This window comes from Vibrio jasicida 090810c, assembly GCF_002887615.1.
Taxonomy (GTDB): domain Bacteria; phylum Pseudomonadota; class Gammaproteobacteria; order Enterobacterales; family Vibrionaceae; genus Vibrio; species Vibrio jasicida.
The window spans coordinates 1,727,770-1,785,440 of the sequence record NZ_CP025792.1 but is presented as its reverse complement, the minus strand read 5'-3'; the positions used below and the strand labels follow the sequence as shown (position 1 = coordinate 1,785,440).

The window sequence follows — 57,671 nt, the reverse complement described above, 5'->3', positions numbered from 1 at the left end:
GTCTATACGAAAAACTGTCGGGTATGACAGGTACAGCAGATACAGAAGCGTTCGAATTCCAATCTATTTACGGTCTTGAAACGGTGGTTATTCCAACCAACAAACCAATGATCCGTAATGATATGCCAGATGTGGTCTACCGTACTGAAGCAGAAAAATTTGCTGCAATCATCGAAGACATCAAAGAGCGTGTAGAAAAGGGTCAACCATCTCTTGTAGGTACGGTTTCTATCGAGAAATCAGAACTTCTTTCTAATGCACTTAAGAAAGCGAAGATCAAACACAACGTATTGAACGCAAAATTCCACGAACGCGAAGCTGAGATTGTTGCGGAAGCGGGTACGCCAGGTGCGGTAACAATCGCAACCAACATGGCTGGTCGTGGTACCGATATCGTATTGGGTGGTAGCTGGCAGGCAAAAGTTGAAACGCTGCAAGATCCAACCAAAGAACAAATTGATGCGATTAAAGCAGAGTGGAAGCAGGTTCACGATCAAGTACTAGATGCGGGTGGTCTGCACATCATTGGTACGGAACGTCACGAATCTCGTCGTATCGATAACCAGCTACGTGGTCGTTCTGGTCGTCAAGGTGATGCGGGTTCTTCTCGTTTCTACCTATCAATGGAAGACTCACTACTTCGTATCTTTACTTCAGACCGTATGGCGAGCCTTATCCAAAGTGGTATGGAAGAAGGCGAAGCGATCGAATCGAAGATGCTGTCTCGTTCAATCGAAAAAGCACAGCGTAAAGTAGAAGGTCGTAACTTCGATATCCGTAAACAGCTTCTTGAATACGATGACGTTGCGAACGATCAACGTAAAGTGGTTTACGAATTGCGTGACGAGCTAATGAGTGTTGACGACATTAGCGATATGATCGAACAAAACCGTGAAGACGTAATCACAGCGATCATCGACGAGTACATTCCGCCACAATCTCTAGAAGACATGTGGGATGTTGAAGGCCTGCAAGAGCGTTTGAAAGCGGACTTCGATCTAGATGCTCCTATCAAAGAGTGGCTTGAGCAAGATGACAAGCTTTACGAAGAAGCATTACGTGAGAAGATCGTTAACCTAGCAGTAGAAGTTTACAAGCAAAAAGAAGAAGTGGTTGGTGCACAAGTGCTACGCAACTTCGAAAAGTCGGTCATGCTTCAAACGCTAGATACGCTATGGAAAGAACACCTAGCGGCGATGGATCACTTACGCCAAGGTATTCACCTTCGCGGTTACGCACAGAAGAACCCGAAACAAGAATACAAGCGTGAGTCGTTTGAATTGTTTGAAGGTCTACTAGAAGCGCTGAAAACAGACGTAATTACAGTATTGTCACGCGTGCGTGTTCAACAGCAAGAAGAAGTAGAACGCATGGAAGAGCAACGTCGTGCTCAAGCTGAGGAAGCGGCTCGCCGTGCTCAAGCTCAACACGCGGCAGCTCAAAACCCACTGACAGAAGGTGAAGAAGCAGAGGAAGGCTCTAGCCAACCAATGGTTCGTGACGAACGTAAAGTGGGCCGTAATGAGCCTTGTCCATGTGGCAGCGGTAAAAAATACAAACAGTGCCACGGTAAAATTGACTAATACAGTCAGAAGATATTAAGAAAGAGTCGCTTAGGCGGCTCTTTTTGTATTGATATACCCAAGTAACCTCGAGATGCTTGGTTCAGCGAGAATGACTTGGTTTGAAGGCGAGGCAACAATTTGAAGATCTAGTGGTTCTAAATCGAAAATTGTTAACGAAGCATGCGAACCAAGGCAACTCGCCCTTCGGGAGCGTGTCACTGAAGCAACTTCATCGTCAAACAACTTGGAAATAGCGTGCTATTCCGCTTCGTTGTTTTCCTTGAACTTGAATCAGTGACGACGCTCTGAATCTAGCATCTTGAAGTCACTTGGGTATAGATCTAGGAATGAATCTAATGAAAAGAATTCACATTGTTGCGGCGATTATCTTCAATGAAGACAGGTCGCAAATCTTCATCACTAAACGTCCGGACGATAAACACAAAGGTGGATTTTGGGAGTTTCCTGGTGGCAAAGTTGAGCAAAATGAAACAGTCGAGCAAGCGATGATTCGTGAACTTGAAGAAGAGATTGGTATCACAGTCACAGAACAAGCCTTGTTTGAGCATTTGGAATACGACTACCCAGATAAATCTTTAAAGTTTGATTTCATGACCGTTTCTCAATTCAACAATCAGCCTTATGGACGTGAAGGGCAAGAAGGGCGTTGGGTCGATATTATTGCGTTACCTAACTACGCTTTCCCAGAAGCTAATGTGCCGATTCTAGAGCGTGTAGTGAAAGAGTTTTCCTAACCTGCATCTAACTGTCTTGTGGTTAACACGGGATATTGTTAGTTTAAAAAGATACCGCGAAACGAAAGAGAACGAGTGCAAACCTCGTTATCCAGAGAAGGAGAGAAAGCGCAATGGTTCGTATTGCAATCGCAGGAGCGGCTGGCCGTATGGGTCGCAACTTAGTAAAAGCTTCACACTTCAACTCAGAAGCCGCTGTAACGGCTGGTTCAGAGCGTCCAGAGTCTTCACTTGTTGGCGTTGATGTGGGTGAACTGTGTGGTGAAGGTAAGTTTGATGTCTTTTTGACGGATGATTTAGCAAAAGAAGTCGACAACTTTGATGTTGTTATCGATTTTACTGCTCCAGTGAGCACGCTGGCGAATCTAGAGCTATGTAAGCAACATGGTAAGTGCATTGTTATTGGAACAACGGGCTTTAGCGAAGAAGAACGTGAACTGATTGACGAGGCAGCTAAGCAGGTGCCAGTTGTCATGGCTCCAAACTACTCTGTTGGCGTGAATCTTGTTTTCAAGCTTCTTGAGAAAGCAGCGAAAGTTATGGGTGACTACTGTGATGTTGAAATCGTAGAAGCGCATCACCGCCATAAAGTGGATGCGCCATCTGGCACCGCGATTGGCATGGGGGAAGCGATAGCTGGAGCGATGGGTAACAAACTGAGTGATGTTGCTGTGTACGCACGCGAAGGCATTACCGGTGAACGTACTAAAGATGAAATTGGCTTTGCCACTATCCGTGCCGGTGACATTGTCGGCGAGCATACTGCTATGTTTGCTGATATCGGCGAGCGTGTTGAGATTACTCATAAGGCAACAGATCGTATGACCTTTGCTAATGGCGCGGTAAAAGCCGCCGTTTGGCTGCATTCGAAGCCATCAGGCTTCTATACCATGACCGATGTGCTCGGCTTGAACGAGCTTTAAATACATAATTATTCGCCGGCGTAAGCCGGCTTTTTTGTATTTAGAGGAAAGTATGTAAAGAAATTGAGTCGTATCATCTGCGATTTCATCTTGAGTTATGGTGTGTTTTTGGATGTCTTGTTGTGAAAATCGCTTGAGTTGCTCAAAAGTATGGGTTGTTTTTGTGTGATGAACGTTTGCGCAAAAAACTCACAAAATTTTGTGATCTGCAATAAGTTCAAATTTGTAAAATTTACAAAAAAGGCCAACTGTCGGGAATGAATAACGATAAAACTTACAATTTTAAGGCTTTTTCTGTTTAAATGCCCTTACTCGCTAGAAAGTGATGATTTATTTTTCAATGTGTGTTGACAGTTTTGAAGTCCGTCATTAGAATACCGCCAATTTGTCAAAAATACCTGTTTATGTAAGTTTTCAAGGTAAAGGAAGGCAAGTTTGCAGCTTAATTTATTTTTTATGCATTTTTATTCTGGAGGTTGTCTTGGGTAAATTAGCACTGTTAGTCCTAGAAGATGGGACAGTGTTCCGCGGTGTTTCCATTGGAGCAGATGGTATTTCCGTTGGTGAAGTTGTTTTTAATACCTCGATGACGGGGTACCAAGAAATTCTCACTGATCCTTCCTATTCTCAACAAATCGTTACTCTCACTTATCCTCACATTGGCAATACCGGAACCAATTCCGAAGACGAAGAATCTTCTTCAATCCACGCACAAGGCCTTGTGATTCGCGATCTTCCTCTTATCGCTTCTAACTTCCGTAATGAACAATCCCTTTCTGATTACCTCAAGTCGCAAAATATCGTCGGCATTGCAGACATCGATACTCGTAAGCTAACTCGTATCCTACGTGAGAAAGGTGCGCAAAACGGTTGTATCGTTGCAGGTAACAACCTAGATGAAGCTTTGGCATTAGCAAAAGCAAAAGAATTCCCTGGCTTGAAAGGTATGGATCTTGCGAAAGAGGTTACAACAAAAGAAGCGTATCAATGGAAACAAGGTTCGTGGACGCTTGAAGGTGGACTTCCTGAAGCGAAAGACGACAGCGAATTGCCATATCACGTTGTTGCCTACGACTTCGGCGCAAAACGCAACATCTTGCGCATGTTGGTTGACCGAGGCTGCCGCCTAACGGTTGTTCCTGCTGAAACGTCAGCAGAAGAAGTTCTGGCTCTAAACCCAGATGGTGTTTTCCTATCAAACGGCCCTGGTGACCCAGAACCATGTACTTACGCGATTGAAGCAACAAAAACTTTCCTAGAGAAAGGTCTGCCAATCTTTGGTATCTGTCTAGGCCACCAAATCCTTGCGTTAGCATCGGGTGCACAAACAGTGAAAATGAAGTTTGGTCACCACGGCGCAAACCACCCAGTAAAAGATTTGGAACGTAATGTTGTGATGATCACTTCTCAAAACCACGGTTTTGCAGCAGATGAAGCAACGTTGCCAGAAAATCTACGTGCTACTCACGTATCGCTATTTGATGGTTCTCTACAAGGTATTCACCGTACAGACAAGCCAGCATTTAGCTTCCAAGGTCACCCAGAAGCGAGCCCAGGTCCACACGACGCGGCACCGCTATTTGACCACTTTATCGAACTAATCAAAAAACACAGCGCTTAATTCGGAGTAGTAGATAATGCCAAAACGTACTGACATTCAAAGTATTCTTATTCTTGGTGCTGGTCCGATTGTTATCGGTCAGGCATGTGAGTTTGACTACTCTGGCGCACAAGCGTGTAAAGCACTGCGTGAAGAGGGTTACCGAGTTATCCTTGTGAACTCTAACCCTGCAACCATCATGACTGATCCAGACATGGCGGATGCAACTTATATCGAGCCAATCCAGTGGGAAGTGGTTCGCAACATCATCGCGAAAGAAAAGCCAGATGCAGTTCTACCTACAATGGGCGGTCAAACAGCATTGAACTGTGCTCTAGACCTAGAGAAGCATGGCGTTCTTGAAGAATTCGGCGTTGAGATGATTGGTGCAACGGCTGACGCTATTGATAAAGCAGAAGACCGTTCTCGTTTCGATAAAGCGATGAAGTCTATCGGCCTTGAGTGTCCACGTGCGGATACGGCTAAAACCATGGAAGAAGCTTACGGCGTTCTAGATATGGTTGGCTTCCCATGTATCATCCGTCCATCATTCACTATGGGTGGTACAGGCGGTGGTATCGCTTACAACAAAGAAGAATTTGAAGAAATCTGTCGTCGTGGTTTGGACCTTTCTCCAACCAACGAGCTTCTAATCGATGAATCTCTTATCGGTTGGAAAGAGTACGAGATGGAAGTGGTTCGTGACAAAGCGGACAACTGTATCATCGTATGTGCGATTGAAAACTTCGACCCAATGGGCATCCACACGGGTGACTCAATCACGGTTGCACCAGCGCAAACACTAACAGACAAAGAATACCAGCTAATGCGTAACGCATCTCTAGCAGTACTGCGTGAGATTGGTGTTGAAACTGGTGGTTCTAACGTACAGTTTGGTATCAACCCGAAAGATGGCCGTATGGTTATCATCGAGATGAACCCACGTGTATCTCGCTCTTCTGCTCTAGCTTCTAAAGCAACAGGTTTCCCAATCGCTAAGATTGCAGCGAAACTGGCAGTTGGCTTCACGCTAGACGAGCTAATGAATGACATCACTGGCGGCGCAACGCCAGCATCATTCGAACCAACAATCGACTACGTAGTAACTAAGATTCCTCGTTTTAACTTCGAGAAATTTGCAGGTGCTAACGACCGTCTAACGACGCAAATGAAGTCTGTTGGTGAAGTTATGGCTATCGGCCGTAACCAGCAAGAATCTCTACAAAAAGCGCTTCGCGGCCTAGAAGTTGGCGCGACTGGCTTTGACGAAATGGTTGACCTAGATGCGCCAGATGCACTAACAACAATTCGTCACGAACTAAAAGAAGCTGGCGCAGAGCGTATTTGGTACATCGCGGATGCATTCCGTGCGGGTATGTCAGTAGATGGCGTATTCAACCTAACGCAAATCGACCGTTGGTTCCTAGTTCAAATCGAAGACATCGTTAAGCTTGAGCAAGAACTTAAAGCGAAAGGCTTTGCTGGCTTGAACAAAGACGAGCTAAACAAGCTGAAGCGTAAAGGTTTTGCTGATGCACGCCTATCTAAGATTCTAGGTGTAGCGGAAAGTGAAATCCGTCGTTTACGTGACCAATACGATATCCACCCTGTTTACAAGCGCGTTGATACGTGTGCGGCTGAGTTCTCTTCAGATACGGCTTACATGTACTCATCTTACGATGACGAGTGTGAAGCAAACCCAACAGACAAAGACAAGATCATGATTCTAGGCGGCGGTCCAAACCGTATCGGCCAAGGTATCGAATTTGACTACTGTTGTGTACACGCATCACTAGCTCTACGTGAAGATGGCTTTGAGACTATCATGGTTAACTGTAACCCTGAGACTGTTTCAACGGACTACGACACGTCTGACCGTCTGTACTTCGAACCAGTAACACTGGAAGACGTACTAGCAATTGCTCGTGTTGAGAAGCCAAAAGGCGTTATCGTTCAGTACGGTGGTCAAACGCCACTTAAACTGGCTCGCGCATTAGAAGCGGCTGGCGTGCCAATCATCGGTACTAGCCCTGATGCAATCGACCGTGCAGAAGACCGTGAGCGTTTCCAAGTTGCTGTTGACCGTCTAGGTCTGCTACAGCCAGAGAACGCGACAGTAACAACAATGGAGCAAGCGGTAGAGAAATCTCGCGAAATCGGCTTCCCATTAGTTGTACGTCCTTCTTACGTACTTGGTGGTCGTGCGATGGAAATCGTATACGATGAGCAAGACCTACGTCGCTACTTCAACGAAGCAGTAAGCGTATCGAACGAATCTCCAGTTCTTCTTGATAGCTTCTTAGATGATGCTGTTGAAGTGGATATCGATGCTATCTGTGACGGTGAGCGCGTAGTTATCGGCGGTATCATGGAGCACATCGAACAAGCAGGTGTTCACTCAGGTGACTCAGCATGTTCTCTTCCTGCATACACGCTAAGCCAAGAAATCCAAGACGTAATGCGTGAGCAAGTTGAAAAGCTGGCGTTCGAGTTGGGTGTTCGTGGTCTGATGAACACGCAGTTTGCTGTTAAGAACAACCAAGTGTACCTAATCGAGGTTAACCCTCGTGCAGCACGTACGGTACCGTTCGTATCGAAAGCGACTGGCGCGCCAATCGCTAAGATCGCAGCACGTGTAATGGCGGGTCAATCGCTAGAGTCTCAAGGCTTTACGAAAGAAATCATCCCACCTTACTACTCAGTGAAAGAAGTTGTACTTCCATTCAATAAGTTCCCTGGTGTTGACCCACTGTTAGGCCCAGAAATGCGCTCTACTGGTGAAGTTATGGGTGTTGGTGCAACGTTTGCAGAAGCTTACTCTAAAGCTGAATTGGGTTGTGGCAACATCTACCCAGAAGGCGGTCGTGCACTTCTTTCTGTTCGCGAAGGCGACAAAGAGCGCGTTGTAGACCTAGCATCTAAGCTGTCTAAGCTTGGTTACCAACTAGATGCAACACACGGTACTGCGGTTATCCTAGGCGAAGCGGGCATCAACCCACGTCTAGTTAACAAGGTACACGAAGGTCGTCCTCACATTCTTGACCGTATCAAGAACAACGAGTACACCTACATCGTGAACACTGCAGCTGGCCGTCAAGCGATTGAAGACTCTAAAGTTCTTCGTCGTGGTGCACTGGCTGAGAAAGTGAACTACACGACTACGCTAAATGCGGCATTCGCAACTTGTATGGCACACACGGCAGATGCGAAGAGCACAGTAACTTCGGTTCAAGAGCTACACGCAAAAGTGAAAGCTAGCCTAGAAGCGTAATAGATAAAAATCAGTAAGCCCGTTTATTAGGGCTTATATGACAACCTCATTGCCCGCTCATTTGAGCGGGCTTTTTTGTCTTTAAGGTTTCTTAAAATGGAGAGAATTGAAATGCGCTAAGAAAGCTTGGTAGAGAGGACTTTTGTATAGCATCAAACTGATAACTGAAAGTAACGTCCCTAAAGATGAAGAAACAGTACTGCCATTTGTAATGATAAAATTGACGCTACAAGTGAGAAGAATAAATGCAATAGTGGCTAAGTTTACCTTTGCAGCAATACTCAGGCCTTTGCTGATTGTTAGGATGTTTGGTACGCATATTACTGTCGCAGTTATGGCGCCGAAGAGAGTGAAGTAAGTATCGAGATCAATTCGTTGAGAGAGAGAAAACCATTCATTCCAGATGCTTAGGCTTATTGCTAAACCAATAGTTAATGCTAAATATAAACATATGCTTATTAATATGTTCACTAGGTCGATCGATTTAGTATTCAACTTTCAACTCCTCATAAATACCAATGGCAAGGTTCTTTACCTCTCCAGAATAACTGCTTCCTATTATGCTAATAGAACCTCCAATCGCGTCGAGGAGTTGGTGGGAAATGGATGCGGATACAGTGGCTTGTGAATATCTCTTGGGTATTAATCCTGCTAAGACAAGTTGTTTTCGTGCTTTGTTCGAGAAGGAAGGAAGATTTCTGCGGACAATCTCTTTCGTTAATCTTGCTCTCTCTTGTCTATTTAAACCTTTTAATACTTCTTGAATGCCTTTCCCTGTAGTTTGCTTTAGAGATAAAACCATTCTTGTTGTTTGGTAACCACTTGCACCAGCTCCGACCAAAGAGATGTAATCTAAGGCCTTTGTGGTGTTTTGATACCATTCATTGTTGTCTAAATTAGATAATTTTTCCGGTGATTTTGACGCCATAAAGGTTCTTGCTACGCCTATGGAGCACTGGGCTGTAGCTGCTGCAGTTGCCGCATATGAAATGTAGGACATTGTAACACCTGCTGGACCACTTATTGGTACTGTTAATCCAGAACCAATAACACCAATCCATCCAATCGCGGCACCAACACAGCTGATGCTTGCAGATAAAAGCTCTTGGTTAAACTTAGATTTAGACTCTTCTTGCTTTATTGTTTTTGCAAACTCGAATGATGTTTGGTTTTTCATCGGTTCCCGCAAGATGATGAAAATAGGATTGATGCGGCATGTGGCAGTGAAGTCTCTCAACCGAACAATGGTAAACATGTTGTCGATATAAACGACCCCAGCTCCCGAGGTTTCGGGCCTAGAGTCTATGACTTTGAAAAGCTGTTTTAGATTTACGGTTTGTTCGATGCGAGAGCGTAGCTGTTGCTCTTTTATTGAAGGGCGAGCCCTTAAAACATCCATTGTTTTCACTTTCGATAAGGTTGAATTGATAAGATTAAGCCAGTGTTTTCTTTTTCCATCAAAAAATTGAAATGCTCTTGAGAGTGAATTCTATCGGAAATGTAATTGATACATTTAACGTATCATTTGTTAGATTTTTAGATTGATGAAAATCTGGAATAGGTTGGTATCTTGAGTTTCCTTTTGTGCGTTTGTAAGGCAATGCTATCGTTGCCTCATCTGGTTACAAATATTTACAAGGACGCACGAGTGGAAATCACTTTCGAGATGTTAATTGCATTGTTTTTTGTCGCATCAGCAGCAGGGTTTATTGATGCCATGGCTGGTGGTGGTGGTCTATTAACATTGCCAGCTCTACTGGCAGCGGGGCTTAGCCCAACTCAGGCATTGGCGACGAACAAACTCCAAAGCTCATTCGGAAGCTTCTCTGCTAGTTGGTACTTTGTGCGTAATGGTATTGTTAGCCTTAAAGAGATGCGCCTAGCGATTCTATGTACCTTTATTGGCTCTGCTATTGGGGCAGAGGCTGTGCAGTTTATCGATGCAGGTATACTCACTAGCCTTATCCCTGTATTGCTGATTGCGATTTCTCTCTACTTTTTGCTCTCCTCGACCTCTAAAACAGCGGAAGGGGAGCCGAAGCTTTCTGAAGCGATGTTCGCTTCGTGCGTTGGTGGCGGCGTGGGCTTTTACGATGGCTTTTTTGGCCCAGGTACTGGCTCTATCTTTGCGCTTTGCTTTGTCGCACTTGGTCACTTCTCTTTGGTTGATGCGACTGCTCGTACTAAGATTCTCAACTTCACCTCAAATATCGCGGCTCTGCTGTTCTTTATTCTTGCTGGTTTGCCTGTGTGGGAAATCGGTCTGACCATGGCGGTAGGTGGCTTTATTGGTGCTCAACTTGGTGCCAAAGTTGTCGTCACCAAAGGTCAAAAATGGATTCGACCTTTAGTCATTACCATGTCTATGTTGATGGCGACAAAACTTCTTTGGCAACAACATCACCAATGGTTTCTATCACTGTTTTAACTCTTGGTGACTGGTACACGTTTTGCCTAACGCAGATATGAATCGGTCGAATTAAAGATGCCAGTTGTTCGAACATGAAGCAGTTATGGTCAGGGATCTTTAACGCTCTAACGATCGATAACGGTATTAATGCTGGCGCTGCCCCTCCAAGTGCAAGTTGTGCAGCTGCAGTGTAGGCATCCATTTCCATCAATGGTTTGATACCGATTTTCTCTAATGCTGGCAGTTGGTAGCTATTGGACGGATTAGTTAAATCATTTGTGATGACTTTTTTCGGAAGTTCATTCAGTTGTTGATCACTAACGAGGAAGAAAGGTTCATCACATAAGTGGAAAGCCATCAAACCATGATGTGGTGGCAATAGCCCAGCGCAAAGCCCAATGGTTGCTTTACCGGATTGAACTCGCTCAACGATTCTAGGGCTGTGGTTGGTGGTTATGGTTAAGTACTGATCTTGCTTGAGGTAATCACCAATAGTTTTTCCAAGATAACCCGCAATAAGAGACTTTGAACTATCGAGGGTGATTAATGATGTGTCCTCTAGCTCTTGTTGTTCATAGATAAGGCCACGTAACTCGTTAAAAGATGGACCAATATTCTCGATCAAAGCCATGCCATCAGGTGTGAGTTTAATGGTTCTCCCCGAGGGTTCTACTAGCTTCTTTCCCAGTTTCTTCTCTAGGTTTGCGATACGTTTACTCACCGCAGATTGGCTGATATACAACAAACTCCCAGTGCGACTCATCGTTTTCGCTTTGCTTAAAACTAATAGTGTTTCGATACCTTCCAGTAACATGTCTATCCATGAATGTTGGGAATAATAGGCCTAATATAGCCAAGCTTGAGATGAGAAGCGACAGGTGATTTTACAAACAAAAAGAGCCGACGTATTAGTCGGCTCTTTTGCGTAAATTCATTCGTATCGATCAACGATTGATAGCAAAGGTTGGCAGTGACAAGTGCCAGCGAATCGCACCAAGACGAATAATCAACGTTGAGATGACACCTGCGAGTAAAGCGACAGAGTGATCATACCCCATGCTTAGAGCCATGGTGTGGAAGATGCCGCCAATAATACAGGCCGTCGCGTAGACTTCACTTCGTAATACCATGGGTACTTCTCGTGCAAGCACATCACGGATAATACCGCCGCCGCAGCCAGTGATGACACCCATGATCACCGCCACCATACCAGATGCATTGTAGGCTAGCGCTTTTTCGACACCGATGCCGACGAATACCGCCAAACCAATTGCGTCACAGACAGGTAAGACCCACCAAGGCAAGCGCTTAGGGCGACGAATGAGAATCATCGTGAGCAAACAAGTGATGAAAATTACCCAAAGATAAGTGGTGTCAGTGATCCAGAAGACCGGGGTTGCGCCAAGCGCCATATCACGAATAGTGCCGCCGCCAATAGCTGTCACACTACCGAGTACGATCACACCGAAAGGATCCATCTTTAATCGGCCTGCGAGTAAAACGCCAGAAACCGCAAAGACAGCAGTACCGAATAAATCGATCATATAAAGCAGCATGGAGTCCATGTTACTTGGTACCTTTTAAACAAATTGTGGGGGAACAGAAATGGGACGGAAATTGTACGGGATTTCCAACGAAAACGTTAGCGTTTTTGCCGAACGGTTTCAAAGTGTTCACACACCTCTGTGATCGCGTTTAAGGTTCTTGGGGTTGGGCGGTTGATCCAGTCGGAATTGAGTGACCAAACGTGGTTGTTCTTTAATGCTGGGATGTCGTTTTTCCATTCAGCCCACATGCCATCATTACTCATGGCATGGCGAGAGGTAAACAGGACTTCGGGTTGGCGAGTAATCACTTGCTCGATACTGACTTGTGGGTAAGGGGCTCCGCCTTTGGCAAAGATATTTTCACCACCGCAGAAGGTGAAAACTTCACTTGGCCAGTTCTTGCCCGCAACGGTGATGATCGGCTTCTCACTTAATTGATAGAAGTAACTGACTTTATCCTCGGTATTGTATTTTTCTTTTAATGCTTCTAGCTGCGCGCGGAATTCTGCGGCGGCTTTTTGCCCAACTTCCGGCTTCTCACTGTACTGGCTAAGTTGTTCAATGTTCGTAGCGATGTCTTCTAACGTTCCAGTGGTTGAGTAGTAGATGGGAATGTCAAACTGCTTGAGCTTTTCAAGTTCTTTGGCTGGATTACCTGCTGGCCAAGCGATAACTAAATCGGGTTGAAGGGCAATGATGCGCTCTAACTTGATGCCTTGATAGTTTGATACTTTCTCTAAATCTTTAGCTTGCTCTGGGTAGTCACTCATTTCACTGACGGCAATCAGTTTGTCACCAAGACCTGCAGCATAGGCGATTTCTGTTGAGTGTGGTGCCAGGCTGATGACGCGTTGAACTGGTTCATTGGCAAAAGAAGCGGCAGAGAAGATAAGAGGAAGAGCAAAGCAAAGTTTGTTCATCATAGTCCTTGATAAATGAGTCCGAGAATCAGGCTTTGGATAACGATCCAAGCAAAAATACGCCATACAATGAGGGTTTGGATTTGTGCTAAATGAATAGCAGATGGAGCTATACGACCACCAATTTTCGCTCGTTCAGCTCGTTGACCTTGGTACAGCGCTGGGCCGCCAAGTGACAATTGAAGTTTGTTACCAATTGAGCACAACAACCAAGCTGGCCCCGGAAGTGGCCAAGACTTCGCTTGTTGAAGCATGGCAGTCGAAACACTTGATAGGTTTTTACCCATGCTAATGAACACGGCAAACAAGCGTAAAGGAATAATCTCCAATACAGCAGTTAGCTGAATAGCAGGCTTACCAAAAGGTGAATACTGACGGCGACTTGGGGACCAAGCGCGAGCGAGCTCTGCCGTTAGGCGATACATTAACGCGCCAATTCCACCAGTCAATCCATACCAAAACAACACACACACAACGTTACGTCCGTAACCCATGATGATGGTCTCTGCACCTGCTTTACCAATACCAAGCAGTGATAAGCTCTCGGTATCTCGATTAAGGTAAGGCTTGAGTAACGCTCGGCACTGCACTTTGTTCTCATTCGACATTGCGGTGACGAGTTGTTTAGCAAGTGACTCGTTGTTTCGCCAGTCGAGAGCAATAAGCAGTAATGCCAGCTCAAATAAGGGCGCTTGCCAAACTAAGGGCTTCATCGCGAGCAGTAATATCAAGCAGGGTACAAGCATAAGAAACAATGCGAGTCCGCCAGAGAGAATGCTTTGTGGGTAGTTGTGGTTGTTATTAACTTTGTTCGCCAGTTGTTCTGCGAATTTATGCCACAAAGTCACAGGATGAGCTGCGTGAGGAATGGGGATTAATAAGTGGAATAGTAATGCGCCCCACATGACGAGGAGCGCACCATTGGCATAGAGCTGCTGAAATATTTCTTCCATGAAATTCTGGGGACTTACTTAGTCAGTTCCAACATTTTGCATACCATTTCTGAAGAGCTTTTCGCTGCTAGCGGTAGGAACTCTTCGAAGCTCATTGGTGATTCTTTGTCTGCTACGTCAGAGATAGCACGAACAACAACAAACGGTGTATTGAATTGGTGACAAGTTTGAGCGATAGCAGATGCTTCCATTTCTACAGCGATAACAGAAGGGAAGTGTTTACGGATAAACTCTTGGCGTTCTGCCGTGCAAACAAACGCATCACCAGTACAGATCAGGCCTCGAACGGCGTGAGTGTTTTCCATCTGAGTCAGTGCTTTTTCAGCAAGGTCCATTAGCTTCTCATCCGCTTTGAATGCTGCTGGTTGGCCTGCCATTTGCCCCATTTCGTAGCCAAACGCTGTTACGTCTGCATCGTGGTGACGAACTTCTGTTGAGATAACAACGTCGCCTAGGTTTAGGCTTGAATCGAAGCCACCTGCAGAGCCAGTATTGATAACCACATCTGGTTGGTACTCGTCTAGCAGAATAGTTGTGCCTACTGCAGCCGCTACTTTACCGATGCCAGATTGAAGCAGTACCACATCAACGTCGTTAATCTGACCAGAGAAAAACGTACAACCTGCTTTGCTCACTGTTTGGCAGTTTGTCATTGCTTCTTTCAGGATGGTGACTTCTTGTTCCATCGCACCGATGATACCAACTTTCATAACACTCTCTTTCGATAAAAATTTAAGTTGGCGAGAGTATATCACTCTGCACCAATATGTGGTCGTTATTTGATTAACTCAGCATTCGCCAACAGTGAACGTAATTGTTCGGCACGCTTACGGTTCACGCCAAAGTCTGAATAGCCAACGCGAGATTCCGAACGAACAATAAGCTGGTCGCCTTCGATCTTAAGCTCTAAATCGTCCACAAAGCGCATGATTTTAGATGTGCATTCGATACGTAGGTAATTGCCTTCTTTAACGGCTGTCTTCGCGCCTGGCAGTTCAAGCGCCACTTGCTCAATTGCATCGATGTTCGTGGATTCGGTTAGGGTGAATTGTGTTAGGTTGTATTCTTCACGCGTGTCTTGGGTGGAGACGCAGTTGGGTTTGTCACCACAAGGTGATTGAGAACGATCCGTCATGGTTGTAACTCCTTGGCTACAAGCGGTTAAGCCGAGCAAAGTAATGGAAAGGAGAGCGGCTTTTTTCATTGGTTCTATCCCTTATCTTAGGAATTTAATTATATGTAATAAAAGAAAAAAGGATCCAATAGTAGGATCCTTTTTGAGACGTTAACAGTAATTAAACTTCAAGGTAATCGAGAATACCTTCTGCGGCTTTTCGACCTTCATCAATCGCGGTTACTACCAGATCTGAGCCTCGTACCGCATCGCCACCAGCGAAGATCTTTTTGTTGCTGGTCTGGAATTGGAACTCTTGTTTCGCAGGAGCTTTGATACGGCCCCATTGGTCCAACTCGACATCAAACGGAGCTAGCCAGTCCATTTTGTGTGGCTGGAAACCAAACGCCATGATAACGACGTCTGCTGGTAGAACGTGCTCGCTGCCTTCTACTGGTTCTGGGCGTCGGCGACCTGCGTCATCAGGCTCACCAAGGGCGGTTTTCACCACTTTGACCCCTGAGACCTTACCTGACGTATCGACTTCAATTCCTAAAGGCTGAAGGTTGAACATGAACTTCACACCTTCTTCCTTGGCGTTTTTCACCTCGCGGCGAGAACCAGGCATATTGGCTTCATCACGACGGTAAGCACATACAACGTTTGACGCGCCTTGGCGGATAGAGGTTCGAACACAGTCCATTGCGGTATCACCACCACCGAGTACCACTACGCGTTGTTTTGCCATGTCGATAAATGGTTTGTCGTGCTCCAAGCCCATGACCTTGTAAGTATTTGAAATCAAGAATGGCAGAGCATCGTAAACGCCCGGCGCACCCTCATTTTCTAGTCCCGCACGCATGTACTTGTAAGTACCAACACCCAAAAAGACAGCATCGTACTCATTAAGCAGCTCTTGCATTTGTACATCTTTGCCTACTTCCACATTCATCTGGAACTCAACGCCCATCTCGGTGAAGACGCGACGACGATTTTCCATCACGCCTTTTTCAAGCTTGAATGAAGGGATACCGAAGGTCAGTAGACCTCCAATTTCAGGATAGCGGTCAAATACGACAGGTTTCACGCCATTGCGGACTAGGATATCAGCGGCAGCCAAGCCTGCTGGTCCTGCACCAATGATGGCAACCCTTTTATCGGTCCACTCCACCTTGGACATGTCAGGCTTCCAGCCCATTTCGAAGGCTTTATCGGTAATGTATTTTTCAACGTTACCTATGGTGACAGCGCCAAAGTCCTCATTGAGAGTACAAGAGCCCTCACACAGACGATCTTGCGGACACACTCGACCACAAACTTCAGGTAGGCTGTTGGTTTGGTGCGACAGTTCAACGGCTTCAAGGATACGACCTTCATTGGCTAACTTTAGCCATTGCGGGATGTAGTTGTGGACAGGGCACTTCCATTCACAATATGGGTTACCACAATCCAAGCAGCGATCCGCCTGCGCAGTCGCTTGTTGTTTGGTAAATGGTTCATAGATTTCAACGAACTCGATCTTACGAACTTTGATAGGCTTCTTCGCAGGATCTACGCGTTGAACATCGATAAATTGATAAACGTTCTGACTCATGATTCAAACATCCTCCATGATTACTGGGCTTGAACGCGCAGTTCTGCGGCACTGCGACTCTGGTGACCAAGTAGCGTGCGTAAGTCCGCCGCTTGTGGTTTCACCAAGTAGAACTTTGGAATCCATTCATCAAAGTTCGCCAAGATATCTTCTGCGTGGCTAGAGCCGGTTTCTTCAAGATGTTCGGCAATCAGACCACGTAAGTGCTCTTGGTGGATGTAGAGATCCGACAGAGAAATCGCTTCAACCGATTCGTTGTTCACGCGACCTTGGAAGTCTTGGTTCTCATCTAATACGTAAGCAAAGCCGCCAGTCATGCCTGCGCCAAAGTTCACGCCTGTCGCGCCAAGAATGGCGACAATACCGCCAGTCATGTACTCACAAGCGTTATCGCCAGCGCCTTCAATGACGGCAATCGTACCTGAGTTACGTACGCCGAAACGCTCACCTGCTTTACCTGCCGCAAACAGTTTACCGCCGGTTGCGCCGTACAGACAGGTGTTACCAATGATGGTCGCCTCATTACACTTAAATGCAGTGCCAAGGTGAGGTTTGATAACCACCTTACCGCCAGCCATGCCTTTACCTACGTAGTCGTTGGCATCCCCAGTCAGGTAAAGCTCTACGCCACCTGCGTTCCAAACTCCAAATGACTGACCAGCAGTGCCATCCAAGTGCAGTTTGATTGGCGTTGCCGCCATGCCTTGGTTGCCGTAACGCTGAGCGATTTCACCAGATAGGCGAGCACCTACAGAACGGTCGGTGTTGATCACGTTGTAGAAGAAGCTAGCAGATTGACGTTTCTCAACCGCTTGCAGCGCGTCTTCAATGATCTTGTTGTTTAGCTCTGCTTTATCAAATGGTGTATTTGGCTGTGTCCAGTAAAGAGGGTGTCCTTCTGGAGAGACTGGCGCCTCAAGGATATTCGACAGATCTAGCTTGGTTTGTTTCGCTGTCAGACCTTCAACGGTTTCCAACAAATCCGTGCGACCAATCAAGTCAGTCAGTTTTTCAACACCAAGTTCAGCGAGCAATCCGCGCACTTCGTCCGCCAGACCGATGAAGTAGTTCATCACCATTTCCGGTAGACCTTTGAAGAACTCTTTACGCAGCGTTTCGTCTTGAGTCGCGACTCCAGTAGCACAGTTGTTGAGGTGACAAATACGTAGGAACTTACAACCCATTGCCACCATTGGCGCAGTACCAAAACCGAAGCTTTCTGCACCGAGAATCGCTGCTTTCACCACGTCTAGACCAGTTTTTAGACCACCATCTACTTGTAGTCGGATCTTGTGGCGCAGACCATTAGCAACCAGTGCTTGTTGTGTCTCTGCCAATCCCAACTCCCAAGGGCTACCTGCGTATTTCACTGAAGTTAAAGGGCTTGCTGCGGTACCGCCGTCGTAACCCGAAATGGTAATGAGATCTGCGTAAGCTTTCGCTACACCTGTTGCGATGGTGCCGACGCCTGGTTCAGATACTAATTTCACCGAAACTAGTGCATTTGGATTGACCTGCTTTAGGTCGAAGATCAGCTGGGCCAAATCTTCAATCGAATAAATATCGTGATGCGGAGGAGGGGAGATCAGAGTTACCCCCTGTACCGAATAACGCAGTTTTGCGATTTCTGCGGTGACTTTGTGTCCCGGTAACTGGCCACCTTCACCCGGCTTCGCACCTTGTGCCACCTTGATTTGCAGTACGTCTGCATTGGTGAGGTAGTGAGGCGTGACACCAAATCGTCCCGATGCGATTTGCTTGATGCGTGAGTTACGCTCTGTGCCGAAGCGGCGTGGATCTTCACCACCTTCACCCGAGTTTGAGTGGCCGCCGAGACGGTTCATCGCCATCGCTAGTGCTTCGTGTGCTTCGGGGCTGAGTGCGCCAATGGACATCGCTGCAGAATCAAAGCGTTTGAAGAGTTCTGTATTAGGCTCAATTTGCTCTAAAGGTAGCGGTGAATCTGATTTCTTCAGTGACATAAGGTCACGAAGCATAGCAACAGGGCGTTGGTTCACCTGCTTAGCAAAGCTCTGGTAATCGTTACTTTCTCCCGATTTCACAGCGGTTTGCAGTGTGCTTACTACGTCAGGGTTGTAGGCATGATATTCACCATCATGGACATATTTTAATAGTCCACCATGGTCGATGGCTTTGCGCTTCGCCCATGCTTTGCGAGACAGGTTATACAAGTCTTGTTGGAAGTCTTCGAAGCTTGCCCCTTCAATACGAGTCGTCACGCCTTTAAAACACAAATCGACTAATTCTTGGCTTAAACCAACCGCTTCAAATAGTTGTGAACAACGGTACGATGCAATGGTGGAAATCCCCATCTTCGACATGATCTTGTACAGACCTTTATTGATGCCGTATTGGTAGTTTTGCATCACATCGCGATAGTCTTTATCAAGCGCACCATCGTCAATCAGTTTACCCAACGCCTCATAGGCTAGATATGGATAAACAGCCGTTGCACCAAAGCCAAGCAAGACAGCAAATTGATGCGGGTCGCGCGCTGTGGCAGTTTCAACCACAATATTGGCGTCACAACGCAAATTTGCATCAATCAAGCGAGTTTGTATCGCACCGACGGCCATAGCCGCAGGGATAGGTAGTTTGCCTTTGACTAAAGCTCGATCGGAAAGCACAACCAAAACGGTGCCTTCACGGACAACGTGTTCGGCTTGATCACACAATTCATTGATGGCTTGCTTTAGATCTTTCTGCTGTGGATCGTAGTTGATATCGAGAATGGTATTACGGTAATGATCGTCACCAAGCTCCAGTAATTGTTGCATGTCTGAGTAAAGTAATACTGGCGAATCGAAGGTGACTCGGTACGCGTGGCCATCGGTTTCACAGAAGACGTTCATCTCCTGACCAATACTGGTTGCCAGTGACATCACGTGCTTTTCACGCAGTGGATCGATTGGCGGGTTAGTTACCTGAGCAAACTTCTGACGGAAATAATCCGTTACCAAACGCTCTTTGGAAGAAAGGACGGCCATCGGGGTGTCATCACCCATAGAGCCAACCGCTTCTTGGCCCATATCGCCGAGCACTCGAAGTACTTGATCGACTTCTTCATTGCTCATGGCGAATTGCTTTTGATAAGTCCTAAGTACGTCTTCATCAAAGCTGCGTTCACCGACTTGATCTTCAGGTAGCTGAGAAAATGGCGTCAGTTTGCGAACGTTATTTTCCATCCATTCACGATAAGGATGGCGAGATTTCAGGTCATTATCGATTTCACTTGATTGCCACAACTTGCCTTTGCGTGTGTCGACAACTAATAGCTCACCCGGACCAACTCGGCCTTTTTCGGCGACTTCATCTGGTGCGTAATTCCAAATCCCCACTTCAGAAGCCAAGGTAATGAATTTGTCTTTAGTAATCACGTAGCGCGCAGGACGTAGACCGTTGCGGTCTAGGTTACATGCTGCGTAACGACCATCTGATAGTACGATCCCTGCTGGGCCATCCCATGGTTCCATATGCTTTGAGTTGAAATCATAAAAAGCACGCAGGTCTGGATCCATGTCTGGGTGGTTTTGCCATGCTGGTGGCACAAGCATGCGCATTGCACGGAAGATATCCATCCCGCCAGAAAGGAACAGATCCAACATATTATCTAGGCTGGAAGAGTCTGAGCCTGTCTCGTTGACAAAAGGTGCGGCCGTTTGTAAATCGGGCAGCAGTGGGGAAGAGAACTTATAAGCTCGTGCTCTAGCCCATTGGCGATTCCCTTCGATGGTGTTGATCTCACCGTTATGTGCAAGATAGCGGAATGGCTGAGCCAGTGGCCAACGCGGTTGAGTGTTGGTAGAAAAACGCTGGTGGAACAGGCAGATAGCGGATTCCATGCGTAGATCAGCAAGATCAAGATAGAAGCGCGGTAAGTCCGCAGGCATGCACAAGCCTTTGTACACCAGAACTTGTGTCGACAAGCTACAGATGTAGAAATCTGGATCTTCAGTGATTTGTTTCTCGATACGACGGCGTGCAATGTAAAGGCGGCGTTCAATATCACGCTCGCGCCAGCCTGCCGGTGCAGAAATAAAGACTTGCTGAATATTTGGAAGTGAGTCGGCAGCAATTGGGCCGAGAACCTCTGAATTGGTTGGGACGTCGCGCCAACCTGCAATCGTTAAAGTTTCTTGGGCGAGTTCTTTGTTTACGATGTCTTTTGCTTGTTGAGCTTTAACAGGGTCTTGATTGAAAAAAATCATGCCCACGGCATATTGTTTGCCTAGATTAAAGCCATTTTCTTCAGCGATCAGGCGTAAGTAGGAATCGGGTTTTTGTAGTAGAAGACCACAACCATCACCAGTTTTGCCGTCAGCGGCGATACCACCACGGTGGGTCATGCGGTCAAGTGCAGAAATTGCTGTTCGAACCAGCTTGTGACTTTGCTCCCCTTCCATGTGAGCGATTAAGCCAAATCCACAGTTGTCTTTCTCAAGACTTGGATCATAAAGAGCCATTGCAATTCTCCCTTTGCTTATCTGTCGTCCGACAGATATATCAACACTGCTCAAGTTGATAATGATGACTAACTATGCGTCACTTTTATGGTTTTACGTATATTTATTCAATAAAAATCGTCAATTATCTTAACAAAAAATGGTTGTTTTATTTTCATCGACTTCACAACCTATAGCTTATTGTAAAAAAGGTCAAGTTATTAGTGAATCATCACGTGAATATGCGATTTACCATTTAATTGGCTAAAATATTTCAATAAATTCAGCTAGATAGGAATTTGATTGTTACAAAGAAGTAACATTTGATTCTGTGAGGCATAAAAAAGACCAGCACAAAATGCTGGTCAAAATAAAAAGATTGGAAGGAACTGTTTTCTTTTCTTATCACCAGCCATCGATACTACTGATGGCTGGATTTATGACTTAAAAAGAGGAAGCGAGAGCACTCCCTTTAAGCTGAAAGCATTAATGAATCTGCTTTCGCTTCTAGGTTTGTGCCACCCATCAAATAATCATCGATGGCACGAGCTGATTCACGGCCTTCATTGATACAACGAACAACCAGAGATTGGCCTGTACGCATATCACCAGCAGCAAATACGCCTTCTTGGTTAGTAGCAAAACCTTGGGTTGCTACGTTACCGCGATCATCTAGTGCGATGTCCAGTTGAGCAAGAACACCAGTTGGTTCCGGATGCAGGAAGCCCATAGCAAGGAATGCCATATCACATGGGATCACACGCTCACTGCCTTCGGCCTCTTTAAAGTTTGGACGCTCGCTTGGCTTCGCTTCTTCCCAAACAATATCGGCAATACGCAGACCAGTCACTTCACCTTGCTCATTGCCGATGAACTCTTTGGTTAGGATATTCCAGTGACGATCAACGCCTTCTTCATGGGAAGTCGATGTACGCATGATCATTGGATACTGTGGCCACGGCATGTTTGCTGGGCGTTTTTCTGGCGGAATCGGCATGATCTCAACCTGAGTAATGCTTGCTGCACCGTGACGGTTTGATGTACCTACACAGTCAGAACCAGTATCACCACCACCGATGACAACCACATGTTTACCTTTTGCGTGAATTTCTTCCGTTTTTAGGTCCATGTTATTTGCACGACGGTTGTTTTGGCCAAGGAACTGCATGGCAAAGTAAACACCATTTAGCTCGCGCCCAGGAACTGGAAGATCACGTGGAACGGTTGAGCCACCAGTAAGAAGCACAACATCGTATTCTTGACGAAGCTGTTGAGCGTTTACGTCGACACCGATATGTTGGTTTACTTTGAATTCAATACCCGCTTCTGCCATCAGGTTGATCTTACGATCAATGACATCCATACCCAGTTTGAAATCTGGGATACCAAAACGCAGCAGACCACCCACTTTCTCGTCTCGCTCGAATACCGTCACAGTATGACCGGCGCTATTTAGCTGCTCAGCAGCCGCAAGGCCAGCAGGACCTGAACCGATGATCGCAACGGTTTTGCCTGTGCGAGAACGTGGTGTTTTTGGTTTGGCGTAACCTTCACGATACGCCGTTTCTACGATGGTTTTCTCGATGTTACAGATAGTAATTGGGTCTTGGTTGATGCCAAGAACACAAGCACTTTCACATGGAGCAGGACAAACACGACCAGTAAATTCTGGGAAGTTATTGGTTGAGCTTAGAATGTTCCATGCTTCTTCCCAGCTATCACGATAAACCGCATCGTTAAACTCTGGAATGATGTTACCGATAGGGCAGCCGTTATGACAAAACGGCACACCACAGTCCATACAACGAGAAGCTTGAGTATTGATCTTGTCACCAAACTCCTCGTTCAGAACGAACTCTTTGTTGTTCTTGATACGTTCAGCTGGATCGATCTTTTGTGGTAGTTCACGACCATGCTCTAAAAATCCAGTAGGCTTACCCATTATACGGCCTCCACTTGAGTTTCGTTTCCTTGAGACTGTGCTTCAGCTTTACGCTTTTGAAGAACCGCTTTGTAGTCACGCGGCATTACCTTAACCATAGAGGCTAGGCTTGCTTCAAAGTTGTCTAGGAAAGACTGAGCGACTTCACTTCCTGTGAATTGAACATGCTTAGTTAGCATGTCGAGTAATAGATCTCTGTCTTCTTGCTCGATTGGATCTAGGTCTACGAGTTCTGGGTTCAGTTTTGACTCAAAGTCGCCTGATTTATCCCACACATAAGCTACGCCACCACTCATACCTGCGGCAAAGTTACGACCTGTTGAACCGAGGATGATGGCTGCACCGCCAGTCATGTACTCACAACCGTGGTCACCGACGCCTTCTACTACGACTTTCGCACCTGAGTTACGAACACAGAAACGTTCACCAGCCATACCACGAATGAAAGACTCACCCGAAGTTGCACCGTAGAAACACACGTTACCAACCACGATGTTGTCTTCTGCGACAATGCTTGATTTCGCGTCTGGGTAAAGTACTAACGTACCGCCAGATAAGCCTTTACCCCAGTAGTCGTTCGCGTCGCCTTCCACTTCGAACTTCACGCCCTTAGCTAGGAATGCACCGAATGACTGACCTGCAGAACCGTTGAACTTCACGTTCATTGGTTGAGGTAGACCGGCATCTTTGTACACTTTCGAGATTTCGTTCGACAACATGGTACCTGCAGAGCGGTCTGTGTTGACGATAGGGAACTCGGCATTCACCGCTTCGCCTTTCTCGAGTGCAGGAATCGCTGCTTGAATCAGCTTGCGGTCTAGCACTTCTTCTAGGTTGTGGTTCTGCTGAGCTTGGTTGAATACACCATCAGCTTCACGTGGTTGCTCAACGTGGAGAACAGGAGACAGATCTAGGTTCTTGTATTTCCAGTGAGAAACGTCTTGGCGAATCTTCAGCTTCTGACCTTGACCGACCATCTCATCTATAGTGCGGAAGGCTAGTTCAGCCATGATTTCACGCAGACCTTGTGCCATGTATTGGAAGAAGGTTACGACGTCTTCTACGCGACCATCAAAGCGCTCGCGAAGGGTCTTGTTCTGAGTTGCGATACCGACAGGACAGGTATTCTTATGACACTTACGCATCATGATACAACCTTCAACCACCAAGGCTGCGGTTGCCACCCCCCATTCTTCTGCACCAAGTAGTGTTGCCACTGCAAGGTCACGAGGTGTCTTCATCTGACCATCCGCTTGAACCACGATACGGTTACGTAGACCGTTCTTCAGTAGCGTTTGGTGCGTTTCTGCCAAACCAAGTTCCCAAGGAAGACCGGTATGACGGATTGAAGACATTGGGGATGCTCCAGTACCACCGTCAAAACCTGCGATTAGTACAACGTCCGCTTTCGCTTTCGCTACACCAGAAGCGATCGTACCTACGCCTGCTTCCGATACCAGCTTCACGTTTACACGGCCCGCGCGGTTCGCGTTCTTCAAGTCGTAGATAAGCTGAGCCAAATCTTCGATTGAATAGATATCGTGGTGTGGTGGTGGCGAGATAAGGCCAACGCCCGGAGTCGAGTGACGTGTTGCACCGATCCAGTCATCTACTTTATCGCCTGGTAGCTGACCACCTTCACCTGGCTTCGCACCTTGAGCCATTTTGATTTGCAGCTCTTCAGCGTTAGTTAGGTAGTAAGAGGTTACGCCGAAACGACCAGAAGCCACCTGCTTGATTGCAGAGCGTTCCCAATCGCCGTTTTCTTTACGCTCGAAACGCATTGGGTCTTCACCACCTTCACCAGAGTTCGATTTCGCGCCAAGACGGTTCATCGCAACAGCCAGTGTGGAGTGTGCTTCGTAAGAAATAGAACCGAATGACATAGCACCCGTCGCGAAGCGTTTCACGATGCTTTCAATTGGCTCGACTTCGTCGATAGAGATAGAACCTGCTGGGTTCTTAATGAACTCAAGTTGGCTACGCAGGGTTACCGCGTTGTCACCTTGCTTATCTACGGCTGTCGCGTACTGCTTGAACTGATCGTAGTTCTTGTTGCGCGTAGACTCTTGCAGTAGAGAAATGGTTTCTGGGTTGAATAGGTGCTTCTCACCACGCTGTTTCCATTGGTAAACACCACCAACATCCAGCATTTGAATTGGGATTTCGCGTTGTGGGTAACCGATGCGATGACGGATCAGCACTTCTTTGGCGATATCATCAAGGGTTAGACCTTGGATACGAGAAACTGTACCTGTGAAGTATTTGTCGACCACTGATTTGTGGATGCCCAACGCTTCGAAGATTTGTGCACCGTGGTACGACTGTAGCGTCGAGATACCCATCTTCGAGAAGATCTTCAGAAGACCGCCATTGATCGCTTTACGGTAGTTGTTGAACAGATCGCGCGGGTTCGCCTCTGGATCCAACTTCTTAGTACGTTGAAGCTCAATAATGGTTTCAATCACTAGGTATGGGTTAACCGCATTCGCACCGTAACCAAGTAGTGTTGCAAAGTGGTGCGTTTCACGCGCGTCACCGGTTTCAACCACGATGTCACACTTCGCACGTAGACCTTTACGGATCAAGTGGTGGTGCACTGCGCCAACTGCCAGCATTGCTGGAATCGCCGCGTGGTTTGAGTTAACTGCACGGTCAGTGAGTAGGATGATTGAGTAACCATCGATAACCGCGTCTTCTGCGTATTGGCAGATACGTTTTAGTGCGCGCTCAAGCTTGCCTTGATCTTCATTGGCTTGGAACACGATATCCAGCGTCTTCGCTTGTAGGTGCTCGTTATCGATCGCACGCAGTTTTTCAAGCTCAGAGTTCGCCAGAACAGGCGATTCCAATTCTACTTTCTGACAGTGAAGTGGTGTTTCAGTCAGAAGGTTTTGGTCTTTACCCAAGTAAGTGTTCAGCGACATAACCATACGCTCACGGATCGGGTCGATCGGTGGGTTGGTTACCTGTGCAAACAGCTGCTTGAAGTAGTTTGAAAGATGTTGAGACTGATGAGATAGAACCGCAAGAGGCCAGTCGGCACCCATTGCTGACAATGGCTCTTTCGCGTCATTCGCCATTGGAACGATGATTTCGTTCACTTCTTCAGTGCTCACACCGAAAGCTTGCTGACGATGCAACAAACGCTCTGGAGAAGGTTGGCTGAACTGGTTGCTCGCATCTGGCAGCTTCTTCAAGCTCAGCAGGTTTTCTTCTACCCACTTCTCGTAAGGCTGCGCTGTTGCGATGGTGTCTTTCACTTCTTCATCAGAGATGATGCGACCTTGCTCTAGATCTGCAACGAAGATACGACCTGGTTGTAGACGACCGCGGAACTCTACGTTCTCTGGTTCAATATCCACAACACCAGATTCAGATGCCATCACTAGGAAGTTGTCTTTGGTCACTGTGTAGCGAGAAGGGCGCAAACCGTTACGGTCTAGTGTCGCACCAACTTGAACACCATCAGTAAAACATACTGAAGCAGGACCATCCCATGGTTCCATGATGTTCGCGTGGTACTGATAGAACGCGCGACGTTTAGGATCCATGTTTTTGTTTTCTTGCCATGCTTCTGGGATCATCATCATCAATGCGTGTGGCAGGCTGCGACCAGAAAGAACTAGGAGCTCAAGTGCCATGTCAAAGTTAGATGAATCCGAGCTGCCTTCCTGACAGATTGGAAGAAGCATGTCGATTTCAGCCTGAGTAAACAGGTCTGATTCTAGGATTGCTTCACGGGCTTTCATCCAGTTCAAGTTACCGCGAACTGTATTGATTTCACCGTTGTGGGCAATGTAACGGAAAGGCTGTGCAAGACGCCATTTCGGGAAGGTGTTGGTAGAGAAACGAGAGTGTACCAGTGCCAGTGCGGTCACCATGGTCGGGTTTTGCAGATCAAGGAAGTACTGAGGTACTTGCTCGGTTGTTAACTGACCTTTGTACACCAATGTCTTGTAAGACATTGAGTTAATGTAGAAGTCGTCACCAATGTTCGAAACGCTTTCTAGGCAAACACGTACAGTGTAGTTACGAAGTACGTACAGTTTGCGCTCTAGCTCTTCAGGTGTGATGCCAGGACCGCCAGAGATAAACACATGCTCAAACTGAGGCTCTGTACTTAGTGGGTCTGCACCGATCATTGAGTTGTCGGTTGGCAGTACTCGGTAGCCGATAACTTCAAGATCTAGACGCTGTGCGTTACGTTCTAGAATGTCACGGCATTGTTCGCGTTTGTATTCGTCTTTCGGGAAAAGAACGACACCAACACCATACTTTTCAAACGAAGGCAGTTTAATGCCTAGCTTAACGGCTTCTTCTAATAGGAATTCATGAGGTTTCTGTAGCAAGATACCTGCGCCATCACCGCTACATGGGTCACAGCCTTGACCACCACGGTGTTCCATGCGAGCCAGCATATCTAGTGCTTGAGTCACTACTTCATGAGATTTACGGTTTTTAAGGTGAGCAACAAAACCGATACCACAAGCGTCATGCTCCAGCTCCGGAGTGTACAGACCCTGTGAATTTTGCTCTCTATCTACCATAGATACATCCTTCCAGTTCAATGTCGACGCAAGAATCCCAGACAGATCTTGGCTGTCTTAGGTACGCTCTGTGCGTCTTGTCCTTTATATTTATGATTCGAAACCGACCTAGGTTGGTCAGTTTTGATTCCTTTCCGTATCTCGCAGGAAAAATTTTGCGAGAAAAACAATCCTTGGTGATATCCCTTTATTTATTATCACTATCTAGTGATTTATATCGGTGGGAGCGGGGTATCGCCGACAATTCCCGCAGTTGTCATTGTAATAAAAGTCACAAAAACAGCGGGGTTGTGTAAGTATCCTACAATTTTGTGACTTCGTAATGCAATGAAAAGTCGCTTTTGTGACCCAATTTTTTCGTTTAAATATGCACTTTTTGTTTAACAATTGCGCAACATGGCAGCTTTTAGGTTGGTTTTATGCAGTTTTATTGATTTCAAACCATTATGCTCTTGTTTGAATTGACTAGAATTATTTGTTTTTTCTTGCAGGGATGTAATTTATTTACATAGATCGTAGTGAGATTTATTACGGTTTACGATTGGTGAGAATCTATGCAGTTACATGAGTTGGTCAACACACTAGGTCAAGACCTTCAGCGTCGTTACGGCGAAAAAGTCCATAAGCTGACTTTACATGGTGGCTTTAGCTGCCCAAACCGCGACGGCACCATTGGTCGAGGCGGTTGCACGTTTTGTAATGTCGCGTCCTTTGCGGATGAAGAAGTCCAGATCAAAAGCATTCATGATCAATTGAAAGATCGTGCGGGAGAGATCCATCGTGCGAAAAAGTACCTTGCTTACTTCCAAGCCTATACCAGCACATACGCGGAAGTGCAGGTATTGAAAAATATGTATGAAGAAGCTCTTAAGGCCGCTGACATCGTGGGGTTGTGTGTAGGCACTCGTCCAGATTGTGTTCCTGATGCCGTATTGGATCTGTTGTCGGATTATGTCAATCAAGGTTATGAGATCTGGTTGGAATTGGGCCTTCAAACTGCCAAGAACGACACACTTAAGCGAATCAACCGAGGTCACGATTTTGAATGCTATGCTGATATCACCAAACGCGCTCGTGCGCTAGGCATCAAAGTATGTGCTCATCTTATTGTTGGCTTACCAAAAGAAACACGCAGCGATAACATTGAAACACTGCGTAAAGTCCTTGAAGTAGGCACTGATGGCATCAAGTTGCATGGCTTGCATATTGTTGATGGTAGCACGATGGCAAAGGCATGGCGTGCTGGAAAACTAGAAGCTCCAGAATTGGAAGAGTATGTAGCGATTGCCAGTGAAATGATCCGTATGACCCCTAAAGAGGTGATTTATCATCGTGTCTCTTCGGCTGCACGTCGCCCAACATTGCTCTCCCCGCTGTGGTGTGAAAACCGTTGGCTTGCGATGACAGAGATAGGAAGAGCTTTGGATCGCGAGGGGGCTCAGGGCAGTTTGAATGGTGACCCTTTCATCTATAGTAAGCCAGAATTAAAGGCAGATTGATCGATTAATAACTGGTATATTTTTCCCGATTTGCATTAAAGGTCGGAAAAATGGATCAGTTACTCGATTGGTTATGGGATGGGTGGGGCAACTACGAATTTGTAGTCCTGCTCTTTTTCGTGTTTGCCGTTGCCGTTACATTAATTTATTTACGTTTTCAAACCGCTTTAAAGTACGTTGTTACTGATTCTCCTTATCCTGTGCTTGTGGTTGATGCTAACCATGGGCAGCTTCTGTTATCCAACCATCCCGCGATGCAACTATTGGGTATTCGTCCTTTAGGTTCTGGTTTCCTTTATCCGGCTTCATTTAATTTAGATGAACTTGTCGTATTGCTTGATAGCTTTTCAAGCCAACAATTTCGCCAGCAAATTTTTGACTGGCGTTTATCCGATGGTGAAAGCATCAAAGTTGAATTATCTGGTCGAAAGAGCTTACTGCGTAGGCAAAGAGTATGGATTCTGTATGCTCAAAGTCATCAAATGACCCAGAAAGATCAGCAACAAGAACTGGCCCAACTAAACATTGCTCGTTCTGCCTTGGACTCGTTGTCTGAATTGATTTGTTTGCAAGATCAACAAGGCAAAGTACTGACCACTAACCGCGCGTTTGATCAATTTTGGCAAGGTCGAGAAAACGAAGCATGCACTTCAAAATCCAGTTCGATGTCTGCTAGAAAAAGTGACCGTCGTTGGACAACGGATCCTCAAGGACGCAGTTGTTTGCTAGAAGTGAATCAGAATTCACTAGTGTCTCAAACTGGGGAAATGATAGGGACGCTGTCAATTAGCCATGATGTAACTGAATGGCATAAGATGCAGCAAAACTTACGTGATGAAATGGAGCGTCGTAAAGATACGGAAGTGGCTCTGGCTCAACGTGACACCATTCTTCAGACCATTTTGGACGCCAGTCCAGATTCGATCGGTATCTTCAATGAAAACATGGTGTATCAAGCGTGTAATAAGCCGTTTGTGAATGCTTTAGGGATTCCAGATGTTTCAGACCTAATTGGAAAGCGTCTACAAGATGTGATCCCTGAAGATATTTACATCCGCCTAGAAGCCAGTGATCTTCAGGCTTTACAGCAAACTCACCCCGTGCGTTATATCGACAAAGTGACCAGTACCGACGGTTATTACACATGGTTTGATGTGGTGAAGTCACCCTTTAAAGATAAAGCTTCTGGTACCAATGGTGTGCTGATCATGGCTCGCGATATTTCTGAGCGTTATCTTGCGGAGCAGAAACTGGAAGAAGCCAACTTGGAGTTGGAGAAACTCAGTTTCTTAGACAGCCTAACTCAAGTCGCAAACCGACGCCGATTTGACGAGCAACTCGATACGCTTTGGTACCATCATGTTCGAGAGAAGCTACCTCTGTGTATCATGCTGTGTGATATCGACTTCTTTAAGCGCTATAACGACTGCTACGGCCATCAACAAGGTGATGAGGCGCTGATTAAAGTGGCATCGGTATTCCAGCAGGTGGTCAGTCGCTCTTCTGATTGTGTCGCTCGTTATGGTGGTGAGGAGTTCGCTTTCATCTTGCCAAATACCACGACGGAAGGGGCTCAAAAAGTCGCTCTGCGGATACATGAACGCATTCATGACCTCGGCATCGAACATTGCTGTTCAGAAGCTTTTGCTCAATTGACAGTCAGTATCGGCTTTGTCTCTTACATTCCTCAGCACGGCGATGAACCTGAAATGGGGGTCGCGATGGCAGACAGTGCACTCTACCAAGCGAAGGCCGATGGTCGTGATCGAACCAGTGTTCATCCAAGTTCTTGCTAACGCTTTGTGACCGCTTGCTCTAAGTTGAGAGTAGGCGGTTTTAATCACCGTATTAAACACGTTAAACTGCCCATACATGGTGTGAGGTGTCTGCTAGCCCTGAAGCTTCGCTGGTTCGCCAATGTGTATTGCCAAACTTAAAACAGCTCGAAATATCTTCACTGTTTTAACTTATCTAACTGTCAGGGTTCGATATCTAGCTTGTTCCATGGAGTAGTGAATGAAGCCCATGAAAAACCTCGCCCAGTACTATGTTGACCTATTGGTTAAGCTGGGGATTGTCCGTTTCTCTATATTGCTGGCCTTAGCGCTGGTGGCACTGGCTGTTGTGGTGCAAGTTGGTATTACGCTCGCCTTGAAAGGGAACGTCGACGATATTGATATTGTTCGTTCTGTTTTCTTTGGCCTGCTTATTACCCCTTGGGCGGTGTATTTTCTTTCCGTTGTTGTTGATCAGCTAGAAGAATCTCGTCAACGATTGACCAAACTAGTCTCTAAGCTGAAAGACATGCGCTCGCGTGACCAAGAACTGAACTTCCAATTGCAGCAGAACATTGAAAAGCTCAATCAAGAAATTGAAGAGCGCATTAAAGCGGAAGAAGCGCGCGAAGAAGCCATGCAAGATTTGGAGAACGAAGTATTCCAACGTGAACGCACTCAGTTAGAGCTTGCCGAGCGTACCGCACTTTTACGCTCTTTCATTGATGCATCTCCAGACTTGATTTACTACCGTAACGCCGATGGTGTCTTCTCTGGTTGTAACCGAGCAATGGAAGAACTCACTGGTAAGAAAGAGCATCAATTGGTGGGCCTAAGCCCATGGGATGTTTACAGCAAAGAAGTGGCCGAGCACATCGTTGATACCGACCAAAAGGTCTTTGCAGACAATCAGGCCATCACTTACGAGCAATGGCTTGAATATCCAGATGGTCGCAAACACTACTTCGAATTGCGCAAAGTACCTTTCTACAGTAAAGATGGCCGTCACCTTGGTCTAGTTGGCTTTGGACGAGATATTACCGAACGTAAACGCCATGAAGAATCGTTAGAAAAAGCCAGCCGTGACAAGACCACCTTTATTTCCACCATCAGTCATGAACTGCGCACGCCATTGAATGGCATCGTTGGTTTGAGCCGAATGTTGCTCGATAGTCAGTTAACGCAAGAGCAGCGTAAGCACATGCAAACCATTAACGTCAGTGCCATTACATTGGGCAACATCTTCAACGACATTATCGATATGGATAAATTCGACCGTCGTAAATTGGAACTGCTGCCCGCACCATTGAACTTTGAGGATTTTGTAGCAGAGATTGAAAGCATCTCTGCTCTGATGGCGGAGCAGAAAGGGTTGCGTTTCGACCTTGAACGCTTGAGCGCATTACCAAAAGCGATTGAAGTGGATGCGACCCGCCTGCGTCAGGTTATCTGGAACTTGGTTAGCAACGCAATGAAGTTCACCAAAGAAGGTGGCGTCGTCATGACAGTCAGCGCAGATGTCGAAGACGACTACGCGACCATCATCATGGAAGTAGAAGACACGGGCATTGGTATTCCTGAAGAAGAGCTGGATAAGATTTTTGCGATGTACTACCAAGTGAAGTCAGGCAAAGACAACCTTCATGCGGTAGGTACTGGCATTGGTTTGGCGGTTTCTAAGCAGCTTATCAACATGATGGATGGCGATATTACTGTTGCGAGTGAAGAGGGCTTCGGTAGTACCTTTACCGTTTCAATTCACGTTCCGATTGTTGAATTGGAAGAGCCTGTTATCGATGCTCAGCGAGATAAAGTGCATCTAAATATCTTTATGGTAGAAGATATCGAACTGAACATTACTGTTGCTAAGTCACTGCTTGAAAGCTTGGGACATACCGTCACTGTAGCCATGACAGGTGAAGAAGCGCTGGTGAACTTTGTACCAGACGAATATGACTTAGCGTTGCTGGATATACAACTACCAGACATGACAGGTTTTGATGTGGCTAAGTACTACCGTGAGCATTACGACAACTTGCCGCCATTAGTAGCACTAACGGCGAATGTGATGAAAGATCGTCGTGAATACTTAGACAATGGTATGGACGATGCAATCAGCAAACCACTTGCGGTACAAGCGATGCAATCAGTGATTGATAAGTTCTTCGTTAATCGTATTGAGAACCAAAAAGAAGAGGTTGTTGAGCCTGAGCTCGTTGAGGATGTTACACCGACCCCATCGCCCGTCATCAATACCCATTTACTTGATTTGGATATGCTAGAGTCATACGTGGATATCGTGGGTGTGAAACCTGTTTATGACAGTATCAAGATGTTCGAAGACATGATGCCAGACTACATTCAGATTTTAGACTCGAACATGATGGCGAAAGACCAAGATGGTATTGTTTCAGAGGCGCATAAGATCAAAGGCGCAGCGGGTTCTATTGGTCTTAAACACATCCAAAGTGTTGCACAGAAGGCACAATCTCCGGATATGCCTGCTTGGTGGGAAAATATCTCGGACTGGGTCGAAGAAATAAAAAATGAATATCAAAATGACATTCAAGTCTTAAAAAGTTGGTTGGAACAGAGGAAATAACATGAAGAAGTTTGCATCGGCAGCACTGGCAATCGCATTACTTGCTGGTTGTAGTTCTGCTCCTCAAGTGGGTTGGCAAGAAGACAGCCAAATCACCATGAATAAAGTGAATGTTGAGCTGAAAAGCAACTTGTGGGTAAACCTAATGCCAACCATTGGTGAGGTTCAAGAGCAAAACGTACATGGTGCGTTGTACTTGAAATCAGACAAGGAACTACCAGCCAACTTGACCGTGGATTCATTGATCATCAAACAAGGCGATTCTGAATGGCAAATTGATGGTGACTTGCTTGAGTTACGTACTCATAGTGAGAACCAGTGGGAAGTCGCCTTTGTTTGGCAAATTGAAGCGGATATGGAAAAGTCAGTCGACTTAGCTTTGTTATTAGATGATGCTGGTAAGAAAGGCTGGTTGGTTGAGAAACACATTAAGATCGATAAAGTATACTGATATTGCGTTTTCTCAGATAAAAAAAGGGCTTGCTCATGGAGCAAGCCCTTATTGTTTGTGTTGAAGCGATTAGTCTTCTAGATCGCCACAGAAGCGGTAACCTTCACCGTGAATCGTCGCGATGATTTCAGGAGTACCTGATACAGATTCAAAGTGCTTACGAATGCGACGGATAGTCACGTCAACAGTACGGTCGTGTGGCTTAAGCTCACGGCCCGTCATCTTCTTAAGAAGATCAGCACGAGTTTGAATCTTGCCTGGGTTCTCACAGAAATGCAGAAGTGCACGGAACTCAGAACGAGGCAGTTTGTAGCCATCGCCAGCTGGGCTCACAAGAGAGCGGCTGTTGATGTCTAGCACCCAACCGTTGAACTCATATTTTTCTACCGAGCGCTTCTCTTCTTGTACTGCGTTAGTGCTCATTGAGCGGCTTAGCAGGTTACGTGCGCGGATAGTCAGTTCACGTGGGTTGAATGGTTTAGTGATGTAGTCATCAGCACCGATTTCAAGACCTAGGATCTTGTCTACTTCATTGTCACGACCAGTTAGGAACATCAGTGCGATGTTCGCTTGCTCGCGAAGTTCACGTGCTAAAAGGAGACCATTCTTGCCTGGAAGATTAATGTCCATGATAACCAAGTTGATTGAATTTTCAGACAACACTTGGTGCATCTCTTCACCGTCACTGGCTTCAAAAACAGCGTATCCCTCTGCTTCAAAAATACTCTTAAGAGTGTTACGAGTTACTTGCTCATCTTCTACGATAAGAATCTGCGGGGTTTGCATTGGCGGTACCTAAATTTGTGACAAAATTGTGCTAATAGAATAAATTCTAGGCAAAAATATAACATACAGGTAATGTGATTTTGATAATAAATCAAGTTGATCAAAAAAACACTTCTTTCAGTTATCCGCCTTCCTTGGAATTTTGCCAACTCACCAGTATCCGATGGCGACGTTTATTCTATAGGGCTTGTTTACCTTTCATTTCCTAGCCTTCGCGGGGCCTGAAACGTAAACACCCTAAGATATGGAGCGGATTTTATATTGTTAACAGCATGCTAACAATGCTCAAATGTTAATTCCATTCAGTTTGTTGATTTACATCAATTGATGAAATGTAACCGTTATTAATCGTTTAAGAGTTATGATAGAAAAAAGTAATACGAACATAGACGCATCGTTATGGAATGCTTATTCAGAATCTTTCTTTCGTTTTCATACTGATTGGTGCTCTTCAAGCTACGCAGTGATAACCGCTTGGAACCCTTACAGTAATTTGCGGTCCAAAGAGATGAATTGCATAAGTAATCATGAACTCGAAAAGCAATTAAACCACGTTAAACACGTGCCTGTCACGGTTGGTGATCAGGCATTCGAATGGTTTGAAGAAAGTTACGCAGCAGAACTCACGCCAGAAGCGGCGATAGTGCTGGCAAAAGATTTCCAACAGAACGCGATTTACTACGTCATTGATGACGAGCTTTACCTGATAGCGTGTTCAGAACCAGAGATTTTGCACAAGCTTGGTTCGATGAAATCTAGACTGGTATAGAAGGATACTACTCACTGGAGTTTTGCTCGGGTGAGACATTTCACGGAGGAACTATGAGAGACATAACACCAGATATTTGTGACCAATTTGAAGAACAAGTTACGTTGCTAAGTCTGCCATTGCAGAATTTTGGTCAACGTACCGCGTTTCATGGAGAGATAGTCACAGTGCGTTGCTACCATGATAATTCAAAAGTTCGCGAGGTACTGAGCGATAATGGTACTGGCAAAGTACTAATTGTTGACGGACACGGCTCTTGTCAAAAAGCCTTGCTAGGCGATCAATTAGCGATTCTTGGGATCGAAAATGGTTGGGAAGGCATCATAGTGTACGGAGCGATTCGCGATGTAGCTCAGATTTCTCAAATGGACATTGGTGTTCAAGCCCTAGGCACATGTCCATTTAAAACAGAAAAGCGCGATGTCGGAGAAGTGAATGTTACGCTGACAATGCAGAACCAAATTGTTCAACCTAAGCATTACGTGTATGCCGATTGGAATGGCGTATTGATCTCTAAAGAGGCGTTGGATTTTTAAAAGCGGAAACCAAGTCCGACTTCAAAGCCTTGTTGCCAATCTTGATAATCTAAAGTGGCGTGAAGATCTAAGTTTTCGGTGATTTTTACGCGGCTTGAAACTTCGGCAGCGAGGCTACTGTCTTCTTCACGAATACCTTCGGTCGTTTCCGCTTTATAAGAGCGAACTGTACTTTTAACGGTGACGCGATCATTTAAGTGATAACTGATCCCACTCAAAAAGCCACTTTGGTTTTGCGTTGGTGAATTATTTACACGCGCACCTACGTAAAGATCAACCGAGTCAAACAGCTCATACGCGTAACCGCCATCAATATTCCAAACGTCAAAGCTCTCGGTATGGTAGTTTTCACTAGAAATGAAAAGCTTGTGTGGGGAAGCTGTGGTTTTTCCTGGGAGAGGTGGCAACTCATTTGCAGCACAAATGCTAGGCACAACAAACAGTAACAGAAAAATCCATTTTTTCATGTTGACCACTCCTTGTGTCGAACTTTGTTATTAGTATGTGCTTAAAGCTTCTCAATATTAAAGCATAGAATATGAAAGTCAGCTCACTTATTTTCTACTTAATTCAATCCTATGAACCTTGATCACAGTTAACTTGTTGTTAATTAGTATTCATGAGGATCGATGTTTTGATCATATGTAGATAGAAGAGGATCAGGTGTCATCACCGCTATTTGCTTCTATATCAAACAGACCGTTGTAGAGAGAGAAAAAGTTCAATTGACTATGATAATTCGCAACCCTTTGTAATTACATTGAAATATCAAAGACATTGCGTAGCAGAAATCACTACAAGACCGGAAAATAGACAATTTTTTGTTGACTCTGTACCGGAAACTCGGTAAACGTAGAGTTAAGCAAACACACAATTATCGTTGAATATTTATTTATGCCATCAAACAGCCTAGTAGTAATGACCACAACCATTATTATTACCAACACGACCAATGTTGGGGCAGGCTGCTGAGCGAAAGAAATTCACAAAAAAGGCCTGTATCCAACAAGATACAGGCCTTTTTTTATGCTTTTTTAAATGAAATTTAGACAGAATTAAGAAGATACATCGGAGGAAGGGATGCGAGTATTGAAGTTTGGCGGCTCATCATTAGCAGATGCAGATCGCTTTTTAAGAGCAGCGGATATCATTGCCAATAACGCTCAACAGGAAGACGTTGCCGTTGTGCTTTCTGCACCGGGTAAAACGACCAATAAGCTTGTTGCGGTGATCGAAGGCGCACTTCGAAACGGTGAAGCAGAGCTTCAAATCAATGAGCTAGAAGCGTCGTTTAAAACGCTATTTTCCGAAATCCAAGCGGTTGTTCCAAATGTGGATGGCACGGCTTTCGATAACCAAGTTAAAACCTCACTTTCTCAATTACGTCAATTTGTTCACGGCATTAATCTTCTTGGTATGTGTCCAAACAACGTCAACGCACGCATTATCAGCAAAGGCGAGCGTGTGTCGATTCAACTGATGAAAGCGGTACTAGAAGCAAAAGGCCAACCTGCGCATCTTATCGATCCGGTTGAGTACCTATACGCGAAAGGCGATCATCTAGAAGCGATGGTTGATGTTGAAGTCTCTACGCAGAACTTCCGCCAAAACCCGCTTCCAGAGGGCCATGTCAGCATCATGCCGGGCTTTACAGCCGGGAATGAAAAAGGTGAATTGGTAACTCTGGGTCGTAATGGTTCTGATTACTCCGCAGCGGTACTGGCCGCATGTTTGCGTGCAGATTGCTGTGAAATCTGGACTGATGTAGATGGCGTTTACAACTGTGACCCTCGCCTAGTTGAAGATGCACGCCTACTCAAGTCGCTCAGCTACCAAGAAGCGATGGAGCTTTCTTACTTCGGTGCTTCCGTTCTGCATCCAAAAACCATCGCACCAATTGCACAATTTCATATCCCATGCCTGATCAAAAACAGCTTTAATCCACAAGGTGCGGGTACATTGATTGGACAAGATACTGGCGAAGATAATCTAGATATCAAAGGCATCACGACGCTAAATGATCTAACGATGGTTAACGTGTCTGGCCCAGGTATGAAGGGCATGGTTGGCATGGCAAGCCGAGTATTCGGTGCAATGTCATCAGCGGGCGTGTCTATCGTCCTTATCACACAATCTTCTTCTGAGTACAGCATCAGCTTCTGTATTGAAGCGCAAGATAAAGCCAAAGCACAGCAAGTGTTGGCTGACGCATTTGAGTTGGAACTAAAAGACGGTTTACTTGAACCAGTCGAGTTCATTGACGATGTGTCTATTGTGACGTTGGTTGGTGATGGTATGCGTACTTCTCGCGGTGTCGCTTCTCGCTTCTTCTCATCTCTTGCTGAAGTGAATGTAAACATCGTGGCAATCGCACAGGGCTCATCTGAGCGTGCTATCTCTGCCGTGATTCCTGAAGACAAAATCTCTGAAGCAATCAAAGCGTGTCACGAGAACCTATTCAACTCTAAGCACTTCCTAGACGTATTCGTTGTTGGTATTGGTGGCGTTGGTGGTGAGCTGGTGGATCAGATCGAACGTCAACAGGCGAAGCTTGCAGAGAAAGGCATCGTGATTCGCGTGTGTGGTTTGGCAAACAGCAAAGGTCTTCTGCTTGATAGTGAAGGTCTTCCTCTAGAGCATTGGCGTGACCGTATGTCTGCTTCAACTGAAGAATTCAGCCTAGCGCGTCTGATTTCCTTGGTTCAACGTAATCACATCATCAACCCTGTGTTAGTTGACTGTACGTCCAGCGAAGCCATTGCGAATCAGTATGCAGACTTCTTAGCTGCAGGTTTCCACGTCGTAACACCAAACAAAAAAGCTAACACGGCAAGCATGGCGTACTACCATCAACTTCGCGATGTAGCGCGCAGCTCTCGTCGTAAATTGATGTACGAAACAACCGTAGGCGCAGGTCTACCGGTAATCGAAAACCTACAAAACCTAATCTCAGCCGGTGATGAGCTAGAGCGCTTCAGCGGTATTCTTTCTGGCTCTCTGTCATACATCTTCGGTAAGTTAGATGAAGGTATGAGCCTGAGTGAAGCGACAAACATCGCGAAACAAAACGGCTTTACGGAACCGGATCCTCGTGACGATCTATCGGGTATGGATGTGGCGCGTAAGCTTCTGATCCTTGCTCGTGAAGCAGGCATGTCTCTAGAACTTGAAGACGTTGTGGTTGATCAAGCTCTGCCACCAGGTTTTGATGACTCAGGCAGCGTTGATGAGTTTATGGAACGCCTGCCAGAAGCGGATGCGTACTTTAAAGAGCTGTCAGTTAAAGCAGCGGAAGAAGGTAAAGTACTGCGCTACGTCGGTGAAATTGTCGATGGTAAATGCACAGTAAGCATTGCTGCCGTCGATGAAAACGACCCGATGTTCAAGATTAAAGATGGTGAAAACGCACTGGCATTCTACAGCCGCTACTACCAACCAATTCCACTAGTATTGCGTGGTTACGGTGCGGGTACTGAGGTTACGGCTGCTGGCGTATTCTCGGATGTGATGCGTACTTTAGGTTGGAAGCTAGGGGTATAACGGCAATGAGTTCAAGTGATATGGATGTAGTGGTTTATGCTCCTGCGTCAATTGGTAATGTAAGCGTTGGTTTCGACGTTCTGGGGGCGGCGGTGTCCCCAGTTGATGGCACACTATTGGGCGACCGAGTATTGGTTAAGTCCGGAGCTGAGCCATTCAGCCTAAAAACCTCCGGTGACTTCGTTGAAAAGTTGCCTACCGAGCCAAAAGAGAACATTGTTTACGATTGTTGGGTGGTGTTTGCTCGTGAGCTAGACAAAAAAGGCGTCGAGCTAAAACCACTTGAGATGACGCTAGAAAAGAACATGCCAATTGGCTCTGGTTTAGGCTCAAGTGCATGCTCTATCGTTGCGGCATTAGATGCATTGAACCGATTCCATGGACAGCCACTTAACGAGACAGAGTTACTGGCACTGATGGGAGAAATGGAAGGCAAGATCTCTGGTGGTATTCACTACGATAACGTCGCACCATGTTACCTTGGCGGCGTACAGTTGATGCTTGAAGAGTTGGGTATCATTAGTCAAGAAGTGCCTTGCTTTGATGATTGGTATTGGGTGATGGCATATCCGGGCATCAAAGTGTCCACTGCAGAAGCGCGTGAGATCCTGCCATCTCAATACCGTCGACAAGATATCATTGCCCATGGTCGCCACCTTGCAGGCTTTATCCATGCGTGTCATTCTGGTCAGCCAGAACTTGCTGCAAAAATGATCAAAGACGTGATCGCAGAACCGTATCGTGAGAAACTGCTTCCGGGTTTTGCGAATGCACGTCAATACGCAGCGTCTGCGGGTGCATTAGCTACCGGTATTTCTGGCAGTGGGCCGACACTGTTCAGTATTTGCAAAGAGAAAGATGTCGCTGAGCGAGTTGCTCGCTGGTTAGAACAGAACTACGTACAAAACGAAGAAGGATTCGTCCACGTTTGTCGTCTAGATAAGCAGGGTTCGAAAGTAACAGGAAGTGAGCTATGAAGCTTTACAATATAAAAGAAAATGATGAACAAGTTTCCTTTGGCCAAGCCGTTCGCCAAGGGTTAGGTCGCAATCAAGGCCTATTTTTCCCATCGGAATTACCAAAATTTGAAGATATCGATGCGCTGCTTGCAGAAGACTTTGTCTCTCGTAGCACTAAGATTCTATCGGCGTTAATTGGAGACGAACTTGCAGAAGAGCAAGTGAATGCTCTTGTTGATGCTGCATTCCAATTCCCTGCGCCTATTAACCAAGTAAAAGACGGTGTTTACGCACTGGAGCTGTTCCATGGTCCAACGCTTGCGTTTAAAGACTTTGGTGGTCGCTTTATGGCGCAATCTCTTGCTGCGGTTTCGGATGGCGGCAAGATTACTATTCTGACTGCAACTTCTGGCGATACTGGCGCAGCCGTTGCGCATGCTTTCTACGGTATGGAAGACATCAACGTTGTGATTCTTTACCCGAAAGGCAAGATCAGCCCACTGCAAGAGAAGTTATTCTGTACGCTTGGTAAAAACATTCACACTGTTGCGATCGATGGTGACTTCGATGCCTGTCAGGCACTGGTTAAGCAATCTTTTGATGATTCTGCACTGCGTGAAGAGATCGGTCTGAACTCTGCAAACTCAATCAACATCAGCCGTTTGATGGCGCAAATCTGTTACTACTTTGAAGCAGCTGCGCAAATGAGCAAACAAGAGCGTGAAAACCTAGTGGTATCAGTACCAAGCGGTAACTTCGGTAACCTAACTGCTGGTCTACTGGCAAAAGCACTGGGCTTGCCTATCAAACGCTTTATCGCTGCAACGAATGCCAATGACACTGTTCCTCGCTACCTAGAAACAGGTAAGTGGGAGCCAAAACCAACAGTCGCAACAACATCGAACGCGATGGACGTGAGCCAACCAAACAACTGGCCTCGTATTGAAGAGCTGTGCCGCGTGAAAAAGTGGGGCTTGGAGACGCTAGGTAAAGGTGCTGTATCTGATGAGCAAAGCGCACAGTCAGTAAAAGATCTATACGCCATGGGTTACCTGTGTGAACCGCACGGTGCGATTGCTTACCGAGTGCTTGAAGAACAATTGCAAGACGGTGAAACCGGTCTATTCCTATGTACTGCTCACCCTGCGAAGTTCAAAGAAGTGGTGGATGATATTCTAGAATCAGACATCGACCTTCCTGCGCCACTAGCGAAGCACGCTGCGATGGAGCTGCTATCGGAAGATCTCGACGCAGACTTTGACGCACTGAAGCAAGTACTGCGCCGCGTGCAGTAAGCTTCAAAAATACAGTCAGTATCAAAAACACAAATAACGAGAGGTGAATGAGCAATCATTCACCTTTTTTATTGCCGGTAAGTTTTAACTCTCTTTATGATTGAGAAACGAACTTAACTAAATGAGATGGAAAGAGAAGCATGCATTTTTTGATTTTTCTAGGTTCGGTGAGAGACAGCACGCCACCAAGACCAGCCCGTTTAGGAATGCGAGTCAGTAGAGCGTGTAAAAAACTCATCGCGAGTCAGCATTCGCAACATACTGTCGAAATCATTGACCCATTGGGCTATGACTTTGGCGATGTGTTTAAGCCCGAGTTTGCTTATCACCGCTCTAAAGTGCCAGAACATCTGAGTGAGCTGGCAGATAAAATCAAACGTGCCGATGGGTATGTGATGGTCAGCCCGGAATACAACCATTCGATGAGTCCTGCCTTGGCAAACATGCTTAACCATTTTGGCAGTTCGCTGTTTTCCTATAAGCCAAGTGCTATCGTGACCTACTCTGCAGGGCAATGGGGTGGCGCTCGTGCTGCAGTGTCGATGCGCACTTTCTTATCCGAGTTGGGATGCTTACCCGTGTCGGCAATGATCCATATTCCAAAAGCACAAGAGGTGTTTGATGAGCACGGTGTTGTTGCGGACGAGTCGGAGCAGGCGCAGTGGGATAGCTATATGAATCGCACCCTGCATCAACTGATTTGGTGGGCAGAAGGGGCGTCATTGCAAAGAGAGAGGCTTGAACCAACCTCGTTGGCACAAGCGTTTCAGAAAGATCCTTCGCAAAGAAACGCACCTTAGAGGCGAGTTGCTTTCTGCTGTCGGAAGGGTTTAGAAGGATCCAGAAACAAAAAAAGCTTGGTCATTGCTGACCAAGCTTTTTAAATTCTAGCAAGCTAGTTTACTGAGAGATTATAGAGACTCAGTAAAAGTACGAGCGATTACGTCACGTTGCTGTTCTGGAGTTAGCGAGTTGAAACGTACTGCGTAACCAGAAACACGGATAGTTAGCTGTGGGTAGTTCTCTGGGTGTGCTACTGCATCTTCTAGAGTTTCACGCTTAAGAACGTTTACGTTTAGGTGCTGACCGCCTTCGATGCGAGGAGCTGTTTCGATTGCTACTTCACGGCTTTCGTATTCACCTAGGTCGCTAATTGCGATAACTTGGTCTGCTTCGTAAGTTGATGCTGCAGCAACACAACGCGCTTCGTTCTTCTCGCTATCTAGTAGCCAGATTGAGTTTAGTAGTTCGTCGTTAGCTGCTTTAGTAATTTGGATACCTTGGATCATCACTATCTCCTAGACCACTTACGTGGTGATTATTGGTGTTAATTTTCGAATTTTTGTCGAGCTAAGTATTATATAGCCAATATCCATTATTTTAATATTGATTTAAGTCAAAAAACAACCAAAAACCTTAATTTTCTGAAGGTGATTTTCTTGAGTTAAATCAATAAAACGTTTGAAAACATACTATTTACAATTTATTTGATAATATAAAAAATATTTAAAAGTTAATTTTGTTGTAAATTTACTACAAAACAAGCTCAAAACTTAACCTTGTTTACGCAACTGCCTGTATTTAGGTAGCCATACTGAAAGTCGAAAGTGATTAAATGACAAACATGAAAAACAAGTTTGGAAACAAATTTATTGGTGCTCACGTATCTGCGGCTGGAGGGGTTGATCAAGCGCCTCTTCGTGCTCGTGAAATTGGTGCGAATGCGTTTGCTCTGTTTACTAAGAACCAACGCCAATGGGTTGCAAAACCACTCGAAGAAAAAACCATTAGTGCGTTCAAAGCAAACTGCAAAATGCTTGGTTTCGGCGCGGAACACATTCTTCCCCATGACTCTTATCTGATTAACTTGGGTGCTCCAGAAGAAGAAAAGCGGAACAAATCCCGCGCGGCATTTATTGATGAGATGGAGCGTTGCAATCAATTAGGTTTAACGTTGCTAAACTTCCACCCTGGTAGCCACTTAAAGAAAGTGTCGGAACAGGTGTGTTTGGCGACGATCGCCGAGTCGATTAACCTGGCGCACAAAGCAGTGCCGAATGTGATCGCTGTGATTGAGAACACGGCAGGTCAGGGCACTAACTTAGGTTGGAAGTTTGAACATTTGGCTGAAATCATCGATCAAGTGGAAGACAAAGAACGTGTTGGCGTATGTCTCGATACTTGCCACACGTTTACCGCAGGTTACGATCTGCGTACTAAAGAGGATTGTGAGCATACCTTTGCTGAGTTCGACCGTATCGTTGGTATGCACTATTTAAGAGCAATGCATCTAAATGATTCAAAAGTCGAATTCGCTAGCAAGGTTGACCGTCACCACTCATTAGGCAAAGGAGAGATCGGCTGGAGCTGTTTTGAGTACATCGCTAAAGATCCACGTTTTGATGGTATCCCTCTGATTTTAGAAACAATTGACCCAGATATTTGGCAGCAAGAAATCAACACCTTACGCCAATTCCACATTGAAGAAATGGTTAATTCCTAACGGGATGGCAAAGTTGGCATCCTTCTTTCTTAGCTAAAACAATTGAGCGGTTATGCGCTTGTTTTAAACGCCTGAACTCAACGTTGTAGTTAGGCGAAGCTAGTTAGGAGGATGACAATATGTCTCGACCAGTTTCTTTTATCCCGGCGACACACTCTCGACGAGTGTTGCGTTTACCCACCCCAAATCGCCATATCACCGGACAGGGGCATTTTCGAACGCCGCAACGACATTAGCGAGGGCTCTCGTTAATGTCATGATTTTTTGAAAAGCCATCTCCAGCTGATAGTAAGTTTTTGTTTGTTTGGACTTCGCTCGGTAGAATAAAGGAAAACCCTAGGACAGGAACTTTCCATGAATCAGTTACCGACTTGGCACGATGTGATCGGCGAAGAGAAACAACAGAGCTACTTTGTAGATACCCTGAATTTTGTTGAAGCAGAGCGCGCCTCAGGCAAAGCGATTTATCCGCCAACCAAAGATGTGTTTAATGCGTTTCGCTTTACTGAATTCAATGATGTGAAAGTCGTGATTTTAGGGCAGGACCCCTATCATGGACCGAACCAAGCACACGGTTTGTGTTTCTCTGTGCTGCCAGGCATTAAAACTCCGCCATCTTTGGTGAACATGTACAAAGAGTTAGCGCAAGATATCGAAGGCTTCCAAATTCCGCAGCACGGTTTTTTACAAAGCTGGGCCGAACAAGGTGTGTTGTTACTCAATACAGTATTGACAGTAGAGCAGGGTAAAGCACATTCACACTCTAAAACTGGTTGGGAGAGCTTCACTGACCGTGTGATTGAATCGATCAACCAGCATCAGCAAGGTGTGGTGTTCTTACTGTGGGGAGCACATGCACAGAAGAAAGGTCGTTTCATTGACCGTAGCAAGCATCATGTGTTGGCCGCTCCACATCCATCGCCGTTATCTGCTCACCGCGGTTTCTTTGGCAGTAAACCATTTTCACAAGCGAACCAGATCCTGCTTCAGCAAGGTAAAGAAGCCATTAATTGGCATTTGCCTTTAACGGTGTAAATCTCACTTTTCCTCTTATATAAAGAGGTAATTCTCAGTACAGCGATCGTGACACAACGATCGCTGTTTTTTTGAACATCGTCGAATCAGATATTAGGTTTCTCATATACACTTATAGAAAGTAGGTGTTAAGGAGAGACGCTATGATGATCGAAAGAATTCGACGAGAACACGGCTATATGGTCCGTTTACTGGCGATATTGCGCCATAAATTAAATGAGATTAAACAAGAGAATGCCATCAATTATGCGTTGGTGAGCGAAATCGTAGATTACCTCTCTAACCATTCTGAAAAAATCCACCACCCTAAAGAAGACATTCTCTACCATTACTTCCTAAAACAGTACGGTCAGCAGAAGATAATTGAGAACTTAGAGCTTGAGCATCAAGTGTTGGCGAGCAAAACCAAAGAGTTCTCACTGTTGATAGATATGATCTTGCAGGATGCGGTTGTCCCTCAAGAAATGTTCATTAATCAGCTAGAAGACTTTATTGTGACGCAAAAACGCCACCTTGAGTTGGAAGAGCGTCAGGTACTGCCTCTTATTGAAGAACTATTTACCTCGGACGATTGGCAATATGTAGAAAGCCTATGGCATCAGAGTGAAGATGATCCAGTATTTGGTAGTACTATTGCAGATCGCTATAAACAATTGGCTGAACGAGTGCGTCAGAACGATGTAGAGTTCGTTTAAAGCGAATTATGACAAGGTAAACGATTGCTTTAGCGCGGTTTATTTTGCGTTTTCTTATTTGATGAGAATTAAGGGTAAATTGGATTCTTACAAATAGGGCAGAATTTTGAGGTAAATTCTCAATCAATAAGAATGGGTGTTATAGGGCGAAATTCAACGCAAAAACACCCATCAAATTCATAGGTCTATAAATGACAAAAGGCACCCACGAGGTGCCTTTTGTCTAAATTATAGTTTGATATCTTCTAGAGAGATGTCGTGACAGACATCCAGTTCACGCAGTTCCTTTAGCAAATTACGTCGATCGTTTATTTCTTCTATTTCTCGCCACTTACGCTTCAATGGTTTCGCACGAGATTTTGATGTTGAGGTAGTATCCAGACCAAATAGGTCATCGAGTTGAAAGCCTTCCATAAGCCACCTTTACCTTTCTATATCTAAACTGTTGTAACCAGTCCTTGTGGAGCTTTTTAAGTACCACAATAGACGTGAGGATAACCATGATATATTTCGCATTTGTGTCGGTAACATGACATTTTCGCGCAAAAATACTCACAGAATCACATTTTGCATGGGGACGGAGTGTGCAAAAAATAAGCGAACGAACTCACGAAAACGATTAAATGAAGAGATTTGGTATGTTAATTCGAGCGACAGATTTTACTTAAATTTTGAATACTAAGGTTGCATAGCATCGCTTTGATGAAAATGTATCCAATCGTAACAGAGTGAGGTCATTAAAATTTGTCAGATACCTTGTGGTTGCTAGCCTCGCTAAAAATAAATGGGATGGTGTTTTGTTAACGATTGCGGGGCTATTTATGTTGAGTTTTGATAAACGCAATGTTGCTGCTTGTGAGCAATAAGTTTTCATTTTATGTTAATCAATAGTGACTTTATAGTGAAAAATAACAAGCTTATTTTACTGATTGCATATTGATTTTTGCTTGTCGAGGCTGCATTATCCGCCCGTCAAAAAATACGCTGGTACGTAAAATGGATGCATGAAGCGACGTTTACGATTCTAGATTGCGAAATAAACATTATTCAAAAAGCTAAGCAGACTTTGACACTTAGCATGCAATCTGGTGGATGGCTCGGAAGCAAAGACTGGCGCAACTCACTTTGAGGTACACATGACAGACTTAATCAATTTGATGAACGACCTCCTTTGGGGCTCGATTCTTGTTTATCTTCTTGTTGGTGTAGGAATCTACTTCACCGTTCGATTGGGATTCATTCAATTCCGCCATTTCGGCCACATGTTCTCTGTTCTAAAGAACAGTCGTAAAGCAGACAAAGCTGGTATCTCTTCTTTCCAGGCGCTTTGTACTAGTCTTGCTGCACGTGTTGGTACGGGTAACATGGCGGGTGTTGCAGTTGCACTGACTGCGGGTGGCCCTGGTGCAATCTTCTGGATGTGGTTGATTGCGATGCTTGGTATGGCGACGTCGTTTGCAGAAAGCACACTGGCGCAGCTATACAAAACCAAAGATGATGATGGCAACTACCGCGGTGGTCCTGCTTACTACATGGAAAAAGGCTTGGGCATGCGCTGGATGGGCGTATTGTTCTCAATTTTCCTAATCATCGCTTTTGGTTTGGTATTTAACGCCGTTCAAGCAAACTCTATCGCGAATGCAATGAGCAACGCATTTGGTTGGGATGACCTTTACGTAGGTATCGCAGTTGTTGCTTTGTCCGCTGTCGTTATTTTTGGTGGTATTAAGCGTATCGCGAAAGTTGCTGAGTTGGTTGTTCCTGTAATGGCTCTGGCTTACCTCGTTCTTGCGATGTTCGTGATGCTTTCTAACTTAGAGAAACTACCAGACGTTCTAATGCTTATCTTCAAGAGCGCATTCGGCCTGCAAGAAGCTGCAGCTGGTGGTCTTGGTTATGCCATCGCACAAGCGATGATCAACGGTATCAAACGAGGTCTATTCTCGAACGAAGCGGGTATGGGTTCTGCGCCAAACGCGGCAGCATCAGCAACGCCTTACCCACCACACCCAGCATCTCAAGGTTACGTACAGATGCTAGGCGTGTTCATGGATACGATCGTTATCTGTTCGGCGACAGTTGCTATTATCCTGATGTCAGGTGAGTACGTAGGCCAAGCAACAGAAGTGACCGGTATTGAGCTAACTCAGCGTGCATTGAGCTCGCAAGTGGGTGATTGGGGCGGCATCTTTGTTGCGGTTGCGATCTTCTTCTTCGCATTCACCTCAATCATTGCTAACTACTCATACGCTGAAACAAACCTTATCTTCCTAGAGCACAACCATAAAGCGGGTCTAGGCATCTTCCGTATCGTTGTACTAGGTATGGTTATGTTTGGTGCGTTAGCTTCTCTGCCTGTGGTTTGGTCGCTTGCTGACGTCTCTATGGGTCTGATGGCGATTGTGAACTTGGTTGCGATCATCTTGCTATCTGGCATCGTGATTAAACTGGCGAAAGACTACAACCGCCAGTTGAGTGAAGGTAAAGTGCCAACGTTTGATCCGAATGACTTCCCTGAGCTGAAATCTCAGCTAGAGGAAGGTATTTGGGACAACAACAAGAAGGCAGACTAAGTCGCTTAATCATTGTTGAAAGCTATCAACACGATTCAAAAAGCCATGCAGACAATGCATGGCTTTTTTTGTACCCTAATAGAAAACAAAATTAGGGAAGTTAAAGTCATGCTTATCGTCGTTTCTCCAGCTAAAACGCTTGATTACGAGTCTCCACTTGCAACCGAGAAGTTTACTCAACCAGACTTGGTTAGCTATTCAAAAGAGCTGATCGAGGTATGCCGTAAATTAACACCTGCCGATGTTTCGTCACTGATGAAAGTGAGCGACAAAATCGCTGACTTGAACGTTGGCCGTTTCCAAGAGTGGAGTGAAACCTTCACGACAGATAACGCTCGCCAAGCGATTTTGGCGTTTAAGGGCGATGTGTATACAGGTCTTGAAGCGGAAACTCTTTCAGATACCGATTTCGATTACGCACAAGGTCATCTACGTATGCTGTCTGGCCTTTACGGCCTGCTTAAGCCGCTTGATTTGATGCAGCCATACCGTCTTGAAATGGGCACTAAGCTAGCAAACGAAAAGGGCACTAACCTCTACCAGTTCTGGGGTAATGTCATTACCGATAAGCTGAATGAAGCGATTGCTGAGCAAGGCGACAACGTGCTGATCAATCTTGCATCGAACGAATACTTCAAAGCGGTGAAGCCAAAGAACTTGGATGCTCAAGTGATCACACCAATCTTCAAAGATTGTAAGAATGGTCAATACAAGGTGATCAGTTTCTACGCGAAGAAAGCGCGCGGTATGATGGCTCGCTACATCATCGAAAACCGTATCGAAAGCGTTGCTGACCTCACTAAGTTTGATGTTGCGGGTTACTACTTCGTTGAAGAAGAGTCGACGCCAACTGACTTGGTGTTTAAGCGCGAAGAGCAAAACTGATTGAAGTAAGTGAATCGCGAGTTGATGACTCAGCGAAATAAAGTACGCCAAAAAGCCGGATAGTTATCCGGCTTTTTTTATGTCTGTTAAACCTGATCTAAATCGGACTTTATTACATAAAAATTTTATTCATTAAAAAATAGTTGAGTGCTAAGGTTTAAAGTTGTATTTTAAATGCAACTTTAAAATAAAGGAGTTCTCCTATGTCAGACTTCAAGCTCACACACAAAAAAGCCTCTAAGTTATCGGAGTACATTGCACTACGTATTACCAAGTTGCTGAAATTCACTCTGAACATCTTTTATGGCAAGAAATACGCGAAGCGCGCTGTGATTCTCGAAACAATCGCCGCTGTGCCAGGTATGGTGGCTGGGATGTTCAATCACCTCAAAGCGCTGCGTCGAATGAAAGACGATGAAGGATGGATCCGAGAACTCCTTGATGAGGCCGAAAACGAGCGCATGCACCTAATGATTTTCCTCGACATTGCCAAACCAAGTTTGGTTGAGCGTTTATTGGTGTTGCTGGGACAAGGTGTTTTCATTGTTGTGTACAGTTTCATCTATCTGCTTTCTTCTAAAATTGCTCACCGTGTTGTGGGTTACTTCGAAGAAGAAGCGTGTAATAGCTACACTGAGTACCTAGAGAAAATTGATAGCGGGGAAGTGGAGAATGTACCAGCTCCGACTCTGGCGATTGACTACTACAAGCTGCCTGCTGATGCGATGCTAAGAGACGTGATTTTGCGTATTCGAGAAGATGAAGCGGGGCACCGTGATCGCAACCATGGCTTCGCTGATGCCTATGAAGATAAAACTCTACCAGCTCATCAATTATAGATGAAAAACAAAAAGAGCCGCGATTGCGGCTCTTTTAGATTTGGAATCAATCAGACGTGATTACTTCTTCTTAGCGGTTTTCTTTTTCGCTACTTTCTTCTTGTCGTCTTTTTTCTTTTTCTTCTTAAACACTGGTTTTTTGTGTTTAGGGCGCATCTCTTTGATGAAACGCTCTTTGATGTCTTCTTTTACGTAACGTGCAACACGCTCCATCATTGGCTGGTCGTGCGCTTCTACGATAGAAATTGCGTTACCTTTTTTACCTGCACGCGCGGTACGGCCAATACGGTGAAGGTATACGTCAGCTGTGCGAGGCATGTCGTAGTTGACAACGTGTGATACGTCTGGAAGGTCGATACCACGAGCAGCAACGTCAGTGGCAAGCAGTACGTTCACAGCACCTTCACGAAAGCGTGCAATGGCATTGTTACGACGATCTTGCGGCATTTCACCTTGGATCCATGAACAAGGAATCTGCGCACTTTCTAATTGGCCACGCAACTCAGCTAGACGCTCACGAGTCTTCAAGAACACAATTGTGCGTTCTGCTTGCTCTGTGATGATGTGTTTTAACAGTTCTAGCTTATGTTCTGCTGTGTCGGCACGGTGATACCACTGAGCAATTTTTTTGCGCTCACGCAATGGTGATTTTGCATCGATCTCTGCTGGCTCGTTAAGTAGGTCTGCTGTGAAGCCTTCTACGCCTTTACCTTCTAGTGTTGCGGAGAACAGAAGGGTTTGCTTACGCCAGCGACATTCGTTTGATAGACGGTCTACCGTTGGTGCGAAGCCCATGTCTAGCATGCGGTCTGCTTCATCCAGCACTAACCATTCAATGGCACGACAGTCAAAGCGCTCTGCATCAATGTACTCACGTAGACGACCCGGTGTAGCTACGACGATGTCTTGCGTTGTTGCAAGAATATCGGCGTGCTCTTGGTACTGAACACCACCAGTGATGGTGAAGATATTCAATTTTGTGTTCTTTGCAAGCGCACGCGCTTGATCTGCAATTTGCATAGCAAGTTCACGTGTTGGCGTCAGGATCAGGATACGAGCAGGTCCAGGCTTGCGACGAGGGAAGTCTTGCAGGTATTGCAACGCAGGCAGTACGAATGCTGCCGTTTTACCTGTGCCAGTTGGTGCTGACGCTAGAATGTCACGACCATCCAACGCTTGTGGAATCGCCTCAGCCTGAATTTTAGTTGGGCGTTCGTAGCCCATCTCTTCGATGGCTTCAAGTAGGTTTGGGTCTAGATCAAGTTCAGCAAAGGTTCTGATCACAATGAGTTCTCCACAAGCAAAGCTTGGTTAATGGTTCGCCGCAGCAGCATAGAATATAAAAAGGTCGCACATTATAAAGTGATTGGTGACAAGGATCACATGTTATTTCACATCTTAAGATAAAACTCGTGAGTTAGACGGATAAATTCTTCGTCATAACCCTGATTTGAGTGGATGGTCAATTGTGATTCTTCGGTGTAGCAGACCTTTTTCGATAACTCAAATAGTACACGATGCACCGCTTTTTTCTGTGATGGTTGCACGTAGCATAGACGTGATACATACCAGTTTTGTGTTTTCGCCATGACAATAAACTGCTCACCTTCGGTGATTGGCAGAACAAAACTGGCTTTGCCGTCTTCTTCAAGTAAGTCATAGCAACACGCTAATAACGCACGATGTTGCAATGTGTCGGTATGTCGGGCGGTGGCGCGCTGAGCCAGCTTTGATTGCTCACCATTGTTGAAATAGGGCGGATTACAAATGATGTGCTGAAAACGTTGCGTTGGTTCAAACGCTAATACATCGGTGTGCAAAACGGTTAATCGGTCAGCCCAAGGTGAATGCGTAAAGTTGGTCTGGGCGGCTTCTACTGCGGTTGATTCGATGTCCACCGCGGTGATCATCGCGCCTGAAAAGCGTTGTGCGCACATTAGAGCCAACAGACCCGTACCAGTACCAATGTCCAGAATTTTACTCTGTGGTGAGCAATTTGCCCAAGCGCCCAGCATTACGCCATCGGTACTGACAGGCATGCCACTTTCACCACCATCGATGGAAAATTGCTTAAACTTGAAGCCTTTAGTCTTGAATGTATCGCTCTTCATGATTGTTTTATATTTACTCAATAATAGAGTTAAATGCTCTATTGTTTCTAAATTGTATGGTTTGTTATCTTGTTGGTTATTAATTTGTATTGCTTTTTGATCGAGATAAAGAACTGGTCATAAATATCAATGTAGTGATATCCACTGCTTTTGAGTTTGCAAACTAAATTAATATGGTGTTTTTTTCTTAAAGGTTGCCAAATGATGGGTCTTTCGTCATTATGCGGCGGAAAATTTATAGATTGAACCACAGATACTCATTTTATTTGGGTATACAAAAAGTGGTCGATGCATACACAACATTCATCAATTCAGAAAAAGGGTTATCTGTGAAGCAGACGTTAAAACTAACAGATATTATCGCAGTAGGCTTTATGCTATTTGCGTTCTTTTTGGGTGCTGGCAACATCATCTTTCCACCTCTAGCGGGTCAGCTAGCCGGTGATCATTTGATGCCAGCAATGTTTGGTTTCTTGCTAACAGCGGTAGGTCTACCTCTTATTACTATCGTTGCTATTGCTGTTGCAGGTGGTTCTTGGGATCATCTAACGCAAGACCTTCCTAAGAAAGCAGCAGTACTTATGGCTGCGCTTATCTTCATCATTATCGGTCCTGCATTTGCAGCGCCGCGTACTGGTCTCGTGGCTTACGAAATGGCAATCAAGCCTTTCTTCGTTGACGCGACACAAGCACACCTTACGTCATTCTCTATCCTGTTCTTTGCAGTAGCGATGCTATTTGCTTGGTTCCAAGGTCGTCTGATTGACTTGATCGGTAAAGTGTTAACGCCAGTTTTGTTCCTTGGCCTTATCGTACTTGCTATTGCGGTATTCGTTGATCCGCAAGGTGAGATGATGGGTGCGCATGGTGAGTACTTAACGCAGCCACTAACCAAAGGTTTCCTTGAAGGTTACAACACCATGGATACGTTCGCATCGCTAATGTTCGGTATGCTAATGGTGGATGCACTGCGCAGTAAAGGCATCACTGAGCGTGCTGCAACGACGAAATACCTAATTTGCGCAGGTTGTATTGCAGCAGCAGGTCTGGCGTTCGTATACATCTCATTGTTCTACCTAGGTGCGACGAGTGCAACTATCGCAGCTGGTGCAGACAACGGTGGTGCAGTACTAAGCCAATACGTTCAGGCACTATTTGGTCCTTACGGTCAGATTGTTCTTTCAATCATTGTATTATTGGCGTGTTTGACGACGGCGATCGGCCTTATCTCTGCATGTTCAGACTTCTTCAGCTCTAAGACGAAACTGACTTACAAGCAATGGGTTATCATTAACGGTGCCGCTTGTGCACTGATTGCGAACGTAGGTCTATCACAGCTGATTTCGTTGTCAGTTCCTGTATTGTTTGCGCTGTACCCAGTAGCAGTCGCATTGGTTGCGCTAACGTTTGTACGTAGCAAGCTACCAAACCCGCGTGTGGCATACCGCTCTGTGTTGCTAGTATCATTATTGTTTGCATTGATTGATGCAGCGAAAGTAGCAGGTCTAGACGTTTCAGCATTCAACATGCTACCACTGTTCGAAGTGGGCATGGGTTGGGTTCTACCAACGTTTGCAGCAATTGTTTGCATGTTCTTTGTAGCTAAGTCTTCTCAACCTGAGTTGACAGAAGAAGCGGCATAACTGCTGACTCGCAAGATTAAAAAAGCCCGGTGAAGTGATTCACCGGGCTTTTTATTTGTCTGTCGTTTTATCAGGGTTTATGCGGACTTATAGCGTGTCGTGAAACTCAACCAACACTTGCTCACACCATTTCTCGATGCGTTCGTCACTCAATTCGTACTGGGAATCTTCATCTAATGCCAAGCCAACAAATTGACTACCATCTTCTGTTAAAGCTTTTGATGCCTCGAACTCATAACCTTCATTTGGCCAGTAACCGATAAACTGCGTCCCCGTTGCTTTGAGCTCGTCATGAAGTAGGCCCATCGCATCAAGGTACCATTCGCCGTAGCCTTCTTGGTCACCCAAGCCAAACAGTGCAACTACTTGGTCTTTTAGAGGTGTGGTTGCAATGTCTTCCCAAATAGCACTCCAATCTTCTTGGATTTCACCGAAGTCCCAAGTAGAGATACCAATCAGCAATAAATCGTAGTCTGCCATCAGTGACAACGGTGTCTCTTTCACGTTGTGAATATCGACAAGGTCTGCGCCAATGATGTTGCGAATTTTCTCTGCTGCCATTTCGGTGTAGCAGGTTGTTGAGCCGTAAAAGAGTCCGATTTTCATTATATTCGTCGTTTTTTGTGTTGCTGTTGTGGCAGATTCTAACCATAAATTGAAGAAGATTGCAGCGAATATCCCGAGGGAGATGATTTTTTTATGGTATTGGCTTGGCTGTTGCCTTACTCTCAATACTGTAAATATAAACAGATAAGGACGCGTTCATGACGGCACAACAGCCTGTCAATCAACAAGATTTTGGTCTTGTTGAACAATTCTTAGATGCAATGTGGATGGAGCGTGGTTTATCAGAGAACACACTAGCTTCTTACCGAAATGACTTAATGAAGCTGCTCGTGTGGATGGAGCAACATCGCTACCGACTCGATTTTATCAGCTTGTCAGGTTTGCAAGAGTACCAGAGTTACCTTGTTGATTTGGATTATAAGCAAACGTCCCGCGCGCGTATGTTGTCGGCGATTCGTCGTTTATTTCAATACATTCATCGTGAAAAAGTACGCGCGGATGAACCAAGTGCGCTATTGGTGAGTCCAAAGCTGCCTCAACGCCTACCAAAAGACATCAGTGAAGAACAAGTGGATGCTTTGCTTGAAGCGCCAGACCCGAATGACCCAGTAGAACTGCGTGATAAAGCCATGCTAGAGCTGCTCTATGCGACGGGGTTGCGTGTGACAGAGTTGGTCAGTCTGACAATGGAAAACGTCAGTTTGCGCCAAGGGGTAGTGCGCGTGACGGGTAAAGGTGGTAAAGAACGTCTTGTACCTATGGGGGAGAACGCCGTCGATTGGATTGAAACTTTTATCCAGCAAGGTCGGTCTGCTCTATTGGGAGAGACTACGTCAGATGTGGTATTCCCAAGTAAACGTGCCAGACAAATGACCCGTCAAACCTTCTGGCACCGTATCAAGTACTATGCTGTTATTGCAGGTATTGATACTGACCAATTGTCGCCACACGTTTTACGTCATGCATTTGCAACGCATTTATTGAACTATGGCGCAGATCTCAGGGTCGTACAGATGCTGTTGGGGCATAGTGACTTATCGACCACGCAAATTTATACTCACGTGGCGACTGAGCGATTGAAACAAATCCACAGTCAACACCACCCAAGAGCATAATGATGGTTTGTTTCATCCATTGTCTCATTGGATGAAAGGATTTTATTTTAAGGTGAATTTAATGAGCGTATTACGCCGACTAACTCTGCTGACTTTACCGTTTTTCGTTACCGCTTGTGGTGCTGAAGAAAGTCAGGCAAAAACGGAAACTCCTGCACAACAAGTCGCACCAGCGGCAAAGCAGAACTTTGATGAGGCAGCGCTAAAAGCGAAGTTCTCTAAATTGGGCGTATCTATTCTTGATATCAAACCATCAGACGTTGCTGGATTATTAGAAATTCAAACTAATGGTGGTGTGCTGTTCGCATCAAACGATGGTAATCACTTTATTGCCGGTACGCTTTACGCCATCGATGATAACGGTGGTTACAAAGACGTAATTGCTGAGCGTCAAGCACCTCTAAACGCAGAGAAAATTGCCAAGTTTTCAGATAGCGTGATCGAGTACAAAGCGGACAATGAAAAGTACGTAGTGACGGTCTTTACTGACATCACTTGTGGTTACTGCGTGCGTCTGCACAGTCAAATGCAAGGTTACAACGATCTGGGTATTACCGTGCGTTACATGGCTTACCCTCGCCAAGGTGCAACAGGTTCTGTCGCTGAGCAAATGGCAACCGTTTGGTGTGCTGAAGATCCTAAAGCAGCAATGCACAACGCAAAAGTTGATCGTTCATTTGGTAACCCAGCGAAAGATCTTAAGCAATGTAAAGAAACGATTAAAGCGCATTACGATCTAGGTCGTGAGCTTGGTATTTCTGGTACGCCAGCTATTTTCCTACCAAACGGTGAGCTAGTTGGTGGTTACTTACCACCAGCAGAACTGCTAAAACGTTTAGAGCAACAATAATCCTTTAAGGAGCAGAGTCAGCGGTATTCGCTGGCTCTTTTCAAACATGATAGAAATTCAACGACGTCCCGAACCGGACCTTTCTCTTCTTCCTGATTCTATTCCTGCGATTCTCAAACGTATCTACATTAACCGTGGTATCACGGATGTGGCGCAGTTAGAGACATCTGCTCGTGGTTTACATTCTTACCAACAACTTGGCGGTATCGATAAAGCGGTCGAGCTTTTATTCCAAGCGATCGAAGAGAAAAAACGCATTATTGTCGTAGGTGACTTTGACGCTGATGGCGCTACTAGCTCGGCTCTGTCGGTACTTGCATTGCGTATGCTTGGTAGCAACAACGTCGACTACTTAGTGCCGAACCGCTTTGAAGATGGCTATGGCCTGAGCCCTGAAGTCGTGGACCAAGCCTTAGAACTCGGCGCTGAAATGATCATGACGGTCGACAATGGTGTGTCGTCGATTGAAGGTGTTCGCTATGCCAAAGAAAATGGCATAACGGTACTGGTCACCGATCACCACTTACCGGGGCAAGTGCTACCGAATGTCGATGCAATGGTTAACCCGAACCTCGACAGCTGTGCTTTTCCATCGAAAGCGTTAGCAGGGGTTGGTGTTGCTTTCTATCTGATGATGGCACTTTGCGTGTACATGCGTAAACAGAATTGGTTTGCACTACAAGGTATGCAAGAACCAAAGCTTATGGAGTTGATTGACCTTGTTGCGCTTGGCACCGTCGCTGACGTTGTTCCACTCGACGAGAACAACCGCATTCTTGTACACCAAGGCTTGCAGCGCATCCGTGCAGGTAAAGCACGTCCTGGTATTCAAGCGTTGATCGAAGTGGCGAAGCGCGATGCGCGTCGTTTGGTTGCGTCTGATTTTGGTTTCGCTTTGGGGCCACGTATTAACGCTGCCGGCCGTCTTGATGACATGTCATTCGGTGTTGAACTACTGATGAGCAATAACATCCACGCTGCGCGCCGCATGGCAAGTGAATTGGACGGACTTAACCAAACTCGTAAAGAGATTGAA

At 45.6% G+C, this 57,671-nt stretch carries 44 protein-coding genes and 1 other annotated feature (2 of these 45 only partly in view); of the genes, 26 read left to right on the top strand and 18 right to left on the bottom strand.

The genetic code is table 11. From position 1 onward, the window contains the following. The 5 genes from secA to carB all read left to right on the top strand — a co-directional run. On the top strand, positions 1 to 1,583 hold the 3' portion of the coding sequence (gene secA / locus C1S73_RS08350) for a preprotein translocase subunit SecA (protein WP_038866278.1). It extends 1,147 nt beyond the left edge of the window; the window shows 1,583 of its 2,730 coding nt (coding positions 1,148-2,730); its start codon lies off the left edge, out of view; the stop codon is at positions 1,581 to 1,583. A gap of 338 nt (positions 1,584 to 1,921) precedes the next feature. Continuing rightward, positions 1,922 to 2,320 carry an 8-oxo-dGTP diphosphatase MutT gene (gene mutT / locus C1S73_RS08345; RefSeq protein ID WP_038866280.1) on the top strand — a complete coding sequence of 133 codons (399 nt, stop codon included), beginning with the start codon at positions 1,922 to 1,924 and terminating at the stop codon, positions 2,318 to 2,320. Between the two features lie 113 nt (positions 2,321 to 2,433). Continuing rightward, on the top strand, positions 2,434 to 3,243 hold the full coding sequence (gene dapB / locus C1S73_RS08340; protein ID WP_038866282.1) for a 4-hydroxy-tetrahydrodipicolinate reductase: 810 nt from the start codon (positions 2,434 to 2,436) through the stop codon (positions 3,241 to 3,243). Positions 3,244 to 3,724: 481 nt separating this feature from the next. Then, positions 3,725 to 4,864, top strand: coding sequence for a glutamine-hydrolyzing carbamoyl-phosphate synthase small subunit (gene carA, locus C1S73_RS08335; RefSeq protein WP_038866284.1), 1,140 nt, complete (start codon positions 3,725 to 3,727; stop codon positions 4,862 to 4,864). Between the two features lie 16 nt (positions 4,865 to 4,880). Further along, complete coding sequence (carB, locus tag C1S73_RS08330) at positions 4,881 to 8,114, top strand: carbamoyl-phosphate synthase large subunit (RefSeq protein ID WP_038866286.1); 3,234 nt, start codon at positions 4,881 to 4,883, stop codon at positions 8,112 to 8,114. A 484-nt stretch (positions 8,115 to 8,598) separates the two neighbouring features. Here carB and ssp4 read toward each other — a convergent pair whose 3' ends face one another. Next, positions 8,599 to 9,513: an Ssp4 family T6SS effector gene (gene ssp4, locus C1S73_RS08320; protein ID WP_038866291.1), complete on the bottom strand. Its 915-nt coding sequence runs from the start codon at positions 9,511 to 9,513 to the stop codon at positions 8,599 to 8,601. Positions 9,514 to 9,762: 249 nt separating this feature from the next. Between ssp4 and C1S73_RS08315 the strand changes: the two genes are divergently transcribed. Beyond that, complete coding sequence (locus C1S73_RS08315) at positions 9,763 to 10,542, top strand: TSUP family transporter (RefSeq protein WP_038866293.1); 780 nt, start codon at positions 9,763 to 9,765, stop codon at positions 10,540 to 10,542. Here the strand turns inward: C1S73_RS08315 and C1S73_RS08310 are convergent. From C1S73_RS08310 to gltB (C1S73_RS08265), 10 genes are all read right to left on the bottom strand, one after another. Beyond that, entirely contained in the window at positions 10,478 to 11,338 is an 861-nt protein-coding gene (locus C1S73_RS08310; RefSeq protein WP_038866295.1) for a LysR family transcriptional regulator, read from the bottom strand. The two genes, C1S73_RS08315 and C1S73_RS08310, sit on opposite strands and share 65 nt — an antisense overlap. Positions 11,339 to 11,468: 130 nt before the next feature. After that, positions 11,469 to 12,089, bottom strand: a complete 621-nt coding sequence (locus tag C1S73_RS08305; protein ID WP_038866298.1) for a TRIC cation channel family protein — start codon at positions 12,087 to 12,089, stop codon at positions 11,469 to 11,471. A 77-nt stretch (positions 12,090 to 12,166) separates the two neighbouring features. Further along, positions 12,167 to 12,991: a vitamin B12 ABC transporter substrate-binding protein BtuF gene (gene btuF / locus C1S73_RS08300; protein ID WP_038866300.1), complete on the bottom strand. Its 825-nt coding sequence runs from the start codon at positions 12,989 to 12,991 to the stop codon at positions 12,167 to 12,169. Continuing rightward, positions 12,991 to 13,944: a cobalamin biosynthesis family protein gene (locus C1S73_RS08295; RefSeq protein WP_038866302.1), complete on the bottom strand. Its 954-nt coding sequence runs from the start codon at positions 13,942 to 13,944 to the stop codon at positions 12,991 to 12,993. The genes btuF and C1S73_RS08295 overlap by 1 nt, the downstream gene beginning before the upstream one ends. 14 nt (positions 13,945 to 13,958) lie before the next feature. After that, positions 13,959 to 14,654, bottom strand: a complete 696-nt coding sequence (gene mtnN, locus C1S73_RS08290) for a 5'-methylthioadenosine/S-adenosylhomocysteine nucleosidase (RefSeq protein WP_038866304.1) — start codon at positions 14,652 to 14,654, stop codon at positions 13,959 to 13,961. Between the two features lie 65 nt (positions 14,655 to 14,719). Beyond that, on the bottom strand, positions 14,720 to 15,148 hold the full coding sequence (locus tag C1S73_RS08285) for a DUF1499 domain-containing protein (protein WP_038866307.1): 429 nt from the start codon (positions 15,146 to 15,148) through the stop codon (positions 14,720 to 14,722). A gap of 91 nt (positions 15,149 to 15,239) precedes the next feature. After that, a complete protein-coding gene (locus C1S73_RS08280; RefSeq protein WP_038866309.1) occupies positions 15,240 to 16,652 on the bottom strand; it encodes an FAD-dependent oxidoreductase in 1,413 nt (470 codons plus the stop codon). Positions 16,653 to 16,672: 20 nt separating this feature from the next. Further along, a complete protein-coding gene (gene gltB, locus C1S73_RS08275) occupies positions 16,673 to 21,136 on the bottom strand; it encodes a glutamate synthase large subunit (RefSeq protein ID WP_038866311.1) in 4,464 nt (1,487 codons plus the stop codon). A gap of 451 nt (positions 21,137 to 21,587) precedes the next feature. Next, the gene (locus C1S73_RS08270; RefSeq protein ID WP_038866314.1) at positions 21,588 to 23,057 is read right to left on the bottom strand and encodes a glutamate synthase subunit beta; all 1,470 of its coding nucleotides are present in this window, start codon (positions 23,055 to 23,057) and stop codon (positions 21,588 to 21,590) included. Then, positions 23,057 to 27,607: a glutamate synthase large subunit gene (gene gltB / locus C1S73_RS08265; protein WP_038866316.1), complete on the bottom strand. Its 4,551-nt coding sequence runs from the start codon at positions 27,605 to 27,607 to the stop codon at positions 23,057 to 23,059. Before gltB (C1S73_RS08265) ends, C1S73_RS08270 begins: the two co-directional genes overlap by 1 nt. Positions 27,608 to 28,161: 554 nt before the next feature. On the opposite strand from gltB (C1S73_RS08265), the gene mnmL reads away from it, so the two are divergent. The 4 genes from mnmL (at position 28,162) to C1S73_RS08245 (ending at position 33,934) form a co-directional block, all read left to right on the top strand. Then, on the top strand, positions 28,162 to 29,106 hold the full coding sequence (mnmL, locus tag C1S73_RS08260; RefSeq protein ID WP_038866318.1) for a tRNA modification radical SAM protein MnmL/YtqA: 945 nt from the start codon (positions 28,162 to 28,164) through the stop codon (positions 29,104 to 29,106). Positions 29,107 to 29,156: 50 nt separating this feature from the next. After that, complete coding sequence (locus C1S73_RS08255; RefSeq protein ID WP_038866321.1) at positions 29,157 to 30,902, top strand: sensor domain-containing diguanylate cyclase; 1,746 nt, start codon at positions 29,157 to 29,159, stop codon at positions 30,900 to 30,902. Between the two features lie 220 nt (positions 30,903 to 31,122). Beyond that, positions 31,123 to 33,483 carry an aerobic respiration two-component sensor histidine kinase ArcB gene (gene arcB / locus C1S73_RS08250; RefSeq protein ID WP_038866324.1) on the top strand — a complete coding sequence of 787 codons (2,361 nt, stop codon included), beginning with the start codon at positions 31,123 to 31,125 and terminating at the stop codon, positions 33,481 to 33,483. 1 nt (position 33,484) lies between these two features. Continuing rightward, a complete protein-coding gene (locus C1S73_RS08245) occupies positions 33,485 to 33,934 on the top strand; it encodes a hypothetical protein (RefSeq protein ID WP_038866326.1) in 450 nt (149 codons plus the stop codon). A gap of 69 nt (positions 33,935 to 34,003) precedes the next feature. On the opposite strand, the gene arcA is transcribed toward C1S73_RS08245, so the two are convergent. After that, the gene (gene arcA / locus C1S73_RS08240) at positions 34,004 to 34,720 is read right to left on the bottom strand and encodes a two-component system response regulator ArcA (protein WP_038866329.1); all 717 of its coding nucleotides are present in this window, start codon (positions 34,718 to 34,720) and stop codon (positions 34,004 to 34,006) included. Between the two features lie 361 nt (positions 34,721 to 35,081). On the opposite strand from arcA, the gene C1S73_RS08230 reads away from it, so the two are divergent. Beyond that, positions 35,082 to 35,489 carry a DUF3293 domain-containing protein gene (locus tag C1S73_RS08230; protein WP_038866331.1) on the top strand — a complete coding sequence of 136 codons (408 nt, stop codon included), beginning with the start codon at positions 35,082 to 35,084 and terminating at the stop codon, positions 35,487 to 35,489. 53 nt (positions 35,490 to 35,542) lie between these two features. Beyond that, positions 35,543 to 36,025, top strand: coding sequence for a putative 4-hydroxy-4-methyl-2-oxoglutarate aldolase (locus C1S73_RS08225; RefSeq protein ID WP_038866333.1), 483 nt, complete (start codon positions 35,543 to 35,545; stop codon positions 36,023 to 36,025). On the opposite strand, the gene C1S73_RS08220 is transcribed toward C1S73_RS08225, so the two are convergent. Continuing rightward, a complete protein-coding gene (locus tag C1S73_RS08220) occupies positions 36,022 to 36,492 on the bottom strand; it encodes a hypothetical protein (RefSeq protein WP_038866336.1) in 471 nt (156 codons plus the stop codon). The two genes, C1S73_RS08225 and C1S73_RS08220, sit on opposite strands and share 4 nt — an antisense overlap. A gap of 440 nt (positions 36,493 to 36,932) precedes the next feature. Next, positions 36,933 to 37,052: a sequence feature (Thr leader region), on the top strand. Positions 37,053 to 37,105: 53 nt separating this feature from the next. Between C1S73_RS08220 and thrA the strand changes: the two genes are divergently transcribed. The 4 genes from thrA (at position 37,106) to C1S73_RS08200 (ending at position 42,619) form a co-directional block, all read left to right on the top strand. After that, positions 37,106 to 39,565, top strand: a complete 2,460-nt coding sequence (thrA, locus tag C1S73_RS08215) for a bifunctional aspartate kinase/homoserine dehydrogenase I (RefSeq protein ID WP_038866338.1) — start codon at positions 37,106 to 37,108, stop codon at positions 39,563 to 39,565. 20 nt (positions 39,566 to 39,585) lie between these two features. After that, a complete protein-coding gene (gene thrB / locus C1S73_RS08210) occupies positions 39,586 to 40,542 on the top strand; it encodes a homoserine kinase (RefSeq protein ID WP_038866340.1) in 957 nt (318 codons plus the stop codon). Then, a complete protein-coding gene (gene thrC / locus C1S73_RS08205) occupies positions 40,539 to 41,819 on the top strand; it encodes a threonine synthase (RefSeq protein ID WP_038866343.1) in 1,281 nt (426 codons plus the stop codon). The genes thrB and thrC overlap by 4 nt, the downstream gene beginning before the upstream one ends. 140 nt (positions 41,820 to 41,959) lie before the next feature. Further along, a complete protein-coding gene (locus C1S73_RS08200) occupies positions 41,960 to 42,619 on the top strand; it encodes an NADPH-dependent FMN reductase (protein ID WP_038866344.1) in 660 nt (219 codons plus the stop codon). A gap of 111 nt (positions 42,620 to 42,730) precedes the next feature. Here C1S73_RS08200 and grcA read toward each other — a convergent pair whose 3' ends face one another. Next, complete coding sequence (grcA, locus tag C1S73_RS08195) at positions 42,731 to 43,108, bottom strand: autonomous glycyl radical cofactor GrcA (protein ID WP_005434930.1); 378 nt, start codon at positions 43,106 to 43,108, stop codon at positions 42,731 to 42,733. Positions 43,109 to 43,434: 326 nt separating this feature from the next. Here grcA and nfo point away from each other — a divergent pair, with 326 nt between their 5' ends. The 3 genes from nfo to C1S73_RS08175 all read left to right on the top strand — a co-directional run bounded on the left by nfo (position 43,435) and on the right by C1S73_RS08175 (position 46,052). Further along, on the top strand, positions 43,435 to 44,322 hold the full coding sequence (gene nfo, locus C1S73_RS08190; protein WP_038866346.1) for a deoxyribonuclease IV: 888 nt from the start codon (positions 43,435 to 43,437) through the stop codon (positions 44,320 to 44,322). A 354-nt stretch (positions 44,323 to 44,676) separates the two neighbouring features. Further along, entirely contained in the window at positions 44,677 to 45,357 is a 681-nt protein-coding gene (gene ung, locus C1S73_RS08180; RefSeq protein WP_038866348.1) for a uracil-DNA glycosylase, read from the top strand. Between the two features lie 143 nt (positions 45,358 to 45,500). Further along, positions 45,501 to 46,052 (top strand): hemerythrin domain-containing protein, encoded by a 552-nt coding sequence (locus tag C1S73_RS08175; RefSeq protein ID WP_038866350.1) that lies wholly within the window; start codon positions 45,501 to 45,503, stop codon positions 46,050 to 46,052. Between the two features lie 228 nt (positions 46,053 to 46,280). Here C1S73_RS08175 and C1S73_RS08170 read toward each other — a convergent pair whose 3' ends face one another. After that, entirely contained in the window at positions 46,281 to 46,466 is a 186-nt protein-coding gene (locus tag C1S73_RS08170; RefSeq protein WP_038866353.1) for a DUF3545 family protein, read from the bottom strand. 722 nt (positions 46,467 to 47,188) lie between these two features. Between C1S73_RS08170 and C1S73_RS08165 the strand changes: the two genes are divergently transcribed. The 3 genes from C1S73_RS08165 (at position 47,189) to C1S73_RS08155 (ending at position 50,349) form a co-directional block, all read left to right on the top strand. Then, complete coding sequence (locus C1S73_RS08165) at positions 47,189 to 48,625, top strand: alanine/glycine:cation symporter family protein (RefSeq protein ID WP_038866355.1); 1,437 nt, start codon at positions 47,189 to 47,191, stop codon at positions 48,623 to 48,625. Between the two features lie 108 nt (positions 48,626 to 48,733). Next, complete coding sequence (gene yaaA / locus C1S73_RS08160; protein WP_038866357.1) at positions 48,734 to 49,510, top strand: peroxide stress protein YaaA; 777 nt, start codon at positions 48,734 to 48,736, stop codon at positions 49,508 to 49,510. A 203-nt stretch (positions 49,511 to 49,713) separates the two neighbouring features. Beyond that, complete coding sequence (locus tag C1S73_RS08155; protein ID WP_005434918.1) at positions 49,714 to 50,349, top strand: alternative oxidase; 636 nt, start codon at positions 49,714 to 49,716, stop codon at positions 50,347 to 50,349. A gap of 60 nt (positions 50,350 to 50,409) precedes the next feature. Here C1S73_RS08155 and srmB read toward each other — a convergent pair whose 3' ends face one another. Together srmB and C1S73_RS08145 are read right to left on the bottom strand one after the other, a co-directional pair. Further along, complete coding sequence (gene srmB / locus C1S73_RS08150) at positions 50,410 to 51,633, bottom strand: ATP-dependent RNA helicase SrmB (protein WP_038866359.1); 1,224 nt, start codon at positions 51,631 to 51,633, stop codon at positions 50,410 to 50,412. A gap of 107 nt (positions 51,634 to 51,740) precedes the next feature. Further along, positions 51,741 to 52,460, bottom strand: coding sequence for a tRNA1(Val) (adenine(37)-N6)-methyltransferase (locus tag C1S73_RS08145; protein ID WP_038866360.1), 720 nt, complete (start codon positions 52,458 to 52,460; stop codon positions 51,741 to 51,743). 329 nt (positions 52,461 to 52,789) lie between these two features. Here C1S73_RS08145 and brnQ point away from each other — a divergent pair, with 329 nt between their 5' ends. After that, the gene (brnQ, locus tag C1S73_RS08140) at positions 52,790 to 54,103 is read left to right on the top strand and encodes a branched-chain amino acid transport system II carrier protein (protein WP_038866441.1); all 1,314 of its coding nucleotides are present in this window, start codon (positions 52,790 to 52,792) and stop codon (positions 54,101 to 54,103) included. Between the two features lie 87 nt (positions 54,104 to 54,190). Here brnQ and fldB read toward each other — a convergent pair whose 3' ends face one another. Continuing rightward, positions 54,191 to 54,709, bottom strand: coding sequence for a flavodoxin FldB (fldB, locus tag C1S73_RS08135; protein WP_038866363.1), 519 nt, complete (start codon positions 54,707 to 54,709; stop codon positions 54,191 to 54,193). Positions 54,710 to 54,867: 158 nt separating this feature from the next. On the opposite strand from fldB, the gene xerD reads away from it, so the two are divergent. The 3 genes from xerD to recJ all read left to right on the top strand — a co-directional run. Beyond that, complete coding sequence (gene xerD / locus C1S73_RS08130) at positions 54,868 to 55,785, top strand: site-specific tyrosine recombinase XerD (protein ID WP_038866365.1); 918 nt, start codon at positions 54,868 to 54,870, stop codon at positions 55,783 to 55,785. A 61-nt stretch (positions 55,786 to 55,846) separates the two neighbouring features. Further along, the gene (gene dsbC / locus C1S73_RS08125) at positions 55,847 to 56,635 is read left to right on the top strand and encodes a bifunctional protein-disulfide isomerase/oxidoreductase DsbC (protein ID WP_038866367.1); all 789 of its coding nucleotides are present in this window, start codon (positions 55,847 to 55,849) and stop codon (positions 56,633 to 56,635) included. Positions 56,636 to 56,681: 46 nt separating this feature from the next. Next, positions 56,682 to 57,671, top strand: the 5' portion of a protein-coding gene (recJ, locus tag C1S73_RS08120) for a single-stranded-DNA-specific exonuclease RecJ (protein ID WP_038866370.1). The gene runs 750 nt beyond the window's last position; only the first 990 of its 1,740 coding nucleotides appear in the window; it begins with the start codon at positions 56,682 to 56,684; its stop codon lies beyond the right edge, outside the window.

Coding starts and splice junctions, on each gene's coding strand:
- C1S73_RS08305 (WP_038866298.1), bottom strand. CDS start 12,089: ATGGACTCCATGCTGCTTTATATGATCGATTTATTCGGTACTGCTGTC.
- gltB (WP_038866316.1), bottom strand. CDS start 27,607: ATGGTAGATAGAGAGCAAAATTCACAGGGTCTGTACACTCCGGAGCTG.
- C1S73_RS08270 (WP_038866314.1), bottom strand. CDS start 23,057: ATGGGTAAGCCTACTGGATTTTTAGAGCATGGTCGTGAACTACCACAA.
- dsbC (WP_038866367.1), top strand. CDS start 55,847: ATGAGCGTATTACGCCGACTAACTCTGCTGACTTTACCGTTTTTCGTT.
- yaaA (WP_038866357.1), top strand. CDS start 48,734: ATGCTTATCGTCGTTTCTCCAGCTAAAACGCTTGATTACGAGTCTCCA.
- btuF (WP_038866300.1), bottom strand. CDS start 12,991: ATGAACAAACTTTGCTTTGCTCTTCCTCTTATCTTCTCTGCCGCTTCT.
- C1S73_RS08295 (WP_038866302.1), bottom strand. CDS start 13,944: ATGGAAGAAATATTTCAGCAGCTCTATGCCAATGGTGCGCTCCTCGTC.
- C1S73_RS08220 (WP_038866336.1), bottom strand. CDS start 36,492: ATGAAAAAATGGATTTTTCTGTTACTGTTTGTTGTGCCTAGCATTTGT.
- ung (WP_038866348.1), top strand. CDS start 44,677: ATGAATCAGTTACCGACTTGGCACGATGTGATCGGCGAAGAGAAACAA.
- mutT (WP_038866280.1), top strand. CDS start 1,922: ATGAAAAGAATTCACATTGTTGCGGCGATTATCTTCAATGAAGACAGG.
- C1S73_RS08225 (WP_038866333.1), top strand. CDS start 35,543: ATGAGAGACATAACACCAGATATTTGTGACCAATTTGAAGAACAAGTT.
- gltB (WP_038866311.1), bottom strand. CDS start 21,136: ATGGCTCTTTATGATCCAAGTCTTGAGAAAGACAACTGTGGATTTGGC.
- C1S73_RS08170 (WP_038866353.1), bottom strand. CDS start 46,466: ATGGAAGGCTTTCAACTCGATGACCTATTTGGTCTGGATACTACCTCA.
- C1S73_RS08255 (WP_038866321.1), top strand. CDS start 29,157: ATGGATCAGTTACTCGATTGGTTATGGGATGGGTGGGGCAACTACGAA.
- xerD (WP_038866365.1), top strand. CDS start 54,868: ATGACGGCACAACAGCCTGTCAATCAACAAGATTTTGGTCTTGTTGAA.
- nfo (WP_038866346.1), top strand. CDS start 43,435: ATGACAAACATGAAAAACAAGTTTGGAAACAAATTTATTGGTGCTCAC.
- mnmL (WP_038866318.1), top strand. CDS start 28,162: ATGCAGTTACATGAGTTGGTCAACACACTAGGTCAAGACCTTCAGCGT.
- dapB (WP_038866282.1), top strand. CDS start 2,434: ATGGTTCGTATTGCAATCGCAGGAGCGGCTGGCCGTATGGGTCGCAAC.
- mtnN (WP_038866304.1), bottom strand. CDS start 14,654: ATGAAAGTTGGTATCATCGGTGCGATGGAACAAGAAGTCACCATCCTG.
- ssp4 (WP_038866291.1), bottom strand. CDS start 9,513: ATGGATGTTTTAAGGGCTCGCCCTTCAATAAAAGAGCAACAGCTACGC.
- thrB (WP_038866340.1), top strand. CDS start 39,586: ATGGATGTAGTGGTTTATGCTCCTGCGTCAATTGGTAATGTAAGCGTT.
- carB (WP_038866286.1), top strand. CDS start 4,881: ATGCCAAAACGTACTGACATTCAAAGTATTCTTATTCTTGGTGCTGGT.
- C1S73_RS08245 (WP_038866326.1), top strand. CDS start 33,485: ATGAAGAAGTTTGCATCGGCAGCACTGGCAATCGCATTACTTGCTGGT.
- C1S73_RS08285 (WP_038866307.1), bottom strand. CDS start 15,148: ATGAAAAAAGCCGCTCTCCTTTCCATTACTTTGCTCGGCTTAACCGCT.
- fldB (WP_038866363.1), bottom strand. CDS start 54,709: ATGAAAATCGGACTCTTTTACGGCTCAACAACCTGCTACACCGAAATG.
- C1S73_RS08230 (WP_038866331.1), top strand. CDS start 35,082: ATGATAGAAAAAAGTAATACGAACATAGACGCATCGTTATGGAATGCT.
- C1S73_RS08200 (WP_038866344.1), top strand. CDS start 41,960: ATGCATTTTTTGATTTTTCTAGGTTCGGTGAGAGACAGCACGCCACCA.
- thrA (WP_038866338.1), top strand. CDS start 37,106: ATGCGAGTATTGAAGTTTGGCGGCTCATCATTAGCAGATGCAGATCGC.
- C1S73_RS08310 (WP_038866295.1), bottom strand. CDS start 11,338: ATGTTACTGGAAGGTATCGAAACACTATTAGTTTTAAGCAAAGCGAAA.
- C1S73_RS08175 (WP_038866350.1), top strand. CDS start 45,501: ATGATGATCGAAAGAATTCGACGAGAACACGGCTATATGGTCCGTTTA.
- thrC (WP_038866343.1), top strand. CDS start 40,539: ATGAAGCTTTACAATATAAAAGAAAATGATGAACAAGTTTCCTTTGGC.
- C1S73_RS08155 (WP_005434918.1), top strand. CDS start 49,714: ATGTCAGACTTCAAGCTCACACACAAAAAAGCCTCTAAGTTATCGGAG.
- arcB (WP_038866324.1), top strand. CDS start 31,123: ATGAAGCCCATGAAAAACCTCGCCCAGTACTATGTTGACCTATTGGTT.
- C1S73_RS08145 (WP_038866360.1), bottom strand. CDS start 52,460: ATGAAGAGCGATACATTCAAGACTAAAGGCTTCAAGTTTAAGCAATTT.
- grcA (WP_005434930.1), bottom strand. CDS start 43,108: ATGATCCAAGGTATCCAAATTACTAAAGCAGCTAACGACGAACTACTA.
- C1S73_RS08280 (WP_038866309.1), bottom strand. CDS start 16,652: ATGAGTCAGAACGTTTATCAATTTATCGATGTTCAACGCGTAGATCCT.
- C1S73_RS08165 (WP_038866355.1), top strand. CDS start 47,189: ATGACAGACTTAATCAATTTGATGAACGACCTCCTTTGGGGCTCGATT.
- arcA (WP_038866329.1), bottom strand. CDS start 34,720: ATGCAAACCCCGCAGATTCTTATCGTAGAAGATGAGCAAGTAACTCGT.